Consider the following 57526-nt stretch of genomic DNA (forward strand, 5'->3'; position numbering starts at 1 on the left):
ACCAGCTTATCAGACTCTTTCGGGCCCGATTCCCGCCGGCGGGGATTTCCTGCTTTTGCGTTTCTGCCTTTCGGCTTTCGCGCTCCCCGACTTTAGCAGATGCTTTCCGTCGGATTTACCGCTCCGCTGTGAGCACGCACGTCTCCGTGGCGTTCTCGTCGCGGGGGTTGTGACAACGTACTGGAGCGGGGCACCCCGATGCAAATCGGGGTGCCCCGCTCCTGGTGGTGCGTCAGACCTCCACGACCACAGGGAGGATCATCGGGCGGCGACGGTAGTTGTCGGAGACCCACTTGCCGATGGCTCGGCGGATGAGCTGCTGCAACTGACGGACCTCTGCGACGCCGTCGGAGGCGGCGCGGGCGAGGGACTCCTCGACCTTGGGGAGTACGTCGTTGAACGCCGCGTCGTCGATCCCGGAACCGCGGGCCTGGACGAACGGGCCGCCCACGACCTTGCCGGTGGTGCTGTCGACGACGATGAACACCGAGACGATGCCCTCCTCGCCGAGGATGCGGCGGTCCTTCAGGGAGGCCTCGGTGATGTCACCGACCGAGAGGCCGTCCACGTACACGTAGCCCGCCTGGACCTTGCCGGTGACCTTGGCGACGCCGTCGACGAGGTCGACGACCACACCGTCCTCGGCGAGGACGCAGCGCTGCTTCGGGATGCCGGTGGCCTGGCCGAGTTCGGCGTTGGCCCGCAGGTGCCGCCATTCGCCGTGGACAGGCATGAGGTTGCGCGGCTTGCAGATGTTGTAGAAGTACACCAGTTCGCCGGCGGAGGCGTGGCCGGAGACGTGCACCTTGGCGTTGCCCTTGTGCACGACGTTGGCGCCCCAGCGGGTGAGGCCGTTGATCACCCGGTAGACCGCGTTCTCGTTGCCGGGGATGAGCGAGGAGGCCAGGACCACCGTGTCGCCCTCGACGATGCGGATCTGGTGGTCGCGGTTGGCCATCCGGGACAGGGCCGCCATGGGTTCGCCCTGGGAGCCGGTGCACACCAGGACGATCTTCTCGTCGGGGAGGTCGTCGAGCGTCTTGACGTCCACGATGAGACCCGGTGGGACCCGCAGGTAGCCCAGGTCACGGGCGATGCCCATGTTGCGGACCATGGAGCGGCCGATGAAGGCGACCTTGCGGCCGCGCTCGTGGGCCGCGTCCAGGACCTGCTGGATGCGGTGGACGTGGCTGGCGAAGCTGGCCACGATGATCCGCTTCTCGGCCTTGGCGAAGACCTGGCGCAGCACCGGCAGGATGTCCCGCTCGTGCGGGATGAAGCCGGGCACCTCCGCGTTGGTGGAGTCGGAGAGCAGCAGGTCGATGCCCTCCTCCGACAGGCGCGCGAAGGCGTGCAGGTCGGTGAGGCGGCCGTCGAGCGGCAGCTGGTCCATCTTGAAGTCGCCGGTGTGCACGACCATGCCGGCCGGGGTGCGGATGGCGACCGCGAGGGCGTCGGGGATGGAGTGGTTGACCGCCACGAACTCGCAGTCGAACGGCCCGATGCGCTCGCGCTGCCCCTCGGCGACCTCGAGGGTGTAGGGACGGATCCGGTGCTCGGCGAGCTTGGCCTCGATGAGGGCCAGGGTCAGCTTCGAACCGATCAGCGGGATGTCGTCCTTCTCCCGCAGGAGGAAGGGGACGGCGCCGATGTGGTCCTCGTGACCGTGGGTGAGGACGATGCCGACGACGTCGTCCAGGCGGTCACGGATGGACGTGAAGTCCGGCAGGATCAGGTCGACTCCGGGCTGCTCCTCCTCCGGGAAGAGCACCCCGCAGTCGACGATCAGCAACCGGCCTCCGTATTCGAAGACCGTCATGTTGCGGCCGATCTCGCCGAGACCGCCTAGCGGGGTGATGCGCAAACCTCCTTCGGGCAGCGCGGGGGGCGGGCCGAGCTCAGGGTGCGGATGGCTCAAAGTATCTCCTCACCACGCACGCCACAGGCCCCGGGCGGACACCCGGGGACACCGTGCGCGCATGACAGCGTGCTTTCTGTTGCGTTGTCCTCATGGAGCGATATTCAGTTCTTAAGTCTTTGGTTACAGCTGTACCCCGCCGGCGGCGAGATCCTGCTTCAACTGTGCCGTCGCGGCCTCGCCGAGCTCCACGAGCGGGAGCCGGAGCGGGCCGCCGGGCAGCCCCTGCAGGGCCAGGGCGGCCTTGGTGGTGATGACGCCCTGGGTGCGGAAGACGCCGGTGAAGACCGGGAGCAGCTTCTGGTGGATCTCGGCCGCCTTGTGGACGTCACCCGAGAGGTACGCCTCGAGGAGGGCCCGCAGCTCAGGGCTGACCAGATGTCCCACGACGGAGACGAAGCCGGCGGCGCCGACGGAGAGCAGCGGCAGGTTGAGCATGTCGTCGCCGGAGTACCAGGCGAGGCCGCTGCGGCTGATGGCCCAGCTCGCGGCGCCGAGGTCGCCCTTGGCGTCCTTGTTGGCGACGATCCGGGGGTGCTCGGCAAGCCGGACCAGGGTCTCGGTCTCGATCGGGACGCCGCTGCGGCCGGGGATGTCGTAGAGCATCACCGGAAGGCCGGTGGCGTCCGCGACGGCGGTGAAGTGCCGGTACAGGCCCTCCTGCGGGGGCTTGTTGTAGTACGGCGTCACCGTGAGCAGGCCGTGGGCGCCGGCACGCTCCGCCTGGCGGGCCAGCTCGACGGTGTGGTGGGTGTCGTTGGTGCCGACGCCGGCGACGACGAACGCGCGGTCGCCCACCGCCTCGAGTACGGCCCGGACGAGCTGCTCTTTCTCCACGTCGCTGGTGGTCGGCGACTCACCGGTGGTGCCGTTGACGACCAGGCCGTCGTTGCCTGCCTCGACGAGGTGGGCGGCGAGCTGCTGCGCGCCGTCGAGGTCGAGGGCGCCGTCCGCGGTGAACGGCGTGACCATTGCGGTCAGGACCCGCCCGAAGGGGGTCTGCGGGGTGGAGGTCGGAGCCATGAGTCCAACGCTACTCGGTGCCGGTGCCGGGACACCCCCTCGGGACCTGCGATGAGGACTCCGGCGCTGCCTGCTCGGGGGTTCAAGCAGCACCGGAATCCGTTTCTGAAGACTAGACGAACAGCATGAAACCCGGCAATCGGAACATTCCGGATGAGTGGTGACCTGCTACGGAGCGACCCGGCCGTTGGCGTTGAAGGCGGCGTGGGTGAGCGGCATGAGCTTCGTCCATTCGGCTTCCATCCGCTCCCCGACCATCTCGATCTCCCGCTGCGGGAAGGACGGGACCGTGGCGAGCTCGTGCTGGGTGCGCAGGCCGAGGAAGTGCATCAGCGAGCGGGCGTTGCAGGTGGCGTACATCGACGAGAACAGGCCGACGGGCAGGGTGGCGCGGGCGACCTCGCGGGCGACGCCGGCCGCCAGCATCTTCTGGTAGGCCTCGTAGGAATGCCGGTAGGAGGCCTCCATGGCGTCCACGACGGCCTGGTGCTGCTCCGGGGACCCGTGCACGAACTCGTACTTCCCGGGGCGGCCCTGCTGCACCAGCTTGCGCTCCGTGGACGGCACGTAGAAGACCGGCTGCAGCTCGCGGTACCGGCCGGACTCCTCGTTGTACGACCATCCGACGCGGTGGCGCATGAACTCGCGGAAGACGAAGATCGGGGCGCTGATGAAGAAGGTCATGGAGTTGTGCTCGAAGGGGCTGCCGTGGCGGTCCCGCATGAGGTAGTTGATCAGGCCCTTGGAGCGCTCGGGGTCCTTCGTCAGCTCCGCCAGGGACTGCTCGCCGGCCGTGGAGACCCGGGCGGCCCACAGCACGTCGGAGTCGGCGGCGCTGTGCTTGACGAGCTCGACGGTCACGTCGTCGCGGAACTGCACGGAATCGTCGGCGGGGATGTCGGTCACCGGGCGTCCTTCCTCATGGAGCTTGGGGCGGCGCCCAGCCTATGCGCCCGCTCCGACATCGCCCGACACCCGTCGACACCGGCCCCACCCCCCGCAAAGCGGAGCAAGGCAGACGCCCGGCGGACCACTGCTGGCCGGTCCCGGCGGGGCCCGCTAGCCTCACCGATGTGTCTCTGCCCTTCCTCGCCGCCGACAGCGGCCACGACGAGTACGCCGCGGACGCCGCCCTTCCGCACCGGGTCCAGGACGGGTGGATCCGTCCCTACCGCCCGGGGCCCTGGCGGGTCGCCGCGGCGGCGATGCTGCTGGTGCTCGCCTCGTACCTGCTCATCGCGGGAGTGATCATGGGGCTCGCGGGCAACGGGCCCGGGGTCGCCGCTACGGTCGTCGCCGCCGTGCTGGCCATCGTCTGCGCGCTGCGTCTGCTGCGCGTGGGGTTCTGGGTGAGCACGCGCGGGCTGCGGCAGGTGGGGCTCTTCTACACCACGACGCTGCCCTGGAACCGCGTCGGGGCCGTCCGTACGGCCCAGCAGCCGGTGAAGTGGCTGGGGCTGCCCCGGACCGTCCAGGGCCAGGCCCTGGTCGTCACGCGGGCGGACGGCCAGCGGTTGCGACCGCTGCTCACCGACCACAACGCGGACTTCCTCGGCCGTACGGAGGCCTTCGACCAGGCGGCCGACGCCATAGAGGGCTGGGCCTCCGAGCTGAGCCGCTGAGGGCTCAGCGGGGGACCACGCCACGCCCCGGTCCGGGAGGCGCACGGTGGCGGGAGGCGGCGTAGAGGCGACAGCCGGGCGTCATCGGGGGTTTGCCTGCGGCTGTTAGCGTCCGGCCGACCCGGCCCGCCGAGGACCTGGAGCGACTCTTGCTCGCACCGCCGCATCCCGACACGCTCCTCACCCATCCCGCGCCGCTGCCCGCGCTGGAACCGCTGCGGGGCCGCACCGTCGTCGTGAAGTTCGGCGGGCACGCCATGACCGACGGGTCGTTGCTGCGCACCTTCGCCGAGGACGTGGTGCGGCTGCGGCGGACCGGGGTGCGGGCCGTGGTGGTGCACGGGGGCGGTCCGCAGATCAGCGCGCAGCTGGACCGGCTCGGCGTACCCGCGCACTTCCTGGGCGGTCAGCGCGTCACCACGCCGGAGACGCTGGACGTCGTGCGGATGGTGCTCGCCGGCAAGGTGCAGCGGGAGCTGGTGCGGCTGTTCAACGAGCACGGCCCGTACGCCGTCGGGCTCACCGGCGAGGACGCGCACACGCTCACCGCGGTGCGCCGGTACGCCGAGGTCGGCGGGGAGCTGATGGACATCGGCCTGGTCGGGGACGTGACGGAGGTCAACACGGCCGCCGTGGACATGCTGCTGGACCACGGGCACATCCCGGTGGTCTCGCCGCTCGGCCGCGGCACGGACGGCGAGGTCTACAACGTCAACGCGGACGCGGCCGCCGGCGCGCTCGCCGCCGCGCTGGGCGCGGAGGCCCTGGTGGTGCTGACGGACGTGCCCGGGCTGTACGCGGACTGGCCGTGCCGGGAGCGGGTGCTGGACCGGCTGACCGCCACCGAGCTGGAACGGATGCTGCCGTCCCTGGGGGGCGGCATGGTGCCGAAGATGGAGAGCTGCCTGCGCGCGGTCCGTGCCGGTGTCGGTACCGCACGGGTGCTGGACGGGCGCGTCCCGCACGCCCTGCTGCGCGCGCTGACCGGCGCCCCCGGCGAGGCCGGGACGACCGTCCTGCCGGGCTGAGGCCGGGCCCCTTTCAGGGGGTCTGCGGCGCCTTCCCGCGCAGGGCGATCGCCCGCTGCATGGCCTTGCGCGCCCGCGGGGTGTCGCGGGCGTCGTGGTAGGCGACCGCGAGCCGGAACCACGTCCGCCAGTCCTCCGGCGCGGCCTCCGTCTCGGCCTTGCGCCGGGCGAAGACCGCGTCGGCGGAGGCGCGGTCGACGCGCCCGCTCGGGGTGCGCACCAGCTCGTCCTCCGGCAGGCCGCCCTCGGCCTCCAGTTCGCGGGCCAGCCGGTCCGCGTTGCGTGCGAACTGCGTCGTACGGACCAGGAACCAGACGCCGACCAGCGGCAGCACGAGCACGGCCACGCCGAGGACCACCGTGACCGGGCGGCCGTCCTGGATCAGCCAGACGCCGCGGGCGCCGGCCAGCACGAAGTACACGACCAGGACGGCCGCGAGGACGAAGTAGGTGATCTTTGCGCGCATGGTGGGAGAACCGGCTCTCGGTTGGTCGTCTCTCGGTCGGTCAGTCGAGGTCCATGAAGTGCTCCAGGCCGAAGGTGAGTCCCGGCGTGGAGACGACCCTGCGCACACCGAGCAGCACGCCCGGCATGAAGGAGCCGCGGTTCATGGAGTCGTGACGGATGGTGAGGACCTCTCCGGCGTCGCCGAAGAGCACCTCCTGGTGGGCGACGAGACCGCGCAGCCGCACCGCGTGCACGGGCACGCCCTCGACGTCGGCGCCGCGCGCGCCGTCCAGGGCGGTGGCGGTGGCGTCCGGCTGCGTGCCGAGCCCGGCCTCTCTGCGGGCGTCGGCGATGAGCTGCGCGGTGCGCACGGCGGTGCCGCTGGGGGCGTCGACCTTGTCCGGGTGGTGGAGTTCGACGATCTCCGCGGACTCGAAGAAGCGGGCCGCCTGGCGGGCGAAGCGCATGGCCAGGACCGCCCCGATGCCGAAGTTCGGGGCGATGAGCACACCGGTGCCCGGCGTGGCACCGAGCCAGCCGCGCAGGGTGTCCAGGCGCTCGTCGGTCCAGCCGGTGGTGCCGACGACGGCGTGGATGCCGTGCCGCAGGCAGAAGTCGAGGTTGCCCATGACCGAGCCCGGGGTGGTCAGTTCCACCGCGACCTGGGCCTCGTTCTCGGCCAGGGTCTCCAGCTTGTCCTCGCGGCCGATCGCCGCCACGAGCTCCAGGTCGTCCGCGGCCTCGACGGCCTTGACCGCCTCGGCGCCCATCCGGCCGCGGGCCCCGATCACACCCACACGGATCTTGCTCATCGTTCCAGTCCTCCGGTCCAGACGTTCGAGACGGTCGGTACGGCTCAGGCTCAGACGACGGACTCGTGCAGGCGGGCGGCCTGCCGGTCCTTCAGCGGGCCTATGACGGCCAGCGAGGGACGCTGTCCCAGGACGTCGCGGGCGACCGCGCGCACCTCGTCGGGGGTGACCGCGGCGATCCTCTCCAGTGTGGCGTCCACCGACATCTGCTCGCCCCAGCAGAGCTCGCTCTTGCCGATCCGGTTCATGAGCGCGCCGGTGTCCTCCAGGCTGAGCACGGTCGAGCCGGAGAACTGACCGATGGCGCGGTGCAGTTCCTCGTCGCTCAGCCCGTGCTCGGCGACCTGGTCGAGCTCCTCGCGGCAGATCTTCAGGACCTCGTGGACGCGGCGCGGCTGGCAGCCGGCGTACACGCCGAACAGGCCGCAGTCCGCGAAGGACGAGGTGTACGAGTAGACGCTGTAGGCGAGGCCGCGCTTCTCGCGGACCTCCTGGAACAGCCGGGAGCTCATCCCGCCGCCGAGCGCCGTGTTGAGCACGCCCAGCGCCCAGCGCCGGTCGTCGTGCCGGGACAGCCCCGGCAGGCCGAGCACGACGTGGGCCTGCTCGGTGCGGCGCTCCAGCAGCTCCACCCGGCCCTGGCCGCGGATCGTGCGGGCGCCGTCGCGCGGCGGGCGGGGAACGGCGTCCGCGTCACGGAGGGCGCCCGCGTCCTCGAAGGCCTTGCGGACCTGGCGGACGACGGTGGCGTGGTCGATGTTGCCCGCGGCGGCGACGACCAGCCGGGTCGGGTCGTAGTGCTTCCGGTAGAAGCGGGCGACCTGGTCGCGGGTGAGGGCGTTGATGGTGTCGACCGTGCCGAGGACGGGGCGGCCCAGCGGGGAGTCGCCCAGCATGGCCGTGGCGAACAGGTCGTGGACCTGGTCACCGGGGTCGTCCTCGGTCATCGCGATCTCCTCCAGGACCACACCGCGCTCGGCGTCGATGTCCTCCTGGCGGATCAGGGAGCCGGTCAGCATGTCGCTGACCACGTCGATGGCGAGCGGCAGGTCGGTGTCGAGGACACGCGCGTAGTAGCACGTGTACTCCTTGGCCGTGAAGGCGTTCATCTCGCCGCCGACGGCGTCGATGGCCGAGGAGATCTCGAGTGCGCTGCGCCGCGCGGTGCCCTTGAAGAGCAGGTGCTCCAGGTAGTGCGTGGCGCCGTTGAGTGCCGGGGTCTCGTCGCGGGAACCGACGCCGACCCAGATGCCGAAGGTCGCGGAGCGCACGGTCGGCAGGGTCTCGGTGACGACGCGCAGTCCCCCGGGGAGGACGCTGCGCCGGACCGTACCGATGCCGTCGGCGCCGGGCAGGAGGGTCTGCGTGCGGACGGCCCGCCCCTTGGTGGAGGGGCGGGCCGTCACGCGTGTGGAGCCGGTGGTCACTTCTCGGACGCGTCCTCGGCCTTGTCGTCGGCCGCGGTCTCTTCGCCCTCGATGACCGGGATCAGCGACAGCTTGCCGCGCTGGTCGATCTCGGCGATCTCGACCTGGACCTTGGAGCCCACGGCGAGGACGTCCTCGACGTTCTCGACGCGCTTGCCGCCGGCCAGCTTGCGGATCTGCGAGATGTGCAGCAGGCCGTCCTTGCCCGGGAGCAGGGAGACGAAGGCACCGAAGGTGGTGGTCTTCACGACCGTGCCCAGGTAGCGCTCGCCGACCTCGGGCATCGTCGGGTTGGCGATGCCGTTGATCGTGGCGCGGGCGGCCTCGGCGGACGGACCGTCGGCGGCACCGATGTAGATGGTGCCGTCGTCCTCGATGGTGATCTCGGCGCCGGTGTCCTCCTGGATCTGGTTGATCATCTTGCCCTTGGGGCCGATGACCTCACCGATCTTGTCCACCGGGATCTTGACGGTGATGATGCGCGGGGCGTTCGGCGACATCTCGTCCGGAGTGTCGATCGCCTCCATCATCACGTCGAGGATGTGCAGACGGGCGTCGCGGGCCTGCTTGAGGGCCGCGGCCAGGACCGACGCCGGGATGCCGTCGAGCTTGGTGTCCAGCTGCAGCGCCGTGACGAACTGCTTGGTGCCGGCGACCTTGAAGTCCATGTCGCCGAAGGCGTCCTCCGCACCGAGGATGTCGGTGAGGGTGACGTAGTGGGTCTCGCCGTCGATCTCCTGGGAGATCAGGCCCATGGCGATGCCGGCGACGGGGGCCTTCAGCGGCACACCGGCGTTCAGCAGCGACATGGTGGAGGCGCAGACCGAGCCCATCGAGGTGGAGCCGTTGGAGCCGAGCGCCTCGGAGACCTGGCGGATGGCGTACGGGAAGTCCTCGCGGGCCGGCAGGACCGGGAGGATCGCCCGCTCGGCCAGCGCGCCGTGGCCGATCTCACGGCGCTTGGGGGAGCCCACGCGGCCGGTCTCGCCGACGGAGTACGGCGGGAAGTTGTAGTTGTGCATGTAGCGCTTGCGCGTCTCGGGCGCGAGCGTGTCCAGCTGCTGCTCCATGCGGAGCATGTTGAGGGTGGTGACGCCCAGGATCTGGGTCTCACCGCGCTCGAACAGGGCCGAGCCGTGCACCCGCGGGATGGCCTCGACCTCGGCGGCCAGGGTGCGGATGTCGGTGACACCGCGGCCGTCGATGCGGACCTTGTCCTTGATGACGCGCTCGCGGACCAGCTTCTTGGTCAGCGAGCGGTAGGCGGCGGAGATCTCCTTCTCGCGGCCCTCGAACTGCGGGAGCAGCTTCTCGGCGGCGAGACCCTTGACGCGGTCCAGCTCGGCCTCGCGGGCCTGCTTGCCGGCGATGGTCAGCGCCTGCTTGAGCTCGTCGGAGACGGCGGCCTCGAGCGCCTCGAACACGTCGTCCTGGTAGTCCAGGAAGATCGGGAACTCGGCGGTCTCCTTGGCGGCCTTGGCGGCGAGGTCGGCCTGCGCCTTGCACAGCACCTTGATGAAGGGCTTGGAGGCCTCCAGGCCCGCCGCGACGACCTCCTCGGTCGGCGCCTCGGCGCCGTCCTCGACGAGCTTGATCGTCTTGGTGGTGGCCTCGGCCTCGACCATCATGATCGCGACGTCGCCGTCCTCGAGGGTGCGGCCGGCCACGACCATGTCGAAGACGGCGTCCTCCAGCTCGCTGTGGGTCGGGAAGGCGACCCACTGGCCGCGGATCAGCGCGACGCGGACGCCGCCGACCGGGCCGGAGAACGGCAGGCCGGCCAGCTGCGTGGAGCAGGAGGCGGCGTTGATGGCGACCACGTCGTAGAGGTGGTCGGGGTTGAGTGCCATGATCGTCGCCACGACCTGGATCTCGTTGCGCAGGCCCTTCTTGAAGGACGGGCGCAGCGGGCGGTCGATCAGGCGGCAGGTGAGGATTGCGTCCTCGGAGGGACGGCCCTCACGGCGGAAGAAGGAGCCGGGGATCCGCCCGGCCGCGTACATGCGCTCCTCGACGTCCACCGTCAGCGGGAAGAAGTCGAGCTGGTCCTTCGGGTGCTTCGAGGCGGTGGTGGCCGACAGCACCATGGTGTCGTCGTCCAGGTAGGCCACGGCGGAGCCGGCGGCCTGACGGGCCAGGCGGCCCGTCTCGAAGCGGATCGTACGGGTGCCGAAGCTGCCGTTGTCGATCACGGCTTCGGCGTAGTGGGTCTCGTTCTCCACTATGGGGATTCTCCTCTTTCGTGCCCCCGGGCGTCTTCCCGGGAGCCGTCGGTGGAGGGGCGTCCCGCCGGGCCGGTCTTCGATCGAAGCCACCGGGACGTACCTGCTGCCCGGGGGCCACTACCGAGGACCGGCTCTGGTGGCGTTTAGGAGGACGCTCCCTCCGCATGCTCTATGGCGTTGTGTATGGGACCAGACTACAAAGCTTCGGTCCCGGTCTCGCGCCCAGCGCGGTCCCGTACGTACGCCAAGGGAGCGGCTCCCGGACGGGAACCGCTCCCTTTACGGCGTCTCAGCGGGCGCCGGCCGCGCCACGGCGGATGCCGAGGCGCTCGACGAGCGCACGGAAGCGCTGGATGTCCTTCTTGGCCAGGTACTGCAGCAGGCGGCGGCGCTGGCCGACCAGGATCAGCAGACCACGACGGGAGTGGTGGTCGTGCTTGTGGGTCTTGAGGTGCTCGGTCAGGTCCGAGATGCGGCGCGAGAGCAGCGCGACCTGGACCTCGGGGGAGCCGGTGTCGCCCTCCTTGGTGCCGAACTCGGCGATGATCTGCTTCTTCGTCGCGACGTCGAGCGACATACGGTCTCCTTGTGGTGTCGGTGCCTCCGAGCGCCCCTGGTCTGCGTCACAGGAGAAGCTGCGATGACTCGGAAGGCATGACGCGCCGCGCATGGGCGGACGCATCGGTCACACAGAGTACCACCCCGGGCCCGGTGCGATGTCCGGGGCCGGGGTGGTGGTGCTGCGGGCGGCTCGCGGGCGTCCCGGCTCAGCCGCTGGTCATGCCGCGGGCCTCGGCGTACAGGTCGAGGACCGCGAGGGCGAGCGGGATCAGGGAGAGCAGCACGGTCGCCTCGGCGAGGTCGAGCATCCGGCCCCAGAAGGGGGTGACGCCCTTGCTCGGGACGATGAGGGCGATCGCGACCAGGAGGGTGGCGCCCAGGGCCACCGCGGCGGACAGCCACACGGTGCGGATGTCGAGCGAGGAGTGGTTGCCGCGCAGCAGGTCGGTGAGGACGTCGGTCGGCAGGTTGAGGGCGAGGCCGATGATCAGCAGCCCGATGGTGATCACACCGGCCACCATCAGCGTCACGACCTGCGAGGTGTAGCGGAACAGCCGGGCGCGCATGAGTGTCGCCAGGCCCATCGCGAGGGCGAGCAGCTGCGCCCAGGCGCTGTCGGAGAAGCCGAGCACGACGCCGGCGGAGCCGACGATCGCGGCCGCGCAGCCGCCGACCAGCCCCAGCAGCAGCTCGTGGCCGCGACGGGCCTGGTTGGTGATCCGGTCGAAGTCGACCGGCTCCTCCTCGCCCTGCCGGTCGCCGTCGCCGCGGTGCCGGGCCTGGACCTGGTCGGGCGAGCGGAAACCGATGGGCAGCCGGGCGAAGCGGGCGGACCAGCCGGGCAGGAAGCCGATGACGGCGATCATGACGACGGCGGTGACGGCGGCCGCCTCGCGCGGCGCGGCGTCCGTGAGGATCGCCACGAAGGTGGCCACGGTGCCGACGCCGGCGGTGAAGGAGGCCGCGACGAACGGCGCGTCGCCCTGCGGCAGCATCAGCACGAGGAGCACGGCGGCGATGAGCACCACGACGCAGCCGATGAGGAAGTGCAGCCGGCCGGGTCCCTCGGTCTTGCCGACGCCCATGACCCCGGAGCCGGCGACGAGCAGCAGCGGCAGGGAGGCGAGGCCGAGGGCGACGGCGGAGTGCCGGTCGTCGTACACGCGGGCGCGCACCGAGGCGAGCGCCACCAGCACCAGGCCCGCGGCGCCGGCGAGGATGCCGGGCAGGCCGTGCATGTCGTGCTTGACCGGCTCGGAGAACCAGAGCACGAAGGCCATGAGGGCGAGCAGGATGACGCCCGCGGTCAGGCCCACGCCGCGCATGAGGCCGTCGTTCCAGCTGCGGCGGTCGGTCTGGACCGCGGCGGCGACGGCATCGACGACGTCGTCGAACACGGCGGGCGGCAGCGAGTCCGCGAACGGACGCAGCAGCAGCAACTCGCCGTCGTGGACGCGCTGCTCGGCCAGGGACAGGGTGTCGTCGAGGACACGCCCGTCACGGCGGACCAAGTTGTAACCGGTGGGGGCGGCTTCGTCGGGCGTCTGGCCCGACAGGCGCAGTATCTCGGGATGGATGTCGGAGAGCGGTACGTCCTCCGGAAGTGCCACATCGATCCGGCTGTTCGGCGCCGCCACCGTGACTCTGCAGAATCCCGTCGCTGAGATCGTGCTCACCTGGAGTGGTCCCCCTCGTCCGGTGATGGATGGGTAGAGGTCGGGTCCACGCGGCCGTCCAGGGTCGGACCCCCGTTCCGCGCTTCGCGATCCGTCACCCTACCGGGTACCCCAAGTCCCTTGTCCCTCACCCGTCCCAGTGCCCTGTGACTGTCATGCCCAGTAGGATCGCCACCTGCCTGTGGTCCAATGCCCGCCCCGTGCGGGGGCGGAGCGCGACCGGGACGTGTCATACGGGGGACCGTCGCCACGGGGGCGGCCCGAAACTGCGATTCGCGTGAAGGACTGGTGCATCGGTGAGCGTGGTCGTCATCAAGCGCCCGCCGCGGGTTTACCCGCCGGAGGTGCCGAATGAGGAGGTACGGCTCGAAGCCCCGCCCGAACTGCCACGCGGCGAGGACCAGGGCCTGTTGATGAACCTGCTGCCGATGCTCGGCATGGGTTCGTCGGCGGCGTTCTTCTTCCTGCCGACGGGGTCGGGGACCTCCGGCGGGTTCATGAAGGTCATGGGCGTGCTCATGATGGGCTCCACCGTGGCGATGGTGGTGGCCCAGATCGTGCGCTCCCGCAAGGGGCCGTCGGGGCAGATGGCGGAGGCCCGCCGGGACTACCTGAAGTACCTGGCGCAGATACGCCGCGGGGTGCGCAAGACCGCCCGCAAGCAGCGCGACGCACAGTATTACCTGCACCCCGCGCCCGAACAGCTGTGGGCGCTGGTCGCCGAGGGCTCGCGGGTGTGGGAACGCCGGCTCACCGACCCCGACTTCGCGCAGGTGCGGGTGGGCCTGGGGCCCCAGCAGCTGTCGACTCCGCTGGTGGCGCCGGAGACCGCCCCGGTGGACGAGCTGGAACCGCTGACCGCGCACTCGATGCAGCAGTTCATCGCGGCGCACGGTTCGCTGGACAACCTGCCGCTGGCGGTGGGCCTGCGCTCCTTCTATCACGTGACGGTCTCCGGTGACCCCGACACCGTCTACGGCCAGACCCGCTCCATCGTGGGCCAGCTGTGCTCCCTGCACTCGCCGGAGGACCTGGTCGTCGCCGTCGTGGCGGCGCCCGGCGCGCAGTCGGAGTGGGAGTGGGTCAAGTGGCTGCCGCACGCACAGCACAAGGAGCACGACGGCGCGGGCTCGCGCCGTCTGATATGCGGCGACCTGGGTGAGGTCGAGGAGCTGCTGGCGGACGAGCTGGACGGCAGGCCGCGCTTCAACCGCGAGGGCCAGACGGTGCTGGACCAGCCGCACGTGGTGATCGTGCTGGACGGCGGCGGCGTGCCGGCGGACTCCGTGATCGCCTCCGCCGAGGGCCTGCAGGGCGTCACGATCCTGGAGGTCGTCCCCGGCGAGCTGGACGAGGCGCGTGGCTCGCTGTCCATCCAGGTGTGGCGCGACCAGCTGTACCTGGAGGCCGGGGCCGGCACCTTCACCGGCGTCCCCGACGTGCTGTCCCCCGTACAGGCCGAGTCGCTGGCGCGGCAGCTCGCGCCGCTGCGGCTGGGCGCCGCCGACGCCGACGAACCGCTGCTGGCGAACCTGGACTTCACCGACCTGATGGGGATCGGCGACGCCTCGTCGGTGGACGTCGCGCGGACCTGGCGGCCGCGGACCCTCCACGAGCGGCTGCGGGTGCCGATCGGCCTGGGCGAGACCGGGGAGCCGGTCATGCTGGACGTCAAGGAGGCCTCGCAGGAGGGCATGGGCCCGCACGGCCTGTGCGTCGGCGCCACCGGCTCCGGCAAGTCCGAGCTGCTGCGCACGCTGGTACTGGGACTGGCCGTGACGCACTCCTCGGAGACCCTCAACTTCGTGCTCGCCGACTTCAAGGGCGGCGCGACCTTCACCGGCATGGGCACGATGCCGCACGTGTCGGCGGTCATCACCAACCTGGCCGACGAGCTCACCCTGGTGGACCGCATGCGCGACTCCATCACCGGCGAGCTGACCCGCCGCCAGGAGCTGCTGCGGCAGTCCGGCAACTACGCCAACATCACGGACTACGAGAAGGCCCGCGCGGCGGGCGCGGCGCTCGACCCGCTGCCCTCGCTGATCCTGATCATCGACGAGTTCTCCGAGCTGCTCGCCGCCAAGCCGGACTTCATCGAGATGTTCATCCAGATCGGCCGCATCGGCCGTTCGCTGGGTGTGCACATGCTGCTGGCCTCGCAGCGCCTGGAGGAGGGCAAGCTGCGCGGCCTGGACACCTTCCTGTCGTACCGCATCGGTCTGCGGACCTTCTCCGCCGCCGAGTCGCGCACCGCGATCGGCGTGCCCGACGCGTACCACCTGCCCAACGTCCCCGGCGCGGGCATCCTGAAGTACGGCACCGACACGATGGTGCAGTTCAAGGCCGCGTACGTGTCCGGCACCTACCGGGCGCCGGGCACGAGGACGGCGAGCGGGGCACGCATCGACCGCTCCCCCGTGCTGTTCACCGCCTCGCCCGTGCCCGTGCGCATCGTCACCGAGCCGGAGCCGCAGCCGCGCGCCGGGCAGGTGGACGACGCGCTGGCCGACACCGTGCTCGACGTCATCGTCGGCCGGCTGGAGGGCCAGGGGCCGCCCGCCCACCAGGTGTGGCTGCCGCCGCTGGACGAGCCGTTCAGCGTCGACCAGGTGCTGCCGCCGCTGACGGTGAGCGCCGAGCGGGGTCTGCACGCCGACGGCTACACCGCCACCGGCAAGCTCCAGGTGCCGGTCGGCCTGGTCGACAAGCCCTTCGAGCAGCGCCGTGACGTCATGTACGCGGACCTGTCGGGCTCCGGCGGTCACGCGCTGGTCGTCGGCGGCCCGCAGTCCGGCAAGTCGACGCTGGTGCGCACCCTGATCGCGTCGTTCGCGCTCACCCACACCCCGAAGGAAGTGCAGTTCTACGCACTGGACTTCGGCGGCGGCGGCATGCTCGCCCTCGACGGGCTGGCGCACGTCGGCGGGGTGGCCTCGCGCCTGGACGCGGAGAAGGTCCGCCGTACGGTGGCCGAGGTGCACGGCATCCTCAACGCCCGCGAGGAGTTCTTCCGCACCAACGTCATCGACTCGATGAACACCTTCCGCTCCCGCCGGGCCTCGGGGCACTTCCCCGACCAGCCCTGGGGCGACGTGTTCCTCGTCATCGACGGCTGGAGCACCTTCAAGACCGACTACGAGATGCTCGACCCGGTCATCAACGACATCGCCACCCGCGGTCTGGGCTTCGGCATCCACCTGGTCATCACCGCCACCCGCTACACCGAGATCCGGCCCGCACTGCGCGACCAGGTTCTCAGCCGGCTGGAGCTGCGGCTCGGCGACCCGATGGAGTCCGAGTTCGACCGCAGGCGCGCCGAGAACGTGCCGGTCGGCAAGCCGGGCCGCGGTCTGTCCCCGGAGAAGCTGGACTACCTGGCGGCGCTGCCCCGCGTCGACGCCTCCTCGAACGTGGAGGACCTCTCCGAGGGCATGGCGCAGTTCGTGGCCACGGTCAACGCCAACTGGTCGGGTCCCACCGCGCCGAAGGTGCGGATGCTGCCGACGATGCTGCCGTCGACCGAGCTGCCCAAGGGCGGCGACTTCTCCGACCGCGGCATCGCGATCGGCGTGGACGAACTCACCCTGTCGCCGGTGTTCGTGGACTTCGAGACCGACCCGCTGTTCGTCATCTACGGCGAGAGCGAGTCCGGCAAGTCCTCGCTGCTGCGGCTGATCGCCAAGCAGGTCAGCGAGCGCTACGAGTCCGGCAAGGCGCTGTTCGTGGTCTCCGACTTCCGCCGGGCGCTGCTCGGCCAGGTCCCGGAGAGCCACGTGTACAAGTACTGCGCCTCCGGTCCGCAGCTGCAGGAGGTCATGGAGTCGCTGGCCGGTTCCATGAGCCGCCGGATGCCCGGCCAGGACGTCACGCCCGAGCAGCTGCGCAACCGCAGCTGGTACAGCGAGCCGGACGCCTGGGTCTTCGTGGACGACTACGACCTGGTCGCCACCTCGATGGGCAACCCGATGCAGGTGCTGATGGAGTACCTGCCGTTCGCCCGTGACCTGGGTCTGCGCATCGTGCTGTCGCGCAGCACCTCGGGGGCGTCTCGGTCGTCCTTCGAGCCGTTCCTGACCCGCGTCAAGGAGCTGGGCGCGACCGGTGTGCTGCTCTCCGGCGACCCGGGCGAGGGACCGGTCTTCGGCAACGTCAAGGCGTCCAGGCTGCCCCCGGGCCGTGCGCAGTTCATCACGCGGCGCCGCGGCAACCAGCTCATCCAGACCGGCTTCCTGCCGGAGAGCTGAGCCCGTTCCGGCGCGCGGCGCCGGGACACGCGAGCGGGGGCGGGCCGGACGGCCCGCCCCCGCTCGCGTGTCCGCGTTCAGTCCCGCGGGGCCGGTGGCCGGTAGGCGGGCGGGAGGTCCCGGGGGTCGCGCCGGACGGCGGCCGGGCGGTGGCCGCCGGCCGCCTCGTCCTCCCGGTCGTCCCCGGCTTCCCCTGCTTCCTCCTCGGCCTGCTGCTCGAACCAGCGCCGGGCGCGCTCCTCCTGCGCGGCCCGCTCCTCGGGCGTCAGCCGTTCGTCGGCCCGCTTCAGCTCGGCCAGGCGGTCGCCGATCGCACCGAGGTAGGCGCTGGAGCCCAGTGCCTCGCGCATGCCGAGGCGACCGGAGAGCACCTCCCGCGCCGTCTCCTTGAGCGTGCCGTCCACGGTGGGGTTGTCGGCAAGCGTCCTGAGCGCCTTGTGCAGTCGGCGGGCCTGTGCGGGGTCGTCCGCGACGTCCATCAGGTCCGCGTCGCTGATCTCCTTGCTCATCGGTCCGTTCCCCCGGTCGAGAGTGTGGTGACGGGTGTGCTCATGCCATCGTGCCATCAGAGGCACGCCGCAACCACGGTCAGCGGTCGCGGGCGCCGTCGCGGGTGCGCGGGCCGAGCGGCACGGACACGCTTCGTCAACCTTTCGGCCGTCCTTCCCGGAGCGCTGATCGGAGTTCCTCGATCAGATGTGGCACGGTCTGTCTGAACGATGCCGAAGGAGGCGACGAGCGATCATGTCCTACCCCGAGCCCCGTTACCTCGGAGAACAGGGCGAGATCAGCGCACTGTTCCGCTCCGCCGACACCGCCGCGGACGTGGTCGCGCCTTCGGGCAACCGCACCCACTACCTCGCCACGCACACGACGACGGACGGCGGCTTCGGCCTGTACCGGATCGACATGGGCCCGGGCTCCCCCGGCCCCAGCACCCACTTCCACCGCTCGATCTCCGAGTCCTTCTTCGTCCTCTCCGGGGCGGTGCAACTCTTCGACGGGGAGCGCTGGATCACCGCCCGTCCCGGGGACTTCCTCCACGTGCCGCCGGGAGGACTGCACGCCTTCCAGAACGACTCCGACGAACCCGCGTCGATGCTGCTGCTCTTCGCGCCCGGCGCGCCCCGGGAGGAGTACTTCGAGCGGGCCGGTGAGATGGCGCAGCGCGGGGGCACGGCGTTCCGGGAGTTCCTGCTCCGCCACGACAGCTTCTTCGTGGACCCGCCGCAGGTCGGGCCGGAACCGCTGTGACACACGGGGGCGGCGGTCAGCCGACGCTCTTGTCGATGACGCAGAACCGGTTGCCCTCGGGGTCGGCCAGCACGACGAAGTCCGGGTCCGGGGGGTAGAGGTCCCAGTCGACCCGCCCGGCGCCCAGGGCGACCAGCCGCTCCACCTCCGCAGCCTGTCCGGCGGCGTCGTCCGCGTACAGGTCCAGGTGGACCCGGGGGTGCTCCTGGACCGGGGTGTCGCTGGTGCCGAGCGCGATCCCGGGTCCCGCCGCTCCCGCAGCGGGCACCAGCACCGCCCAGTCGTCCTCCGCCCGCACCTCGCCGTCGCGGGGCACGTAGCCGAGGGCGGCGCCCCAGAAGGCCGCGGCGCGCCGCACGTCCGTCACTCCGAGCACGATCGTCCCGAGGGTCAGCATGCGTCGATTGTGGCAGCCGGCGCCGGACCCGGACGGGCCTGCCGGGATGGGGACATGGCCCGCGTCACCGTCGCCCGCACCGCCGGCCTGGACGCCGCCGTGCTCGGCGCGGCGCGCTCGCTGCCGGACGCCGCCTTCGAGGGCGACCTGTCCGACGCCGGCTGGGAGCACGCCCTCGGCGGCATGCACGCGCTGGTGTGGGAGGACGGCGGCCTCGCCGGGCACGCCGCCGCGCTGATGGACGCCCTGGAACGGCTGGTGCGCGGCGCCCACGGCCTGGGGCGCCGGCCGCCGCCGACGGAGCCGCCGCCTTCTGCGCCGCACGCGGCTGGCTGCCCTGGCGCGGCCCCACCGCGGCACTGACGCCGGACGGTGTCGTCCGCACCCCCGGGGACGACGGTTGCGTGCTCGTGCTGCCCGGGCCCGCCCCGCTCGACCTGTCCTGCCCGCTCATATGCGACTGGCGCGACGGCGACCTGTGGTGACCGCGGCCGGCGTCACGGGACGTACAGCTCCAGGCGCCAGTCGTTGCAGCGGATGGGGTGCCCCGGCGGGTACTCGAAGTCGCACTCCTCCACCAGCGTGAAACCGAGCTTGCGGCAGATCGCGTTCGAGGGATGGTTGTCGACCTTGGGGAAGGCGTGCAGGAAGCGCGGGCCCTTCTCGGCCGCCGCCCGGGCGATGACGGCCGCCCCGGCGGCCGCGGCGACCCCGCGCCCCTGGAACTCGGGCAGGACGCCCCAGCCGGTCTCGTACACCGTCCCGCCGCGCCAGGACTTCTCCCAGTAGCCGATGCTCCCGGCCGGGACCCTCTCGGGCAGCAGCACGATGCTGAACATCCCGCCACCGCCCTCGCCTCCGCTCGCCAGGTACCGCTCGTGCCGGACGAGCAGTTGCTCCTCGGTCTCGGGGCCGCCGAGGTGGCGCATCATCCCCGGCGCGTTCGCCCGGCGCAGCAGGTCGAGGTCGCCCTCCGCCCACGGCTCGATCCGTACCTGCGCTGCCATCTTCCGCTCCCTCGTCGCTCCTGCCGATCACACCACACGGGTCGGACACCGCCACCGATGAGTTCCGCCGGCCCGGCCGGTCCTACCTCCCGGAGCCGTTCCGCAGTGGCCCGGCCCGACCAGGAAGGCAGCATCATGAACGACATCACCATTACCCGGGTCTTCGACGCCCCGCTCGCCAAGGTGTGGAAGGTGTGGACCGAGCCGGAGTACTTCGCCCAGTGGTTCGGCGCCCCGCTGCCCACCGTCGCCAGCGACGTCCGCCCGGGCGGCGCCTGGCGCGCCACCATCACCACGCCGCAGGGCGAGATGCCGCTGAGCGGGGTGTACCGCGAGGTGGAGCTGCACAAGCGCCTGGTGTGGACGATGGACGTCCCCGGCGCACCCGAGGTCGTCATGGACGCCACCTTCACCGACCGCGGGGACAGGACCGAGGTCGTCTACCACCAGCCCGGGGTCCCCGAGGAGCACTGCGCCACGGCCGAGGCCGGGGCCAACCACATCCTGGACAGCTTCACCTCCGTCCTGACGAAGTCCTGAAGGGAGGGCGGACGGACGTGACGGAGACGACCTTCGTCCTGGTCCCCGGGGCGGGCGGCGGCACCTGGTACTGGCACCTGCTCGTGCCGGAGCTGCGCCGCCGCGGCCACGCCGCGGTCGCGGTGGACCTGCCCACCGCGGACGACTCCGCGGGCCTGCAGGAGTACGCCGACGCGGCCGTCGCCGCCGCGGGCGACCGTGCGCCGCTGGTGCTGGTCGCCCAGTCGATGGCCGGCTTCAGCGCGCCCCTGGCCTGCGAACGGCTCGGGGACCGGCTCGTCCTGCTCGTCCTGGTCAACGCGATGGTCCCGGTCCCCGGCGAGACCGCCGGGGACTGGTGGGCCGCCACCGGCCAGCCGGAGGCCCGGCGCGCCCTCGACCTCGCCGAGGGACGTCCGGTGGACGGGGAGTTCGACCCCCTGGTCACCTTCTTCCACGACCTTCCGCGGCCCGTGGCGGACGAGGCCCTCGCCCAGGGGAACCGGCAGTCGGACACCCCGTTCGGCGTGCCCTTCCCGCTGCCCGCCTGGCCGCAGGTGCCCACCCGCGTCGTCGTGGGCCGCGACGACCGGCTGTTCCCCGCCGCCTTCCAGCAGCGGGTGGCCCGGGAACGGCTCGGCGTCGAACCGGACGTCCTGCCGGGTGGGCACCTGGTGGCGCTCGCCGACCCGGGCGGACTGGCTGACCTTCTGGTGGGCTATCTGCCCTGCTGAGGCAGCGACCGGCGAAGGTGCAGGGCGCCGGGGCTCCACGGGTCCCGCCCCGTGCCGCGTACCTCCGCCGTCCAGCCCTCCGCGGCGGCGACGGCGGAGGCGCGGTCCGGGCCCGCACCACGGAAGAGCCGGGCGGGGACGGTGACGGCGAGCACGGCCCCGCCGTCGGCGTCCCGCGCCCGGTGGGCCGCGGGCCGGCGCTCGGCGGCGGCGATCCGGGCGCGGATCCGCTCGGTCGCGTACGCGTCCCACCGGGCGGGTCGGCGGCCCACTCGAGCCGGAACCGGGGCCAGGTGAGGGCGCCGCGCCACGGGTTGAGCCACGCGAGCGGCGGGTTGGCCCCCGCGGACGCGAGCGCGACGAACAGGCCCAGGGCGAGCGCGACGACGGCCCACAGCGGCAGCCAGAGCCACTGCAGGACGAACTGCGCGAGCAGCCCGGGCCTGTTCCTGCGCGGGGCGGCGAGGAGGGGCGGGGCGGTCACGCGGTGCCGTGCGAGCGGTGGACCACGGCCTGCGCGTACGCCACCCGTACGTCCAGCCGGTCCGTCCGCACCTTGTACCGCTCGGACATCCCGTAGTACTTCAGCGACGCCGGCGAACCGGCCCCCTGCCGCCAGGCCGTCCGGACGGGCAGCGACCAGGCGGAGTCACCGGTGCCGCCGACCGCCCAGAACAGGTTGAGGACGAGCCACAGCGGCGACAGCAGCACGAACACCACCCACGAGGTCGTCGTCCCGCCGTGCCCGGCGAGCACCCGGCCGCCCGGCAGCCTGATCTCCCAGCGCGGCCGCCACCGCGCCCGCTTCGCCGGGGTCCCCAGCTCGCCCAGTTCCTCGCCGCCCGGCCCGAGCACCGACAGCCGCCCGCCGGACGACTGCCCGCCCACCGGCCGGACGACGTAGCCGAGCGTCTCCCGTCCGGCCAGGTCCCGGTACATCGCGAACCGCGGCTTCGCGTCGGCCCCGGAGCCGCCGGCGGGAGCACCGTGCCCGACGTACACGGTCTCGCCGCCCCGCCGGGGACGGATGACCTTCTGCAGCTTGAAGCCGGCCTGCCGGCGCTCCTGTTCGGAGGGCGGCCGTACCTGGAACGAAACGACACTCATCCGATCACCTCCTGTCCTGTGTCACCCGAAGACGGAGCGGACGTCTCCACCCGCGCCGGGCTGCTCCGGTGGGCCTGCGGGGGCGCCGCCGGAAGTGCCGCGGTCGCGTGCGAAGTGCACGCTCCCCCCGATCTCGGACATCAGCGAGACGTACACGGGCAGGTCCGCCAGGCTCGGGGTGCTGAGCGAGAAGACGACGAGGTAGCCGCCGAACGGCGACGGCACGTAGAGCTCGATGTGCAGGAACGCGAAGGGGGCCGCGATCTGTTCGCCGTCGACCTCCGTCGCGTGGAACGACACCACGGCGGGACCGCACTCCAGGTCCACCTGGTGGACGTCCCGGTGCGGCTCCAGCGAGAGCATCTCGTGCAGCGCCGCCGCCGCGATCCCCGGGTCGCCCGGCTCGACCTCCTCGATGCGCACCAGCAGGTTGGCCGTGCTGATCCGGTCGTCCTCGGTGGCGAACAGGCCGAGGGCCGCGTGCAGGACCCCGTCGGCGTCCAGCGACCCGGCGACCTCGCGGTACACCGCGGCGGTGGCCTCCCGCTGGAAGTCGGTGCCGCCCGGCCAGATGCGCGCGGCCAGTTCGGCCACCTGCGCGTCCAGGGCGTCGGGCGGCAGGTGCAGCGGGATCTCGTGGAAGACGTCCGGGGACTCGAACTCGACGAGCACGCCCGGCGCCTCGTGGAGCGACGTGCTCATCAAAGCCTCCCGGCCGCAGGCGTGTCCGAATTGTTGAACATGTTGTAGACGCCGGTCACGATACCGGGAGCCTGCTGCGCGACCTGCGGTCCCTTGGCCCACCATGACATGGGGTCGAGCGTGCCGTCGGCCCGGATGGCCGCGCCGAGGGAGTTCTTGACGCTCTGCGGGGCGAACTTCTCCACCGCCCAGCTCAGCGCCTTCTCCTTGGCGGAGGATCCGACGGTGTCCAGGACGTGGTTGTCCCAGGCCATCTTCATGCGGTTGCCGAAGCCCTCGGCGCTGACCATCTTGCTGCCCGGCAGTGCCTCCCGCCGCAGCAGGCCGACCTTGCCCTCCAGCTTCTCGACCGTGTAACCGGCGTTCTTCAGCGCCCGGATCTTGGTCACGTGCTCGATGGAGGCGATGGTCCTGCCGTTCACCTTGTAGAGCTTCATCGGGATCTTGACGCCCTTCATCGCGACCTTCCCCAGCTTGCCGATGGGGATGACGCCCAGACCGTCACCGATCAGGTCCATCGCGCTGACGTCCGCGCCGCCCAGTTTCGCCGCCCCGTGCGTGGCCAGGGCACCCAGCGACAGCGCGCCGCCCGCGAGCGCGAAGGCACCGGAGAGCGGCGGGCACCAGAGGGTGAGCAGGGAGAGGACGCCCATCACCGTCGAGGCGATGCTGAGCCAGTCACCGATCTGCTTGAGCAGGTCGGCGTGCTCGACGCACCAGTTCTGGATGCTGTGCCCCAGCTTGGTGAACGCGTCCGCCAGTCCTTCGAAGAACCCCGTGTCGGGCGCCTTGTCGTTGGCCTTGCGCAGCCGGTCCGCGATGCCCCGGGCGTCGGACTGGTGGTGCTCCAGCAGCTCCTCGGCCCGCTTGATGATGTCCTCGAGCTCCTGCTGCGCCTTCTCCAGCTGCTTCCCCGCGGAGTCGAGTTCCTTGCCCGCCTGGTTCAGCCGGTTCGACGCCGCGTCGATCTTCGCCTGGGCGTCGGCGAGTTCGCTCTGCGTCGCGTAGTACTGGCCCGCAAGGCGCAGCGCCGGGTCCGCGGCCGCCTGGTTGTAGGCGGCCGTCGCGCGGTCGTAGGTGCCCTGCCCGGTCTTCTCCCGCTCCTTGGCGGCCTTGGCCTGCGCCTCGTACTCCCGGGCCTTGTGCTGGTACGCCGCCAGCTTCGAGCGCCACGACGACAGCTGGAGCGAGGCCTCGCGCAGTGCGTCCCGGCTGTCGCTCACGTAGCGCGGCAGGTCGCCGACCTTCTCGGCGAAGGCGCTCGCGGCCTCGCCCTCCCAGGTCTTGCCGCCCTTGGTGATCCCGGTGAGCGTCGTGTAGGCGTTGTCCAGGCCCGTCGCGGCCCGCGAGAGCTTGGAGGTGAGGTCCTCGACGCTCTCCAGCTTCCCCGGTGCCGGGTCGAAGCCTATGGAGGGGTATTCCACCGCCGTCATCGCGCACCTGCCGTGGGCCGCGCCTCGGGGGACGGGGAGGGCGTGGGCTTCGGCGCCGCTCCCTGCGTCATGGCGTCGCGGATCGCCTGCTCCGTGGCCTCGTAGTTGTCCTTGGTGGCCTTGAGCTTCTCCTCGATCTGCTGCGTGCCGTCCGCGATCTTCTCGATGGCGTTGTCCCAGCTGTCGTGGAACTCGTCGCAGGCGTTGTCCAGCGCCTCGCTGCCGGTGCTCTTCGGACCCACGTCCTTCAGCGCGTTGAGCGCCTTGCGCATGTCGTCCTGACTGTCGTGCAACTGCTTCAGCAGCCGGTCGAGGTCCTGGACCTCGACCTTGAAGTGGTCACCCAATGTGTGTCCCCCGCGTGGACCGCCCGCCGTGCTTCAGCACCAGGGGCGGTGGTTTCAGCCGACCCACCGAGGCTACCGCTCCCCCACGTGCCGCTTCACCCCCTCCCGGGTGCTCCCCGCAGGATCTCTACGTGCCCCGACGCGGGCACGGTGTGCGCGGGTTCCTCACAGGACGCAGGGCGCCCGGTGCGCCCCGGACGTGATCCGGTATGTTCGGGTGCAATTGGCATGTCCTCGCTTAGGCGATGGCACGGTTCCGGAGTCGGGGGACCGCACGCACGGCGGACGTGCCGGGATCGCAGTCAACGGGGATGGGACAAAGGGATGAGCACTCCCTTCGACGGTTCACAGGGCGGCGGAGCCACGCGGATGCGGCTGAACTCCGTTCCCGCGGATCCGGGAGGCGGCGGTACGTCCGCCGGGACGACGAAGGTCGACACCCAGCGCCTGGACGAGGCCGCCAACGCGCTGGTCGAACTGCGCGGTGACACCGAGAACGTCGACAACCAGGCCGACGAGGACACCCTCGGGGCCGTCACGGGCCTCAACAAGCACACCGCTCCGGGTCCGCCCGACGGGGGCTCCTGGGCCACCGCGGGCTCCCTCATGAGCATGGACGTCCGCTGGGGCGACCAGGTCCTCAACCTCAAGCGCATGCTGCAGGACATCAGCGACAAGCTCCACACCAGCACCGGCCACTACACCCGCACCGAGCAGGAGGAGCAGGCCCGCCAGGCCTCGCTCCACACCCCCTTCGGCTAGGCCGTGTCGTCAAATGAGCGCCGGCCGCCCGGAGGGCGGGCCCAGCGGCGTCTGGTGCGGTGCATCGCAAGGCGGAGAGTCGTCCTCGTAGTGGGCTACTCGGACGATTCGACAACGCAGCGTGGGGGCACCCCCGGCCGAAGGCTGGGGGAGTGCCGTGCCTGGGGGCACCTCCCAGCGCCAGCTGGGGGAGCGTCGCTGGGCAGGCGGGCATTTGACGACACGGCCTAGGGCCCGCCCTCCGGCCCGGGACGCCCGGGCCACGTGGCACGGCCGCAACGCACACCCATACCCGTCCGCAGGGACGGACAGGAGCTGACGCACACATGGTGTCCATCCCCTACCTCGACAAGGCCGACCTCGGGCCGCTGTCCGACGCCGCCGCCTCGTGGGGCGCGCTGCCCGCCAAGTACGAGGCCCTCCAGCGCGAGTTCGAGCAGCGCGTGATCGACCACCTCAAAGGCCACTGGGAGGGCGACGCCGCGACCGCGGCCTTCGCCACCATGGGCAAGGCCCGCACGGAGTACGAGAACGCCGCCACCGAGGCCGGCCGCGTCGCCAAGCTGCTCAAGGACGCCCACACCGAGTTCGCCGCGTACCAGAAGCAGCTCCACACCCTCCTCGACGAAGCCCGGGCCGACAGCTTCCACGTCTCCGAGGACGGGGCGATCAAGGACGTCGACTCCCGCTGGGACAGCCCGACCGCCTCCGCCTCCCCGGGCTTCGCCGCCGAGCGCAAGGACAAGCTGGACTCGCTCTCCTCACGCCTGACGCGCGTGCTCGAACTGGCCACCGCCGCCGACGAGGCCGCGAGCGCCGCCCTGGAGCGCGACGCCAACGGCGACAGCCGGTCGTTCAACACCAGCGTCTACACCAGCCTCGACGCCGTCGAGGCCGACCAGGCGGCCGCGCTGATGACGAAGAAGGGGCGGCTGTCCGACGCCGAGCTCACCAAGCTCGACCTGCTGCTCTCGGCGAACAAGAACGACCCCGAGTTCTCCCGGCAGTTCGCGGTGAAGACCGGCGGCGAGAACATGCTCGCCAAGTACAACGAGATCGTCACCCCGCCCGCGGGGACGCACCTGTCCAAGAGCGAGCTCGCCCGGCTCAAGGACATCCAGAAGAACCTGGGCACCACCATCGGAACGGCCACCACCTCCGACGACCGCGCCGGCCGCCCAGACCCGGCCGTCACCAAGTTCCAGGACGACCTGCTCGAGGCCGGCCGCCGCGATTTCAACGCCAACCCCACCGAGACCCCCTACGGCCTCAGCGGCTACCAGCTGACCAGCAGCCTGATGAGCCACGGGAAGTGGGACAAGGACTTCCTCCAGGCCTACGGCAACGACCTCATCACCGCCGAGACGAACGGCACCAACGGCGGCCAGAACCCGGACGCCTACTGGACCGGCAACATGACCCGTTCCCTGGGACCGGCGAACATCGGCGCGCTCGACCCCATGACGGGCTTCATGGACGCCCTGGGCCACAACCCGGCGGCCTCCACCGAGTTCCTCTCCTCCGAGTCGGAGGTCAACGGCGAGAAGGTCGACCACCTCGACTACCTGATGAAGGACCGCCACTGGCCGGAAGGCGCGGGCTTCACCGGCGACCCGAAGAACCCCAGCGGCTACGACAACCTTGGGCACGCCCTGGAGTCGGCGACCACGGGGCACCCGTACGACACCAGCCCCTCGGCGGACACCCCGGCGCACAACGCGGCCCAGGCCCGCCTGATGGAGGAGGTCGTCCACTCCGTCTCCCAGGACTCCGAGCTCGCCCACGACGGGATGCAGGACAGCCTCGGCCGGATGGCGGGCGAGTACATGCCGGACATCCACCAGTCCCTGACGAACGACCGCTCGGGGAACCGGGACCAGTTCTACCCGATCGAGGGCACCGCGGCGGACCTGAGCGAGCAGGACACCTCCCGCTTCCTCATGACCGTCGGAAAGGACCCGGACGGCTACGCGGCGGTCAACCTCGCCGAGAGCGCGTACACCTCCAACCTCATCGACTACCACCTGCAGCACCCCGAAGCGTTCGACGGGTCCACGGACACCGCGCTGCGGGAGATCGCCAGGTCCTCCGGCGAGGTCCAGGGGAGCATCGCGATCGGCCGGCGCGAGTCGGACATCGGCGACGCCGTGGAAGCCGACAAGGCCTACAACGACGCCATGGGGAGGGCCGGCAGCTACGCGTCCGGGATCGTGGGCACCGGCATCGGTGTCGGCACGTCCTTCATCGCCACACCTGCCGTCGGCGCGGGCGTCGGCGGCGTGGCGACCACCGTCACCGGGGACCTGATCAACCAGATCGTCAGCGGTTCCGAACGGGACACCATGGGCAACGCGGTGTACTCCAGCGGCACCGACTGGGAGGACGCGAAGTACTCCACCACCGCGGTCCTCCAGGACGCCTACCGGAACTCCGCGCAGGCCCAGGGACAGGGCCACGTCGCCGACTACCAGAACATCCTGGCCAACGAGGTCGAGGTGGGCTTCCACTCCGCCGACAGCAACCTGGACGGCTACGGGCAGGACAAGAGGGGAACCGGGCAGGGCTGACCACCGGGCCCCGGAGGGGCCCGGCCACCACGACGGACACCGCCGACACGGTCGGCCCAGGCATCGCGGACAGGGATTACGGCACATGAAGTGGAACGACCGGATTTCGCTCCGGAAGAACGGCAGGCGCAAGCTGCTCGTCTCAGCGGTGACGCTCGTCGCCCTGGGCGCGGGATGCTACGGATTCCAGCTGCAGTACCCGGCCGCGAAGGCCGGCCGGGCCTGCGGCGGGATGCTGCCGGTCGACCCGGTGCTGGACCTCGCCGGGAAGTCCCGGATGAGCCTGTTCGGCGGGGGCTTCGACGTCGGCAGCCGGCAGTTCGACGTGTCCGACGACGTGAAGGAGCCCGCGGGCCTCGCCGTGCGGTGCGACGTCGGTGGCGTCGAGATATCCGTCGAGACCACGGCGGGCGCCCTCAATGCCTTCGGCGTCTACACGTTCCAGGACGAGCAGGAGTCGCTCCCCGTGCCCTTGGACGCGGGCTGGCAGGGCTTCATGCTCACCAAGGACGCCGGAGCGACCGCGTCCGTGGTGCTCGGCTGCAAGAACTGGGCGCCCGACGAAGGCGGCGGGATACTCGTGACGGCCGCGTCCCCGTCCGGCACCGAGGTCACCGACGACGTGCGCCTCGCCCTGGCCCGCACCGTGACCCGGACTGCGCAGCGAGCGGCGGACAGCACCGGGTGCGCGGCGGAGCCGGGTGACGCGGCCAAGCTGACGGCCCCGGCGGCGTCCGCCACCACCGTGCCGGCCGCCGAGGCCGAGGGCACCTGCAAGGGGCTGACCTCCGCCACCGAGGTACGCGAGACACCCGCGGAGGCAGCGCCGGTGGAGGAGTGCGTGCTCTCGGGCCACCTGCAGCTGGCCGCCGCGTACGGCCCCTTCAACGACAACTCCCAAGCCGTCATGAACGGCGCCTACGGGGGGCACGACAAGCCCTCGGGAGCCGACGGCACGTCGGTGTGGACCTCGGCCACCTGCCCGGGGGCCCTGGGCATCGGCTACTTCCACGCGTCGCCGGTCGACGGGAGCGACCGGCGCTTCACCTCGAAGCCGCTCACCGCCTCCGAGCGGGCCGATCTGCAGCGCTTCGCCGAGCAGTCGGCCGCGCGCCACGGCTGCGACAGCCCCGGGAAGCTCTCCTGACGGCCCCGCTTGCTCGCTCTGCGGACAGCGAGAAGGACGGCACGGCGCAGCCCCGCGCTTGCTGCGGGAAAGGTCGCTTTCAGGCCCCGGCTACTGGTTCGACCACTGCTGCCCCGGGCCCTGCGGCTGCTGCTGGTAGGGATTGCCGCCCTGGCCCGGATACTGCTGCTGGTGCGGCGGCTGCCCGTACTGCGGCTGGCCGTTGCCGCCCCAGCCGGAGGGCGTTCCGGGCCCGCCCGGGCCGTCGTCGTTACGCTTGCCACGGCGTGCGACCTTGACGATCAGCAGGATGACGAGTGCGAGGACCACGAGCGCGACGAGACCCACCCCGACGAGGATGATGACCCGCTTGGACTCGGCCGTAGAGGACGACGAGTCGTCGTCGCCGGCCGCCGCGTTGTTCGACGGCTGGGCCGTGTCCGCGTTCCCCGTGCCTCCCTTGAGGGACTCAGGGACGGACAACGGCCCGTTCTTCGGCCCCGCCGGGATGTCCTCCTTGAGAGCGGCGAGCGGCTGGATGAAGCCGTAGCCGTAGCGCTCGTCCGGGAGGGAGATGCTCTTGGCGGAATCCGGCAGGCCGGCGGTCTTCGTCAGCCGATTGGCGATCTGGCCGGCGGTGAGGTCGGGGAACTTGGAGCGCAGGAGGGCGGCGGCCGCAGAGACGAAGGCCGTGGCATCCGAGGTTCCCGTGCCCGACACGTAAGCCGTGTCCGACTTGTTGCCCGCGGAGACGATGGACGTCGCCGGGGCGCTGAGGAGGGCGCTCGGGCCGCGATTCGAGTCCTCCCAGATGGTGCCGTCGTTCTTGACGCCTCCGACGGCGACGACGCCGGGATAGTTCGCCGGGAACTCGACGCCCTGCCCGTTGTTGCCGGTGCTCGCGACGACGAGAACATCCTTCTGGAACGCGTACGCGATCGCGTCCGCCTCGGCCTTCTCGTCATTGGCGCCGGGACCGCCCTGCGAGATGTTGATCACCGACGCCCCGTGGTCCACGGCATAGCGAATGGACCCCGCGAATCCGTCCGGCCGCAGGCCGATGTCCCGGATGTCGAGGATCTTGGTTTCCGGAGCCAGGCCCATGACCCCGTCGGACGAACCGGGACCGTGGCCGTGACCGGCGATGATCGCGGCCATGCTCGTGCCGTGGGAGTCACCGTACTTGGGCGTGGTGGCGCCTCCGTCGACGAAGTCCTTCCCCTGGATCACGTTGCCTTTGAGATCCACATGGTCGGCGTACACGCCCTCGTCGATGACGGCGACAGTGACGCCCTCGCCCTTGGAGATCTTCCAGATGGCCTGGGCATCGAACGCCTCCAGGGGCCATTGGTCCTCCCTGGTCTGGTCCGCGGCAGCGCCCGGTGCGGACACCAGGACCAGTGCGCCGGCAAGCACTGCCCCGCTCACCGCGCGAAACGTCCGTGTGAAGCCCATCCCTGTCTGTCCTCTCTCAGGCAGTGTGGGGGCGTAGCTCAGCCGGCTACGCCCCCACACCTTTCCACATGCACTGATGCACCGGTCGGCCAAGGGTGATTACTCGATGACCCGCGGAGCGTTGTTGCGTTCGGGCGTCCAGGTCTCCTCGTCCTCGACCAGGTAGTCGGGACGCTCGCCCTCGCGGCGCTCTTCCTCTTCCGTCCGATCGGTCTGGCCGCGGCCCATCATGCGGTTCGCGCCCCTGCCGGTGTTGCCGCCGCTGCCGGCACCCGCCGCGCCGCGGCTCCTGTGCAGGCCCGATCCGCCCGGCGTACCGCGGGTGCCCGAACCGGTGCCCTTGGCGGCACCGACCACACCGCCGCCACGACGGGCGAGGCTGCCGCCGCGGCCGGCGGCCGCGCCGCCCCTGCCACCTGCACCCGCGCCGGCGCCGCCTGCGCCGGGCATGCCGCCACGACCTGCCGCTCCGGCGGACCCGCCGGCTCCGGCGGACCCGCCACGGGCGCCCGCTCCACCACGTGCACCGAGCCCGGCGCCGGCCACGCCGCCGGGGAGTCCGCCGGCGGCCCCACCGGGACCACCGACCGCGCCACCGACACCACCACCGACGCCACCGCCCGCTCCGCCCACGCCACCGCCGACGCCGGCAGTTCCGCCGCCCGGGCCGGAGATGCCGTCGATGGCCGTGCCGACCTGGGGCTTGGTGCTCGTGACGGGCTTCTGCACGCCTCCGGTGATGCCGGACTCGCGCGGCGGCTTCACCTGCTGCGACGGCCTGACGTTGCCGGTGGTGCCCCCCGTCGTGCCACGGCTCGGGGCCGCCGTCTTGGGCCGGGACACCTCCGTGGGTATCGGAGCGGGAACCGGAGCGACGCCTCCCGGATCACCCGGATAGTCGTCGTGGTCGTCCCTCCTCGCCGGCGGCACCTTCTTCCACGACCCCATGGTCGACGTCTGCAGGGTGTACGCCTGGGCCAGCGTCTCCATCTTGGCCGCCATCTGCAGTTGGCGCTCTTTGCCCTCGGAGAGGTTTCCGGCGTGGTTGTCCAGGGCCTTCTGCGCTCCCTGGTTGTTCCGGATCTCACCGCGCCAGTTCTCGTCCCGGCTGCCGAGGTTGCCGACCGCGTCGGCCTTGGAGGCGAGCCACCCCGGCTTCTCGATGGCGTCGACCTCGGGCTTGATCCTGGCCAGGACGTCGCCGGCGTGCTTCATCGCCGTGGAGGTGTAGTCGGCGTACGTCGCACAGTCGTTGATGCTCTTGCTGATCTGCTGCGCCTTCGTGCGGAAGGCCTGCGCCGCCGGGCCCTCCCAGTGGGCCATGATGTGTTCGACCGCCTTGTCGAACTGGGCCTTCGCGCTGTCCGGGTCCCGAGCGAGGTCGCCTGCGACTCGCTTCCAGCCATCGGCCACGCGCAGCACGGTGTCCGGCTGCGCGTTGGCGAGCATGGCCTTCATCTGGTCCATGTCCGTGTCGGTGGCGAACGGGGTCTTCACCACACCGAAGTACGGTCCGTACATGTGCTGGTAGTCGTAGTCGATCTGGTCGTTCTCACCCATGGTTCACAGCCCCCTCGTCGATCCTCGCCACGTTCCCGTCCACCCACCGTCAGCCGCCGGCCATGCCCGTCTGCGTGTCGTACTCCGCGTCGGAATAGGCGCCGTGGACCTTCTTGGTGTTCTTTCCGAAGTCGTCCATGACGCTGTGCAGAAAGTCGATGACGTCCTGGATGTGCACCTTCATCTCGTCGTGGGCCTTGGCAAGTTCGCTCGCCTCGATGAAATCGCCACTCCCGAGAGCGCCGTCCGGAAGGTGCGTCCCGTTGACGGCGCAGGACTTCACTCCGCCCATGCTGCTGAGCACGCCGTTGAGCTTGGTGATCGTGTCCTCAAGCTCACTCAGATCGACCTTGTACTGGTCACTCATCGTGTCGCTTCCCCGTTCCTACTCATGTGTTGATCCCTCGCTTGCGACGCCAGTCGCCCAGCACCACGCCACCGCCCACCAGCAGCGCGACACCGCCGATCGCGCCGCCGACCGTGTAGACGGCGTAGCGCTCGGTGCGTTCCTGGGGGCTCTCGCCGAGGATGACGGTCGCCGCCTCGATCTTCTCGTGGGCCCCGGCGTTGACGACGGGGTCCGGCGTCGGGGCGTCCTTCGGGGTGGTGGCGTCGTCGTTGACGGCGGCCACGGGGTCGATGACGCCCCAGCCGACGAAGTCGTCGCGGCCGGGCTTGCTGCGGTCCGCGGTCTGCTCGATCTGGGTGATGACCTGGCGGTAGGTCCAGTCGGGGTGCTTGGCCCGGATGAGGGCGGCGACGCCGGAGACGTACGGCGCGGAGAAGCTGGTGCCCTGGTCGATGCAGTGGCCGCCGTAGGGGACGGTGGAGACCATGTCGACGCCGGGGGCGGCGACGCCCACGAAGGAGCCGGGCTGCGAGAAGTTGGCGCGGGCGTTGTCGCGGTCGGAGGCGCCGACCGCCAGGACGCCGTCGTAGGAGGCGGGGTAGGTCAGCTTCTCCTGCCCGCCCGCGCCGTCGTTGCCGGCGGAGGCGACAATCAGGGCGTCGCGTTCCTGGGCGTACTTGACGGCCTGCTCCAGCGCGGAGTCGGGCGGCATCGCCGTGGCGGTGTCCTGCGAGATGTTGATGACCTTGGCGCCGGCGTTCGCGGCGTGCTTGATCGCCTCGACCATGGTCTTGACCGTGCCGCCGCCCTGGTTGTCGTTCTGGCGGATGGCGAGGATCGACGCGCGCGGGGCGATGCCGACGAAGCCGGTGTCCTTGGAGGGCCGGGCGGCGATGATGCCGGCGACCTTGGTGCCGTGACCGACCGGGTCCTTGGCGCCGTCGTTCGGGTCCTTGCGCTCGATCAGGTCCTTGCCCACGCCGAACTTGACGGCGGTGGCGAGCTGCCTGTTGTTCTTGTCGACGCCGGTGTCGATGACGGCGACGACCACCCCGAGGCCCTGGGTGTCCTTCCACAGCTGCTCCAGGACGATGCGCTGCAGCGACCAGGGCGTGCCCTTGATCACGTCGGACGGGAACGAGCACTGGGTGTCGTCGATCTGGAAGCGCTCGCTGTCGCCGTCGTCGGCGAGGACCGTGCGTACGTCGCCGGCGGACGACGCCGAGGCGACGCCGGCGGCCGGCAGGCCGAAGGCGGCGAGCGCCGCTGCTGCGGCGATGGCGGCGGTGCGCCTCACGGCGTGCGATCCCACTGGTGTTCCGTCCTCCCGTTATGTGCGGTTCGTGGTCAAACCGCCGACGAGGGCGAGCACGTACGTCGCCGTACACGCCCGCCCTCATCACCTGTCACGCGGCCAGGCGCGCGATCAGCCCCAGATCTGCCGGTTCTTGTTCTCGGTGGCCTGGTAGCTCTGCGCGGCCGTGTCGAGGGCACGGGCGATGGCCTCCAGCGTCTGGTGCATGGACGCGGCGCGCTGGTCCCACTCGGTCTGCTTGGTGCGGTAGGCCTCCTGCGCGGAGCCCTCCCACGTGGTCGCGATCTTCTTCACGCCGGCCTCGAGGTCGTCCAGCTGGCGCTTGATGTTGTTGGCCGTCGTACGCACGTCGGTCGCGGCCTGGGAGATGGTCTGGAAATTGACCAGGATCTGCCCGGACATGTGATGTCTCCTCAGATGTTGGATTCGGAAAGCTCGTCCGGCCGGCGCGGCGTCAGGTCACCGCGCGGGGACGGTCATCCGAACGGGTTGCTTCCCTGCGCCGAGATGCTCTGGATGGACGCGCGCTGCTCCTCCTCGGAGGCGGAGTAGTTCTTGGTGCTCGCGTCCACAGCTTCCTTGATGTCGCCCAGGATCTGATTGATCTTGTTGGCGTCCTCGTTCACCTGCGACTGCAGGTTGTTGTACGCCGTGGCGGCGGAGCCCTTCCACCCCGAGGTGATCGTGTCGATCACGGTCTGGAGGCGGCGGATCTCGCCCTGGATCGAGGAGTTGACCGTGGAGATGCGGTTGCTGAACGCAACCATCTCCTCCTCGGTCATGGTGAACTGCTGTCCAGCCATGTCTGGCGTCCCCCATGAGACGTAGAAGATCGGATTCGTCGCACATCGGAAGATGTGGTCGGTCTTCAACTCTAGCCAATAGCAGTGACAAGGCGAACAGGTACCCGGTTCCGTATCGGGATCCTGACCTTCATCACCAAACCCTCACGTTGCCACGGGTGTTGATGGCTTGGCCAATGGATTGTCAAATGCTCAATCAATACCCGTGAAGGTCCGTGGAAATACCAGTTCAGGAGCCCTGCGCCTGCTTCGCCGCGTTCACGTCGAGCGTCGGCCCGCTCGCGAGGAGGTCCGACCAGATCCGCGGCACCGGCACCGGGGAGTTCTTCGCGTAGCCGAGCTTGGTCTGCACGACGCCGACCGCGTCGTCCTGCTTGGCGGCGCCGCCGCTGTCGCTGTCGCCCGTCGTCGGCACCGAGTAACGCAGTCCGGTGTCGGTGACCAGGAAGATGGACCCGATGCGCTTGTCGGTACCGTCGTACGCCTTGTAGAAGAGGCCGCTACCGGGCGAGACGTAGGTGTTCGTACCGCTCTGCGCCACGTCCCGGGGGAACTTCTTCCCGGCCCACATCGTCATCGCCGGCTTCTTGGTCACCTTGTCGTCGACACCGCTGTACACGCTGCACGCGACGCTGCGACCGTCCTTCTCGTCCTGGGTGTTGGCCTGCGTGACCGCCTTCTCCGGCCAGCCGAGGTCGTCCATGAAGGTCTCGCTCGCCTGGGCCGAGGTGACTTCACCCACGTTGACGGAGACCGCCTCCGGCGATCCGTCGTACAGCGACCTCGCCTGAGGGCTGTTCAGCAGCAGCTTCGCCATGAAGGCGGTGACGCGGACGACCCGGTCCCGCTGCACCACGTACTGGTCGTCGTTGGCCTTCAGCACCAGGCCGACCTTCGCGTGCCCGGCGCTCAGGCCCGGCGCGGTGGACGTCTCGCCCATGCCGTCGACCTGCGGGAAGGAGATGGCGGCGCCCGGCACGTTGTTGAGGGTCGACAGGAAGTCGGCGTCGACCTTCTGCGGCTGCGCGGAGGCGCCGAAGATGACCTGGCGCAGGGTGTTGACCAGTTCGGGCTGCTGCTTCCCGGCGGGGCCGCCGAGCAGGTAGGTGAAGCCCCGGTCCGTCACCAGGTACTGGTCGCCGCCGGGCACCTCGATGTACATGGCCTCGTCGTCACGGAGCTGGTTCGCGCCCCCGACCAGGGCCGCCTCCTTGGGCTTCTGCTGGTTGATGACGAGGACCGCCCGCTGGGCCGAGCGGTCCGTGCCGCCGCCCGGGGTCTCGCACAGCGCCCAGGTCTTGGGCTTGCCGGCGTCGTCCTGGCTGGGCAGCCGGTCCGGGGCGTAGGGGATGCCGATGGTGCTGCCGAGCGTCATGCCGCTGTTGTCGAGCACCGACTCCTTGACCTTGATGACCTCGAACTTCTCGGGGTCGAGCAGCAGTCGGGCGGAGGCGAGGTTGAGCACGGGGTGCAGCTGCGCCTCGCCGTTGGTCTTCAACACGACGTAACGGGTGGTGGACTCGTCGCCGACGATGACCTTCTGGGCGGGAGTGTCCCAGCCCTTGGGCGCGGCGGGCTTCAATATGCCCCAGAATCCGAAGCCGACGACGACCAGCAGACCCACGACGAGGCTCGGGGCGACGGTCTTCAGCGGGCGCGGGGCGGCCTCCTCCGAACCGTGCGGGGAGGGCTGGAGAAACGCGGCCACCGTGCGCCTGCGCGCGAACGAGTAGGCGTTCAGCTCATCCCTACGTGTCGCCATCCCTGCGTCAACTCCCCGTATGTCGCTGCTTTGTTGTGGCGTTCCCCGGTCCCGTCTGTCCGCCGCGGTGGCGGCTGTGGTGACGGCTGTGATGAGGGGGACCCCTACTATGCCGTGTGACGATCGCACCGTACGGTACGGGGTAGCGCGATCGGCCCGCCAGCGGCACCCGGAGCGTCCCACGCCGGCAGGGCGACGGACGCGAGCGAGCGCTGGACGGCGCCGGGCGCCGCCCGCGCGGCACAGGTACCAGCAGAAGCAGAAGGGTTGTACGGGGGATGACCACCGCGACCAGGTCCCGGCGCAGTCCGGGCGACGAGCCACCGCAGCAGTACGCCGGACCACCCGGGAGCGGGCACGGCGGCTCCCCCGCGGCGCGGGCCGGGGCGGCGGCCCCGGTGATGACCCGCAGGCCCGGGAGCATAGGCCCCGTGCGGGTGCAGCAACTCGTGCTGATCGAGCTGGCACTCGCACTGCTGCTGGGCGGCTGGCTGATCCACGAGGTGGTCGGGCCCGTCGTGGCCGCGGTCATCGCCGTTCCGCTGCTGCTCTTCGGCCTGCTGCGACGGCGCGGCCGCCCGATGCCGGAGTGGATGGCCAGCGCCCGCGCCCTGAAGGCCCGTCAGCGGCGCAACGCCGCCGGCGTCCCGCAGGGCACCGACCCCGGTTTCGTACCGGCCGTGGAGTGCGACCCGGCGCTGCGCACCTACGGGTACACCGACGAGCGCGAGCAGCGCGAGATCGGCATGATCGGCGACGGCACCTTCCTGACGGCCGTCGTCCAGGTGCAGGCGGTCGACGAACCGCTGCGTCCGGCCCGCGGAGTCCGCTCGCTCCCCCTGGAGCTGCTGAACGGCCTGCTGACGGTGGACGACATCCGGCTCGCGTCGGTCCAGGTCGTCCAGCACACCCAGCCCGCCCCCGCCCCGCACCTGCCCGCGCAGGCGCTGGCCGCGCGCTCCTACGCACCGCTGCAGGCGCAGAGCCGGACGCCGGGGCTGCGGCTCACCTGGATCGCGATCAAGCTCGACCCCGAACTGTGCCCGGAGGCGGTGCAGGCACGCGGCGGCGGCATGGCCGGGGCGCGGCGCGCCCTCCTGCGGGCCGCCGACCATCTGGTGAGCCGGCTGGTGGGCACCGGGCTCGAGGCCCGCGTGCTGACCGAGCCCGAGATCATCGCCGCCGTGGCGACGTCGAGTTGCGTGAACCCCCTCGCCACGACGGGCGGCGCCGCCCTCGACGGCAGCCGCCAGGCACGCCGTACCTCCGAGAGCGCGCGGGCGTGGCGGTGCGACGACCGCTGGCACACGACCTACTGGGTCAGCCGCTGGCCGCAGCTGGGCACCGGCGCCGCCGCGCTGCCCGACCTGGTCGGCCTGCTGACCTCCTCGCCCGCGCTGGCCAGCACCTTCTCGCTGGTCCTCGCACCGGGCGGCAGCCGGGCGGCGCTGCTGTCCGGGTACGTGCGGCTGACCGGCCGCAGCGAGAACGAACTGGTCGAGGCCCGGCACCAGTTGGAGCGCCGCGCGACCGCGTCCCGGCTGGGCCTGGTGCGGCTGGACCGCGAGCAGGTGCCCGGCATCCTGGCCACGCTGCCCTTGGGAGGTACCCGCTGATGTCGGCTCCGACCGTTCCCGCCTTCGGCGGACAGCACCCCGGCGCGGGCTCCGGTTTCCCCGGCGGCGGGCCCCGCCCCTCGCACCTGCCGCAGGGCGCCGACCCGCGCGGCTCCTCCTTCGCCGGCGCCGGACGGCGCACGCTGCGTGCCGCGTTCGGGCTGCTCGGACCGCGCCGCGACCGGCACACCCTGACGCCCGGGCAGTTGTCCGGGCTGTCCCTGCCGATCGGTGACGACGGTGTCGTCATCGGGATCGACGCCGCCAACCAGCCCGCCGTGCTGGCGCTGAGCCGCCCGGCCCGGCTCGACGTCGTGCTGGTCGGCAGCATGTGGCTGGCGCAGGTGCTGTCGCTGCGCGCCGCCGCGACCGGTGCCCGGGTCGCGGTGGAGACCGCCCGACCCCAGTCGTGGGCGCCGATGGCGCAGGCGGCGGGCGGCGGTCAGCAGTGCGTGACGGTGCACGAGGTCGGGCGGATCGCCCCGCAGGGTCCTTCGGTGCACAGCCCCGTCGTCATCGTCCGTGACTGCGGCGCCCGTCCGCCGCGCAGCCGGGTGGCGGCGCAGTCCTGGCAGTCGGTCATGACCCTGCTGCCGTACCTGGGGCCGACGGCCCCGCGGTTGCTCGCCGGCGCCGATGTGGTGGGGCTGCAGCGGGTCTCGCCCCAGGAGGCCGAGATCATCGGCCAGGTGATGGGCCTGTCGGAGGCCGACGTGGCCGCGCTGCCGACGCTCGGCGACAACGTGACGATGTGGTGCACGCGCAAGCGCCGGCAGTTCGTGATGACGCAACCCACGGACGCGGAGTCCGGCCTTCTGGGACCGGCCCGGCGCGTGGACTGACCCGGGGCCGCCCGCCGGGGCGTTCCGGACGCTCTCGTGCCGCGGCGGTTACCCGGCCGCGGCACGGGGCATGGGCACAGGGGCCCCGGCATCCGCAGCAGCCGTGTCCACGCGTGGACGGCGCGGCTCCGTGCGCGGCGAACGGTGCATCACGTCGGCGTTCCGGTCGTGATGCCGACGGCGCTTGCCCTACCCACGGGCCGGATGATTAGGCTCTTCCGGTGAGCCGCGGCAGCTGTGCCGCGGGAACTCCGAGACGGGGGAATCGCGTCCGCTCCGACGGACCGGGCGCGTACTTGAGTTGACCAGGAGGCACAAGTGAGCAGCGATCAGGACGACATCCGCACCGGCGGGGCCGTCCCGGACGGGGATCAGTCCGACGCGGACCTCACGGGCGAGTTCCAGATCGACTACGCGCCGCCGTCCTGGTACACGCAGCAGGCGGGAGGAGGCGCGCCCACGCCCTCACCCGCTCCCCCGGCTCCGGCCCCGGCCCCGGCTCCCGCGGTGAGCCCGCCGGTGGCGGCCGCGCCCGAGGCGACGTCGCCGCAGGAGCCGCAGGTGCCGCAGAACCCCCGTCCTCCGCAGGCCGCGCAACCCCCCGCCCCCGCAGAGCATCAGCCCGCTCCGGCGGCCCCCGACGCCGCCCGCGAGGCCGCCGCGGCGGCGGTCTTTGCCGACCCCGAGCCCGTCCGGCCCGAGGAACAGCAGCCGGCTGAACCTCAGCCGGTGGAGGCGCCCGCGCCGGTGGCCACCGAGGTGACGCCCTCGCCCGCGGAGCCGGACGCGGGGCCGCAGCAGCCGCCCGTGCCGCAGCCCCGGCACGCACCCCAGGGGGAGACCGCGGCCGCTCCCGAGCAGCAGCCGCAGCCGCCCGCTCCGGCGCCGCAGTCCCAAGTGCCGCCGCTGCCGCCGGAGTACCAGCCGGCCACCCCGCAGGAGGCGCCGCAGCAGCCTGCCCCGGTGCAGCCCCCGCCGCAGGAGGGGTACGGCTACCCGCAGCCGCCGCATCAGGGTGCGCCGTGGGGCGACCCCAACTCGCCCGCGCCGCAGCAGCCTTACGGCTACCCCCAGCCCGCCCCGCCGCCGCACGGTTACGGGTACCCGCAGCCGAACCAGGGCGCGCCCTGGGGTGACCCCCACGCGCAGCAGCCGCCGTACCCGCAGCAGGGGTACGGGTATCCGCAGCCGGGGCCCGGGCCGTACGCCCAGACGCCCCCGCAGCAGCCCCCGGCTCCCGCGCCGGGGCCGCTCCCGCAGCAGGGGCAGCAGCCGATGCCGCCGTACGCCGACGGAGCCACCCCGCCGGCACCGCCGCACGGTTACGGCTATCCGCAGCCGGGGCCCGGCCCGCACGCCCAGCCCCAGCCCCAGCCCCAACCGCCGGTGCAGCCCCACCCCCCGGTCCTGCCGCAGCAGCAGCCCGCCCCGCCCGTGGACCCGCGCACCGCCGCCGGCTGGGGCGGTCCCGGTCCCGGCCAAGAGCAGCAGCAGCGGGTCATGCACGGCGCCCCGCTCGGCTACAACGCGGCGGTGGAGCTCTCCTCGGACCGTCTGCTGCGCCAGCAGCCGAAGGCGCGCAGGAACAACAACCAGGCGTCGCGCTTCAAGATCGGCGCGAAGAAGGAGGAGCAGGAGCGCCAGCGCAGGCTGGACCTGATCCGCACGCCGGTGCTGTCCTGCTACCGGATCGCGGTGATCAGCCTCAAGGGCGGCGTCGGCAAGACGACGACCACCACCGCCCTGGGTGCCACGCTCGCCTCCGAGCGCCAGGACAAGATCCTGGCCATCGACGCCAACCCGGACGCCGGCACGCTCGGCCGCCGCGTGCGCCGGGAGACCGGCGCGACGATCCGGGACCTGGTCCAGGCGCTGCCGCACCTCAACAGCTACATGGACATCCGCCGCTTCACCTCGCAGGCGCCCTCGGGCCTGGAGATCATCGCCAACGACGTGGACCCGGCCGTCTCCACCACCTTCAACGACCAGGACTACCGGCGCGTGGTGGCCCTGCTCGGGCAGCAGTACCCGGTCATCCTCACCGACTCCGGCACCGGTCTGCTCTACAGCGCCATGCGTGGCGTGCTCGACTTGGCCGACCAGCTGATCATCGTCTCCACCCCGTCGGTGGACGGTGCCAGCAGCGCCAGCACGACCCTCGACTGGCTCGGCGCGCACGGCTACGCCGACCTCGTGCAGCGCAGCCTCACCGTGATCTCCGGGGTCCGCGAGACCGGCAAGACGATCAAGGTGGACGACATCGTCGCGCACTTCGAGACCCGCTGCCGCGGAGTCGTCGTGGTGCCCTTCGACGAGCACCTCGCCGCGGGCGCCGAGGTCGACCTCGACATGATGCGGCCGAAGACCCGTGAGGCCTACTTCCACCTGGCGTCGCTGGTCGCCGAGGACTTCGTCCGCGCCCAGCAGGCCCAGGGCGTCTACCCGCCCCAGCAGCAGATGCCGCCGCAGCAGCAGGGCGGCTACCCGCCCCAGCAGGGGCAGCAGCCGTACCCGCCGCAGCAGCCGATGCCCCCGCAGCAGGGGTACGGCCACCCGCAGCAGCCGCCCTACGGGCAGCCGGCCCCGCCTCCCCCGCCCCCGCAGGGCGGCATGCCCCAGGGCTGGACCCAGCAGCCGCCCCCGCCGCCGCCGCAGGAGGCGCAGCCCGCGCAGCAGCCCCCGGCGCAGGGGCAGGTACCGCCCGGCTGGACCCAGCAGCAGTGACGGGAAGGGCCCGTCCCGCCATCGTGGCGGGACGGGCCCTTCGTGTCGGTCGGTCAGCGGCGCTCCGGCCGCCGGTTCACCCGGCGGCGCCGTAGGCGTCGACCAGCTCCCGGGCGCGCTTGACGTCGTCGGCCATCCGCTCCAGGAGCGCGTCGATCGTGTCGAACTTCTCCATGCCCCGCAGGTAGGTGAGGAAGTCGACGGCGACGTGCAGCCCGTACAGGTCCAGCCCGACGCGGTCGATGGCGTACGCCTCGACGGTGCGGGCGGTCCCGTCGAAGGTGGGGTTGGTGCCGACGGAGATCGCGGCGGGCATGGCCTCGCCTTCGACGTGCAGCCAGCCTGCGTAGACCCCGTCCGCGGGGATCGCGGTGTGCGGCAGCGTCTCGACGTTCGCCGTGGGGTATCCGAGGTCCCGGCCGCGCTGCGCGCCGCGGACGACCACGCCCTCTACCCGGTGCGGCCGGCCCAGGATCTCGGCGGCGCCCGCCACGTCGCCCTCGGCGATCAGGCGGCGGGTCATCGTGGAGGAGAACGGCTGCCCGCCGCCCGCCTCGCCCGTCAGGTAGAGGTCGACGACGTCCACCTCGTAGTCGTACTTCAGCCCCATCGCGGACAGGAACTCCACGTCACCGGCGGCCTTGTGCCCGAAGCGGAAGTTCGGGCCCTCGACGACGGCCCGCGCGTGGAGCGCGTCGACCAGCACGGTGCGGACGAAGTCGCCCGGCGAGAGCTGCGAGAACTCGGTCGTGAACGGGAGGATGAGCAGGGCGTCGACGCCCAGCTCCGCCATCAGCTCGGCGCGGCGGTGGTGGGCCGCCAGCAGCGGCGGGTGGCTGCCGGGGCGGACCACCTCGCTGGGGTGCGGGTCGAAGGTGACGACGACGGAGGCGACGCCCAGCTCGCGGGCGCGTTCCACGGCCCTGCCGATGATCAGCTGGTGCCCGCGGTGCACGCCGTCGTAGGAGCCGATGGTGACGACGCTGCGTCCCCAGTCCCCGGGGACGTCCTCCAAGCCTCGCCAGCGCTGCACAGTGACCGCTCCTCGACCGCCGATGATTCTTCGATGTGCAGGTCCAAGCCTGCCATGCCGGGGGGCCCACCGGCGCAGCGCCCCCGGTGACGCGGCCGTCGCGGACCTGGCGCGCCCCTCGCCCGACCGGTGGGAGCACCCCCTCCGCCCGGAAGGGACGCGGTACGTGGCGGGGCGCGGCGCCGGAGGCACGCGGTCCAGAGTGCCGGCACGGCGAGCAGCGGCGCAGCACGACGGCCGGCCGGGGCATGAGGTGCACGGACCGCAGCGGGCACGTGACGCCGCCCCCGGATGATCGCTGGCCGGTCAGAGGCCCACCGCCTCCGCCGGCGCCAGCTGGTCGCACATGCGCCGGGCGCTCGGGCCGATCACCGCGTCCCACGCCCCTGGGCCCGCGCCGTCGAGGCCGTCCGCGGCCAGCCATCCGCGCACCTGCCGGGCGAACCCGGGCGACCCGCTGACCAGCTGCACCAGCCGCCGGTCGAAGAGGGCCGCGCCCTCGGGCGTACGGCAGAGCAGGAGGCCCACCCGGTGCACCAGGTCGCGGGTCATCGGGGCCGGCCGCCGGGCGCACCCGTCGGCGGCCGCGCCGAGGAGGGCGTCGAGCACGGCCGGGTCGCGTTCCTGGTCCAGGAGGACGTCCAGCAGCTCCTGGCGCAGCGGGCGGGAGAGGTGGCCGCCCGGTGCGGCCAGCACGGGCGCCAGCACTCTGCGCACCTGCGGCGGGTGCTCCCGCAGCAGTCCGGTGACCAGCGGGAGGAGGACGGCGCGGGCGGCCGGTCCGTGCTCCAGGCGGCGGTCGAGGTAGGCCGCCGCGTGCCGGGCGTCCTCGGGACGGTGGCCGAGGTGGTCCCACACCAGGGCGGCGGCCCGGCGGGCGAGCGCCGGGGTGGACACCTCGGCCAGTTCGCGCAGTACCTCGGCGGCGCCGGGGCCCGGTTCGCGCAGCCGGGAGTGGAACGCGGCGAGCACCTGCTCGGGGTGCGTGGGGAGGGCCGCGGCGAGCGCCGCGGCCGGCAGCAGCGGGTCGCCGGCGGCGAAGCCGTCCAGGGCGGCCCGCAGGTGGAGGCAACGGGTCGCCGGGTCCCGCACCAGGAGGCCGAGCGCGGCGCCGTGCAGGGTGCGGTCGGCGGGGCGGGCCAGGATCGCCAGGGCCGCGTAGCGCAGCAGCTCGCGGTCGGCGGCGAGTACGGCGTGCGGGGCGGCGAGCAGGCCGTAGGTGGCCGCGGCGGCGTGCCGCTCCGGCCGGTCCTCGCGCGCCCAGCGGTCGACGGCACGGCACACGGCGGACGGCTCGTCCTCGGCGAGGGCCGCCAGCAGTTCCATGGCACGGGGGTGGTCCGTGGCGGCCAGGACCTCGGTGAGGTCGTCCACCGCCTGCCGCCGGTGCGTGTGCAGGAGGGCCTGCGCCGCGGTGGCGACCGTCGGCCGGGGGCCGCAGGGCGCGGACTGCAGCAGCCGTTCGTCGGTGAACCAGCCGCACAGCGCGGGCAGCGACGGCCGCGGCGTGGCGGCCAGCACCTCGCCGGCCGCCGTCAGGAACCGCTCCCGCGTGCGGTCCGCGGCGCGCGGCGGGCCGTCGGCGGGCAGCAGCAGCCTCAGCAGCGCCAGGCGCTCCTCTGGGGGGAGCCGCAGCCGCCGCCAGAACCACGGACCGAACTCCCCCAGCCCCGCGCCCTCGTGGAAGCCCCCGGCCTCGATCGAGCGGACGGTGACACGCTCCGCCAGCAGCCGCAGCACGTCCCGGTACGGCGTCGCGTCCGGCACCCCGAGCAGGGTCTCCCCCAGCAGGTGCGCCGCCCACCACACCGCGTCCGCGCGCCGGGCCGCCGCCCGGGCGGCGCCGTCGCCCTCCCCGCGCGGCCGTGGCACCCCGTCGAGCAGCACCGTCCCGCCACCGCGCGACGCGGGCGCGGCGGCGTCGCGGTCGAGCACCTGGACCAGTTGCCGCAGCCTGCGCCCGAGGACGTCCGGCCCCGAACGGCGGGCGGTGAGCAGCAGCGCCTGTACGACCGGGCCGATGCGGTGCCGCGGCACGGGCAGGCAGCGCGGCTCGGAGGGCGGGGCGAGCGGCGGTGCGGGCGGCACAGGCGGCACGGCCCTGTGCCGCGGCTGCGCCCCGGCCCGGGCGGGCAGGCGCACGGGGGCCTCGGCGCAGCCGTCCCGGTCGTCGGCCGACCAGCGGTGGACCAGGGCGTACAGCGCCTCGTCCAGGTCGAGTTGGCCGCCCTGCAGCCAGTCGCCGAACTCCTCGTGCGCGAAGCGGTACCCGGCACCGGCCGGCACCACCAGCCCCTCCGTGAGCACCGCCGCCGCCCACCCGGGGCGCCACGGGAACAGCTCCTCGAAGGACGCCCGGTCCAGTTCGCCCTGGCCCGGACCCAGGCAGCGCCGGGCCGCCTCGTGCGCCTGCCCGGCGACGCGGGCGGCCAGCCGCCGTACCTCCGTTGCCCTCGCGGGGGCCGTGACTGCCGCGATCCGATGGGCGATCCGCAGGCACAGCAGGTCCAGGTGGGCCGAGAAGACCTCGGCCCGGCCGGGCCGTCCCGTCAGGCCACCGCCGGCGGCCCGTACCTCCGACAGCAGCCGCAGGGCCAGCGGATGCGCCGCGTCCTGCTCGGCGAGGGCACCGGCGGACAGCCCGTGGCGCGCCCGGGCGAGCCGTGCCGGCTCCTCCGGCAGGCCGCCGAGGCGCAGGCAGGCGGGCAGCGCCCGGGCGCCCGGCGGGGTGCCGGCGTCGTGGAGCAGGCCGGGAGGGAAGAGGGCTCCGGCCTGCTCCCAGTACTCGGGGCGGCACGCCACGATCAGCCGCGCCCCCGTCGTGCCCAGCCACCGCGCCGTCTCCGCGGACCACTCGGGCAGCGCATGGGCGAGCAGCGGCGGCATCTCCTCGGGAGCGTCCAGCACGACGAGCAACCGCTGCCCCTTGGCGCGCGCCAGGCGGGCGACGGCATCGGGCGACGCGTCGGCCGGCGCGCCTTCCGGCGCCCTCCCCGCGTGCACGATGCGCCCCGCGGCAGCCAGCGCCCGCGCCGCGGCGTCCCTCAACCCGGCGTCGCCCGCCCGCAGTTCGGCCCCGCGCAGCCACAGCGTAGGCGCCGGGTCCGGGTCCGCGGCACGCCGGGCGGCCAACGCCTCCAGTGCGGTCGTACGGCCGCTGCCGGGGGCGCCGACCAGCCCGAGCACGCAGGCGCCCCCCTCCCCCGTGAAGCCCGCCAGCTCCGCCTCCGTGTCCGGGCGCGCCTCGGCCTCGCGCCAGGGCCGCGGCCGGGCCGCGGAAGCGACGGAGGTCGCGGTCAGCTGCAGCGCCCCCGCGATGTTGAGGTGCGGCCCGTACGCGGGCACGGTCGCCGCGTTGCGCGCCAGCGCGTCCGCGAGCACCCCGCCCTCCGCCGGCGTCCGCAACGGCACCGCGAACCCGCCCGCCCTTCGTCCCGCGTGCAGCGCGGTCACGACGACGCCGTGCACGGCACCGGTCTCGGCGTCGATCACGGGCTCCCCCGAGGCGACGGCACGCAGCGGCTCGTCGTCACCGCGCGCACCGGCGAGCTCGTACGCCGCGTCCAGGAGGTGGAAGCGGTCCGTCGCGGTGTACGTCACCGGCGCCGTCCCCGCGATCGTGGCCTCCACCCAGGCCGCGCCGCGCAACCGCACGGCCCGCCCGTGCCCCGCGGTGCGCGCGAACCCGGCCACCGGCAGCGGCGGCACGTCCAGTCCCTCCGTCGCCACGAGCGCCAGCCCCAGCTCCGGCAGCGGGGTGATCGCGGGCGCCTCGACGAGGGTCGTCTGCTCCCCGTGCGCATGCAGCACCAGCCGCACGAGGCCGTCCACGGCCTCGTGGCTCGTCACGAGCGTCCCCCGTCCGTCCCGCGCCGCGACGAGGAACCCCGTCCCCCGTGGCCGTCCGGCCAGGTCACGGACGCGCACCAGCGCCCGGTCGACATCGGCGGTCGGTACCGCCATCTGCGCACCTCCCCGCCACAGTGCCCGTTTCGACCGTAGACGTCCGTTGATCGACACAACAGATCCCACGTCGAACGCGCCCCCAAGCGCTCCCTCTCTTCACTCCGAGCGCCTGCCCGTTGGAGTGAATTGATCTTGCGGGGTGGATAGGGACGGGGAGGGAGGGGGATCGTGCAGCGCGGGCCGCGAGGGGGGAGGGCCCGCGCTTCACGGTTGCGCCGCGAAGCGGTCCGGGGTGCCCGGTGTCGCCGCGTGCGCGCGGTGCGTGGTGCCCGGGTGCGTTCTGTGGGGCCCGGTCGTTGTGTGCGGCTTTGTTTGCGCCTGCGGCGGGCTGTCCCCCGCCCGCCCTCCCGGTTGCCCGGCGCGGTCAGTGCGGGCATGCGCTCTGTCGGGGTGGGGTCGGTGCCGCGCCGGCGCACGTCCTCAGCGCTCGCGGTTTACGTCTACATCGTTCGGCACCGCGTTCGCCGCTCGTCGCTTCCGGGCGCACGCCGCCACACCCCCTCCCACGGGTTGGGGCGACTGACGGCCGGTGGGGGTTCAGAAAGGCACTTGCGGCAACCCCGGACCGCTCTCTGAACCCCCACCGGCCGTTGGTCGCCCGGCGATACGGAGGGGGCGGGGGAGGTGGGGGCACCCCCGGCCGAAGGCTGGGGGAGGGAGGGCGGGCGGGGAAACCGCCCGCCGCAGGCGCAACACACCCGCGCACAACCACCGGGCCCAACAGAACGCACCCCGGGCCGCAAGCACCGGGCCGCGTCAGGCGAGGTTGGCCAGGATCTTGGCCTGCCCCTCCCGCGCTTCGACCAGCGCCAGAAACTCCCCCTCCGGCCCGAACACCGCCGTGGGCACCGCCCCCAGGGACGGGGGCGCGTCCAGCCGCACGCCGTGGCCGAGCAGCCGCGCCTGCCGGGCGTCCACGTCCCACCGGGGGAACGCCGCCGCCGCGGCCTCCGCGATGGGCAGCACCGCGAACGCCTCCGTGAGCTGCTCCAGCGTACGGGCGAGCCCGGCGCCGTAGGGGCCGACGCGGGTGCGCCGCAGCGCGGTGAGGTGGCCGCCGACGCCGAGCCCGGCACCCAGGTCGCGGGCGAGGGCCCGGATGTACGTGCCGGAGGAGCACTCGACCGTGACGTCGACGTCGACCACGTCACCGCCCTCGTGCCGCACGTGCCGGACGTCCCGCACGACGAACGACGACACCGTGACCGGCCGCGCCGCCAGCTCGAAGGCCTCGCCGCCGCGTACGCGGGCGTACGACCTGACGCCGTTGACCTTGATGGCGCTCACCTTGGACGGCACCTGCATGATGTCCCCGGTCAGCGGCACGACGCCCGCGTCGATCGCCTCGCGGGTGACCCCGTCCGCGGGGACGGAGGCCGTGACCTCGCCCTCGGCGTCGTCGGTGACCGTGCTCTGGCCGAGCCGGATGGTCGCCTCGTACTCCTTGCGCGTGAGCGCGAGGTGCCCGAGCAGCCGGGTGGCCTTCTCGACGCCGATGACGAGGACGCCGGTGGCCATGGGGTCGAGCGTGCCCGCGTGCCCCACGCGCCGTGTCCCGGCCAGTCTGCGCAGCCGGGCCACGACGTCGTGCGAGGTCATACCGCCCGGCTTGTCGACGATGACAAGCCCGTCCTTCATCGGTCGCCGTCCTCCTCGTCGTCGACCTCGTCCTCCGCCGGCTTGCGGTAGGGGTCGGCGTCGCCGGCGTAGGTGGCGTCCGTGGCGGTCTTGCGGACCTCCTCGTCGGCCTCGCGGGCCTTGGCGAGCAGGTCCTCGATCGTGCGCGCGTTCTCGGGGATCGCGTCGGCGACGAACGTCAGGGTGGGCGTGAAGCGCACGCCGGTCTGCCGTCCGACCTCCGAGCGGAGGACGCCCTTGGCGCTCTCCAGCGCCGCCGCCGAGGCGGCCCGCTCCTCGTCGTCACCGAAGACCGTGTAGAAGACGGTCGCCTCCCGGAGGTCACCGGTGACCCGGGTGTCCGTGATCGTCACGTAGCCAAGCCGCGGGTCCTTGATCCGCCGCTGGAGCGTCTCCGCGACCACGACCCGGATGCGGTCCGCCAGCTTGCGCGCCCGCGCGGTGTCGGTCATGCGTGCTCTTCTCTCTTCTCATCACGCTTCGGAACGTGAGTGTCAGTCGTCGTCCCCGTGCACCCGCTGCCGCGCCGACAGCAGGTCCACCTCGGGGCGCGAGGCCATCCAGCGCTCGCAGCGTCCGAGGACGTCCTTGATGTGCCCGGGGTCCCCGGACACGACCGCCACGCCGATCTCGGCCCTGCGGTAGAGGTCGTGGTGGTCGACCTCGGCGACGCTCACCGCGAACTTGCGGTGGAGCTCGGCCACGATCGGCCGGATGACGGACCGCTTCTCCTTCAGCGAACGGACGTCGCCGAGAAGCAGGTCGAAGGACAGCGTCCCTACATACATGGGCATCAGGTCAAGCCGACCTGTGGGGCCTCGTCGTGAACGGTGCGAACACCGTGAACAGCAATCACCACAGTAAAGGCAACGGCCGGGGCCGATCGACGGAATTTTCCCTCCGCCAACCGGCCCCGGTCAGATGTCCCTCGATCAGACGCGAGGCTTCTCGCGCAGCTCGTAGGTCGCGACGACGTCGTCGATCTTGATGTCGTTGTAGTTGCCGAGGTTGATACCGCCCTCGAAACCTTCACGAATCTCGGTGACGTCGTCCTTGAAGCGCCGCAGACCCTCGATGGTGAGGTTCTCGGCGACGACCTTGCCGTCACGCAGCAGGCGCGCCTTGGCGTTGCGTCGGACCTCGCCGGAGCGGATGAGCACACCGGCGATGTTGCCGAGCTTGGAGGAGCGGAAGACCTCGCGGATCTCGGCGGTGCCGAGCTCCACCTCCTCGTACTCGGGCTTGAGCATGCCCTTGAGCGCCGCCTCGATCTCGTCGATGACCTGGTAGATCACCGAGTAGTAGCGGACGTCGACGCCCTCACGCTCGGCCAGCGACGTGGCGCGGCCCTCGGCCCGCACGTTGAAGCCGATGATGATGGCGTCGGAGCCCGCCGCCAGGGTGACGTCGGTCTCGGTGACCGCACCGACACCCCGGTGGAGGATGCGCAGGTCCACGTCCTCGCCGACGTCGAGCTGGAGCAGCGAGGACTCCAGGGCCTCGACCGAACCGGACGCGTCGCCCTTGATGATGAGGTTGAGCTGCTGGACCTCGCCGGCCTTGAGCACCTTGTCCAGGTCCTCGAGGCTGACCCGGCGACGCGTCTTGGCGAAGGCCGCGTTGCGCTCGCGGGCGGCGCGCTTCTCGGCGATCTGACGGGCCGTACGGTCCTCGTCGACCACCAGGAAGTTGTCGCCGGCACCCGGCACGTTCGTCAGACCGAGCACCAGGACCGGGGTCGAGGGGCCCGCCTCGTCGACAGTGTTGCCACTGTCGTCGAGCATCGCGCGGACACGGCCGTACGCGTCGCCGACCACCATGGTGTCGCCGACCCGCAGGGTGCCGCGCTGGACCAGGACGGTCGCCACGGCACCGCGGCCGCGGTCGAGGTGCGCCTCGATCGCGATGCCCTGCGCGTCCTGCTCCGGGTTGGCCCGCAGGTCGAGCGCGGCGTCCGCGGTCAGGACCACGGCCTCCAGCAGGCTGTCGATGTTCAGGCCCTGCTTGGCGGAGATGTCGACGAACATGGTGTCGCCGCCGTACTCCTCGGCCACCAGACCGAACTCGGTCAGCTGACCGCGCACCTTCGTCGGGTCCGCGCCCTCGACGTCGATCTTGTTGACCGCGACCACGATCGGCACGTCGGCCGCCTTGGCGTGGTTCAGCGCCTCGATCGTCTGGGGCATGACGCCGTCGTTCGCCGCCACCACGAGGATCGCGATGTCGGTGGACTTGGCACCACGGGCACGCATGGCGGTGAACGCCTCGTGACCCGGGGTGTCGATGAAGGTGATGGCCCGGTGCTCGCCGTTGACCTCGGTGGCCACCTGGTAGGCACCGATGTGCTGGGTGATGCCGCCGGCCTCGCCCGCGACCACGTTGGTCTTGCGGATCGCGTCGAGGAGGCGGGTCTTGCCGTGGTCGACGTGACCCATGACGGTCACGACCGGCGGACGCGCGACGAGCGCTTCCTCGCCGCCCTCGTTCTCGCCGAACTCGATGTCGAAGGACTCGAGGAGCTCGCGGTCCTCCTCCTCCGGGCTGACGATCTGAAGGGTGTAGTTCATCTCGTCGGCGAGCAGCTGCAGCGTGTCGTCGGAGACGGACTGGGTCGCGGTGACCATCTCGCCGAGGTTCAGCATCACCTGGACGAGCGACGCCGGGTTGGCGCCGATCTTCTCGGCGAAGTCGGTCAGCGAGGCACCACGGGAGAGGCGCACGGTGTCGCCGTTGCCGCGGGGCAGCAGCACGCCGCCCACGGACGGGGCCTGCATGGCCTCGTACTCCTGGCGCTTCGCCCGCTTCGACTTGCGGCCACGGGCCGGACGGCCACCGGGGCCACGGCCGAAGGCGCCCTGCGTGCCACCGCGGCCACCCGGACCACCGGGACGACCGCCGAAGCCGCCGCCACCGGGGCGACCGGCGAAGCCGCCGCCACCGCCACCACCGGCGCCGGCAGGACGCGGACCGCCGAAGCCGCCGCCACCACCGGGACGGCCACCGCCGCCACCGCCACCGGGACGACCGGCGAAGCCGCCGCCACCGCCACCGGGACGACCGGTACCGCCGCCGGGACGGGCGCCGGGACCGCCGGGACGACCCGGACCGCCCGGACGACCCGGCGCGCCGCCGGCAGCGGGACGCTGCGGCATCATGCCGGGGTTCGGACGGGGGCCGCCGCCCTGCGGACGGGGCATGCCGCCCGGGGTCGGACGCGGACCGCCGGAGGCGGCACCGCCGCCGGGGCGCGGAGCGCCACCCGGACGGGGACCGGAACCACCCGGAGCGCCACCGGGGCGCGGGCCGGACTGGCCGGGGGCACCACCCGGACGCGGCGCCTGCGGGCGCGGCATACCGGTGGAGCCGGAGGTGAAGGGGTTGTTGCCCGGGCGGGGACCGGCCGGACGGGGGGCACCCGGACGCGGCGCCTGGCCACCGGGACGCGCACCGGGGCCGCCCTGGCCACGGCCGCCGTCACGCTGGCCGGGACCGGAGGGACGGGTACCGGGACGCGGGCCGGGGCCACCGGGACGCCCGGCAGCGGGGCGCTCGCCCTGAGCCGGACGCTCCTGGGCCGGGCGCTCCTGGGCGGGACGCTCCGGGGCCGGCGGGGCGGAGAACTCCGCCTGCGGCACCGGGGTGACCGGCGCGGGCTTGGCCGGGGCCGGCTTGGGACCCGGGGTCGGGCGCGGGCCCGGCGTCGGCGCGGGGCCACCGGCGGGCTTGGTAGTGGGGGCTGATCCCGTGGCCGGCTTGGGAGCCGGCGCAGCGGGACGGGCCGGCGCACCCGGAGTGGGGGTGGCCGGCTTTGCGGGCGCGTCCTTGCGCGGCGCCGCGGGCCTGGCAGCAGAGGGCTTCGAGGAGGCGGAACCGCCACCGGAACCCTGCAGTGCGTCGGTCAGCTTGCGAACAACCGGCGCCTCGATCGTCGAGGACGCCGAACGGACGAATTCGCCAAGTTCTTGGAGCTTGGCCATGACGACCTTGCTCTCAACTCCGAACTCCTTGGCGAGTTCGTATACCCGGACCTTAGCCACTTCGCTCCTTCATGAGGTCCGGGGTGGTCGTCCGCCGGACCGTCGCTACTTCATGGGCGTACTCATCGCGTGCTCATCGAGTGCTCATCGCAATCTCGACCTACTTCCAACTCGCGGGGTACCTGGCCGTACGGTCGCCCGTACGGTCTTCCTGCCTACTCACGGTGTGCCTGCTCCACGTAGCCGCGGAGGTCCGCGGTGTCCAGCGGTCCCCGGGCCCGGAAGGCCCGCGGGAACGCCCGGCGGCGGACCGCCAGGTCGAGACAGACGGTGTCGGGATGCACATACGCACCCCGACCGGGCAGCGTACCGCGAAGATCGGGAACACAGAATTCCCCGACCACCGCCACACGCAGCAGATCTCGCTTGGCCGCCCGCTCCCTGCACCCGATGCACGTTCGCTCCGGGCGTGCTGGGTCATGCGTCCGGCCAGACATCCTTAGTCTACCTCCCCGCGCCGACCTCACCCCTCCGGGTTATTCGACGCACGGTCGTTCATCGGTTACCCGCCGGTGCTACTGCTCGGCGAGCTCGGTGTCGGGCCGGATGTCGATCCGCCAGCCCGTGAGCCGTGCGGCCAGGCGGGCGTTCTGCCCTTCCTTGCCGATCGCCAGCGACAGCTGGTAGTCCGGCACGGTCACCCGCGCGGAGCGGGCGGCCATGTCGACGATCTCCACCTTGCTCACCCGGGCGGGTGACAGGGCGTTGGCGACCATCTCCGCCGGGTCGTCCGACCAGTCGACGATGTCGATCTTCTCGCCGTTCAGCTCGGCCATCACGGCGCGCACCCGGGCGCCCATGGGGCCGATGCAGGCGCCCTTGGCGTTCAGTCCGGAGCGGCCGGAACGGACCGCGATCTTCGTCCGGTGCCCGGCCTCGCGGGCGATTGCGGAGATCTCCACGGAACCGTCCGCGATCTCCGGGACCTCCAGCGCGAAGAGCTTCTTCACCAGGTTGGGGTGGGTGCGCGAGAGCGTCACGGACGGACCGCGCACACCCTTGGCCACCCGGACGACGTACGAGCGAAGGCGCGTGCCGTGCTTGTAGTCCTCACCGGGCACCTGCTCCTGCACGGGCAGGATCGCCTCGAGCTTGCCGATGTCGACCAGCACGTTCTTGGGGTCCTTGCCCTGCTGGACCACACCGGTGACGATGTCGCCCTCGCGGCCGGCGTACTCGCCGAAGGTGATCTCCTCCTCCGCATCCCGCAGCCGCTGCAGGATGACCTGCTTGGCCGTGGTCGCGGCGATCCGGCCGAAGCCGCTGGGCGTGTCGTCGAACTCCCGGGGCTCGGCTCCCTCGGGGGTCTCCGACGGGTCCTCCTTGGCCCACACGGTGACGTGCCCGTTCGTGCGGTCGAGCTGCACGCGCGCGTTGCGGCGGCTGCCCGGCTCGCGGTGGTACGCGATGAGGAGCGCCGACTCGATCGCCTCGACCAGCAGGTCGAAGGAGATCTCCTTCTCCCGCACCAGACCCCGCAGGGCACTCATGTCGATGTCCACGGCTACGCCTCCTCCATGCTCTCGTCGCCGTCAGTATCGGCACCGGCCGGGTCCTTGCGACTGAATTCGATCTCCACCCGTGCCTTGGCGATCTCGCCGAAGGAGGCACGGGCGGGTTTGGGCTTGCGTCCCTTGACACCCGGGACCTCCAGGTCGAGCCCGTCCTCGTCGACCGCGAGGATCCGCGCGACCAGCTCGTCACCGGCGGTCGTCGTCAGCTTGACCAGCCGACCCTCGTTGCGGCGGAAGTGGCGCGGCTCGGTGAGCGGGCGGTCCACGCCCGGCGAGGAGACCTCCAGCAGGTACGCCGCCCCGCCCATGGCGTCGGCGTCGTCGAGGACCTGCGAGATCTCCCGGCTCAGCTCCGCGAGCGTGTCCAGCGGCGCACCCTCGTCGGAGTCCACGATCACCTGGAGCTGCCGCCGGTTCCCGGCGGCCGTCACCTTGACCTCTTCCAGTTCGAGCCCCGTCTTCACGACGAGCGGCTCGAGCAGCCCGCGCAGCCTCTCGCTCTGGGTGGTGCTCATCCGGGTGACTCCTCGGCCGCGTGTGCTGTTGTGGTGGAAGGTCGTGTGTCGGGCCAAAGCCTATCGGTTCAGGCCCTGGAACGACGATTCGGCGCAGCGGAGGGCGCCGTCACGGCCCCCGGGCGTCGCGCGGGTACCCTCACGTGAGGTGATCACGGGAAGGGGCACTGTGCCGCTCAGCAACATTCCCCGCCGGCGCGCGGTACGCGCCGCCCTCGTCCTGCCGGCCGCCGCCGGACTGCTCGGCGGTTGCTCCGACGGGACACGGCCCGAGGGGACGTCCGCGAAGGGTTCGCCGGCCGCCGACGCGACCGCGGCGCTGCGCAAGCGGGCCGCCCGGGACAGCGCGGCACTGCTCGCGCAGTACGACGCCACCGTCGCGGCGCACCCGGACCTCGCGCAGCGGCTGCAGCCGCTGCGGGCCGAAGTGGCCCGCCACGCCCAGGCGTTCGGCACGTCGGCACGGGCGGCGTCACCGTCCGCCGCGCCCTCGTCGTCGTCCTCGCCGACGTCCTCCCCGTCGCCGTCGGCCTCGCCGTCCGTCCCCGCAGGGGCCGCAGCCGCGTTGTCCGCGCTGGCGGCGGCCGAACGCACGCTCGCGGACGCCCGGGTGACCGCGCTCCTGGACGCGCCGCCCGAACTCGCCCGCCTGCTCGCCTCGGTGGCCGCCTGCGGCGCCGGGCACGTCCTGCTGCTCAAGGAGCACTGACCCGACCCATGGCACAGCAAGCGCTGCTCAAGGCCGTCCAGGCCGCACTCTCCGCCGAGCACGCCGCCGTGTACGGCTACGGCATCGTCGGCGCCCGCGTCGGCGGCGAACTCGGCGAGCAGGCCCAGCAGGCGTACGACGCGCACCGCGCCCGCCGCGACTCGCTGCGCCGCACCGTCGGCGACCTCGGCGGCGAACCCGTCGCCGCCGAACCCGCGTACGCCCTGCCGTTCGACGTGCCGGACGGCAAGGCGGCCGTACGTCTCGCCGCGGAACTGGAGGACCGGGTCGCCGGGGTCTACGCGGACCTCGTGCGCGCCGCCGACGCCGACCTGCGCCGCGGGGCGGCCGACGCGCTGCGCGAGGCGGCGGTCCGCGCCGTGCGCTGGCGCCGGGGGAGCGTAGCCTTCCCGGGGCTGGCCGAACGCGCGCGGACGGCAGCGGAGAAGGTTTAGCACCAGGAGGGACGTACCCACGCATGGCCTCGGCACCACAGCCCCAGCACCTGGAACCGCCCGAGCGGCTGGTCCGCACGGTCAGCGCCTGGGAGGGCGAAGCGGGCCGCACCTGGCTCGCCGGCCTCCCCGAGCGCGTCGCGGACCACCTCGCGCGCTGGGAACTGACGCCGGAACGGGTGCTCTCCCCCGGCGGCCAGATCAGCATGGTCGTCCTCGTACGGCAGGCCGACGACACCCCCGCGACCCTCAAGGTCGGCCTCGTCACCGACGAGACCCGGCACGAGCACGCCGCGCTCGCCCGCTGGGACGGCCGCGGCGCGGTCCGCCTGCTGCAGGCCGACCCCGACGCGGGGGCGCTCCTCCTGGAACGCCTGCACAGCGACGTGTCGCTGCGCTCGCTGCCCGAGCAGAAGGCGATGCTCGAGGCGTGCGCCACCCTGCAGCGGCTCTGGGTCCCCCCGGGCGAGGGGCACCCCTTCGTGCCGGTCGCCGAGCACACGGCGCGCCTGGCGGCACTGCTGCGGGAGCGGCGCGAGCAGCCATACGTCCCGGAGGAGGCCCGGGCCCTGGTCGACGAGGCCCTCGCGGTCCGCGACGAACTGTGCGCGGCTGCCCCGGGCGAGGCCATGCTGCTGCACGGCGACTACCACCACGGGAACGTGCTCGCCGCGGACCGCGTGCCGTGGCTGGCCATCGACCCCAAGCCGGTCGCGGGCGAACCCGCGTACGACCTGGCCTGGCTCGTCCGCGACCGCCTCGAGACGCTGGTCGCAACGCCGGGGTCGCAGTCCGCGGCCCGGCGGAGGGTCGCCAAGCTCTCCGACTCCCTCGAGGTCGACCGGGACCGCGTCCGCGGGTGGGCCCTGTTCCGGGCCGTCGAGGCGGGCGTGTGGTCGTTCTCCGTGGGCGACCGTCAGGGCGGGGAACTGCTGCTGGAGTTCGCGGCCTGGCTTTAGCTGTCGCCGGGGGTGCGTTCTCTGGGGCCGGTTGTCGTGTGCGACGCCGTCGTGGTTGCGGTGGGGTTTCTCCCCCGCCCTCCCGCCCTCCCCCAGCCTTCGGCCGGGGGGACCCCCATCCGGCGCGGTCGGTGCGGGCCTGCGCTCTGTTGGGGTGGGGTCGGTGCCGCGCCGGCGCACCTCCTCGGCGCTCGCGGCGCTGCCCCACATCATCCGGCACCGCGCCCACCGCTCGTCGCCTGCGGGGGCACCCCGCCACACCCCCTCCGGTTGTATAGGCGACTACGGCCGGTGGGGGTGAGAAGGCGGTCCGGGGTCACCCCTGTTCCCTAGCTGAACCCCCACCGGCCGTCAGTCGCCCACACGGTGGGAGGGGGTGTGGCGGGGTGCGCCCATGGGGGTCCCCCGGCCGAAGGCTGGGGGCGTGCCCCGGCGCGGCACCGACCCCACAACGACCGCGCGAGGCGGTCACTAATCGCGCCGGGCAATCGGGAGGGCGGGCGGGGGAACCGCCCGCCGCAGGCGCAACGCACCCGCACACAGCAACGGACCGCAAGCGGCACCCCGCGGATCCGCTACGCGGATACGCGGGCGACCGCGTCCGCCACCGACAACTCCTCGCGCTCCCCGGTGCGGCGGTCCTTGACCTCGACGACCCCGTCCCCCGCGCCGCGCCCCACGACGAGGATCGTCGGCACTCCGAGCAGCTCCGCGTCGGTGAACTTCACGCCCGGCGAGACGCCCGCGCGGTCGTCGACGATGACCCTGACCCCGGCCGCGTGCAGCTTCTCCGCGACCTCGAGGGCCAGTTCCGTCTGCAGCGCCTTGCCCGCCGCCACGACGTGGACGTCCGCCGGGGCGACCTCGCGCGGCCAGCACAGGCCCTGCCCGTCGGCGGTCTGCTCGGCGAGCGCGGCGACGGCGCGGGAGACGCCGATGCCGTAGGAGCCCATGGTGACCCGGACCGGCTTGCCGTTCTGGCCGAGGACGTCGAGCTCGAAGGCGTCGGCGTACTTGCGGCCGAGCTGGAAGATGTGGCCGATCTCGATGGCCCGGTCCAGCTTGAGGCCGGCGCCGCAGCGCGGGCAGGGGTCGCCGGGCTCGACGGTGACGACGTCCAGGTACTCGTCGACCTCGAAGTCGCGGCCGCAGACGACGTTGCGGGCGTGCGTGTCGGGCTTGTTGGCGCCGGTGACCCAGGCGGTGCCGGGGGCGACGCGGGGGTCGGCGAGGTAGCGGACGCCGGTGAGGCCCTGCGGGCCGACGTAGCCGCGGACGAGGTCGGGGCGGCCGGTGAAGTCCTCGGCGGTGACGAGTTCGACCTCGGCGGGGG

The 57526-nt window shown here is 72.4% G+C and carries 50 protein-coding genes (1 of these 50 cut by a window edge); 16 read left to right on the forward strand and 34 right to left on the reverse strand.

The window, feature by feature from the left end; translation table 11 throughout:
• Window positions 1–232 precede the first annotated feature (232 nt).
• The 3 genes from ACFYYN_RS41060 to thyX form a co-directional block, all read right to left on the reverse strand.
• Window positions 233–1918, reverse strand: a complete 1686-nt coding sequence (locus ACFYYN_RS41060; protein WP_500333953.1) for a ribonuclease J — start codon at window positions 1916–1918, stop codon at window positions 233–235.
• A 123-nt stretch (window positions 1919–2041) separates the two neighbouring features.
• Window positions 2042–2941: a 4-hydroxy-tetrahydrodipicolinate synthase gene (dapA, locus tag ACFYYN_RS41065; protein WP_500325853.1), complete on the reverse strand. Its 900-nt coding sequence runs from the start codon at window positions 2939–2941 to the stop codon at window positions 2042–2044.
• A gap of 168 nt (window positions 2942–3109) precedes the next feature.
• The gene (thyX, locus tag ACFYYN_RS41070; RefSeq protein WP_500325851.1) at window positions 3110–3847 is read right to left on the reverse strand and encodes an FAD-dependent thymidylate synthase; all 738 of its coding nucleotides are present in this window, start codon (window positions 3845–3847) and stop codon (window positions 3110–3112) included.
• 167 nt (window positions 3848–4014) lie between these two features.
• On the opposite strand from thyX, the gene ACFYYN_RS41075 reads away from it, so the two are divergent.
• Window positions 4015–4563 carry an SCO5741 family PH domain-containing membrane protein gene (locus ACFYYN_RS41075; protein ID WP_499514350.1) on the forward strand — a complete coding sequence of 183 codons (549 nt, stop codon included), beginning with the start codon at window positions 4015–4017 and terminating at the stop codon, window positions 4561–4563.
• 149 nt (window positions 4564–4712) lie between these two features.
• Entirely contained in the window at window positions 4713–5591 is an 879-nt protein-coding gene (argB, locus tag ACFYYN_RS41080; protein ID WP_500549864.1) for an acetylglutamate kinase, read from the forward strand.
• Between the two features lie 13 nt (window positions 5592–5604).
• On the opposite strand, the gene ACFYYN_RS41085 is transcribed toward argB, so the two are convergent.
• The 6 genes from ACFYYN_RS41085 to eccD all read right to left on the reverse strand — a co-directional run bounded on the left by ACFYYN_RS41085 (window position 5605) and on the right by eccD (window position 12739).
• Window positions 5605–6057, reverse strand: a complete 453-nt coding sequence (locus tag ACFYYN_RS41085; protein ID WP_499514348.1) for a hypothetical protein — start codon at window positions 6055–6057, stop codon at window positions 5605–5607.
• Window positions 6058–6097: 40 nt separating this feature from the next.
• Entirely contained in the window at window positions 6098–6850 is a 753-nt protein-coding gene (gene dapB / locus ACFYYN_RS41090) for a 4-hydroxy-tetrahydrodipicolinate reductase (protein ID WP_500549865.1), read from the reverse strand.
• 50 nt (window positions 6851–6900) lie between these two features.
• On the reverse strand, window positions 6901–8277 hold the full coding sequence (locus tag ACFYYN_RS41095; protein ID WP_500549866.1) for a M16 family metallopeptidase: 1377 nt from the start codon (window positions 8275–8277) through the stop codon (window positions 6901–6903).
• Window positions 8274–10499, reverse strand: coding sequence for a polyribonucleotide nucleotidyltransferase (locus ACFYYN_RS41100; protein ID WP_499514345.1), 2226 nt, complete (start codon window positions 10497–10499; stop codon window positions 8274–8276). Before ACFYYN_RS41100 ends, ACFYYN_RS41095 begins: the two co-directional genes overlap by 4 nt.
• Before the next feature lie 292 nt (window positions 10500–10791).
• Window positions 10792–11079, reverse strand: coding sequence for a 30S ribosomal protein S15 (rpsO, locus tag ACFYYN_RS41105; RefSeq protein ID WP_361804583.1), 288 nt, complete (start codon window positions 11077–11079; stop codon window positions 10792–10794).
• A gap of 190 nt (window positions 11080–11269) precedes the next feature.
• Window positions 11270–12739 carry a type VII secretion integral membrane protein EccD gene (eccD, locus tag ACFYYN_RS41110; protein WP_500325844.1) on the reverse strand — a complete coding sequence of 490 codons (1470 nt, stop codon included), beginning with the start codon at window positions 12737–12739 and terminating at the stop codon, window positions 11270–11272.
• A 296-nt stretch (window positions 12740–13035) separates the two neighbouring features.
• On the opposite strand from eccD, the gene eccCa reads away from it, so the two are divergent.
• Window positions 13036–16986, forward strand: coding sequence for a type VII secretion protein EccCa (gene eccCa, locus ACFYYN_RS41115; protein ID WP_500549867.1), 3951 nt, complete (start codon window positions 13036–13038; stop codon window positions 16984–16986).
• Window positions 16987–17063: 77 nt separating this feature from the next.
• On the opposite strand, the gene ACFYYN_RS41120 is transcribed toward eccCa, so the two are convergent.
• Window positions 17064–17495 (reverse strand): hypothetical protein, encoded by a 432-nt coding sequence (locus tag ACFYYN_RS41120; protein WP_500549868.1) that lies wholly within the window; start codon window positions 17493–17495, stop codon window positions 17064–17066.
• Window positions 17496–17730: 235 nt separating this feature from the next.
• On the opposite strand from ACFYYN_RS41120, the gene ACFYYN_RS41125 reads away from it, so the two are divergent.
• Window positions 17731–18240 carry a cupin domain-containing protein gene (locus tag ACFYYN_RS41125; protein ID WP_500549869.1) on the forward strand — a complete coding sequence of 170 codons (510 nt, stop codon included), beginning with the start codon at window positions 17731–17733 and terminating at the stop codon, window positions 18238–18240.
• Window positions 18241–18256: 16 nt separating this feature from the next.
• Here the strand turns inward: ACFYYN_RS41125 and ACFYYN_RS41130 are convergent, their stop codons facing one another.
• Window positions 18257–18637 carry a VOC family protein gene (locus ACFYYN_RS41130; RefSeq protein ID WP_500325836.1) on the reverse strand — a complete coding sequence of 127 codons (381 nt, stop codon included), beginning with the start codon at window positions 18635–18637 and terminating at the stop codon, window positions 18257–18259.
• A 54-nt stretch (window positions 18638–18691) separates the two neighbouring features.
• Between ACFYYN_RS41130 and ACFYYN_RS41135 the strand changes: the two genes are divergently transcribed.
• Window positions 18692–19000, forward strand: a complete 309-nt coding sequence (locus ACFYYN_RS41135) for a hypothetical protein (protein ID WP_500549870.1) — start codon at window positions 18692–18694, stop codon at window positions 18998–19000.
• Between the two features lie 134 nt (window positions 19001–19134).
• On the opposite strand, the gene ACFYYN_RS41140 is transcribed toward ACFYYN_RS41135, so the two are convergent.
• On the reverse strand, window positions 19135–19644 hold the full coding sequence (locus ACFYYN_RS41140) for a GNAT family N-acetyltransferase (RefSeq protein ID WP_500325833.1): 510 nt from the start codon (window positions 19642–19644) through the stop codon (window positions 19135–19137).
• Window positions 19645–19779: 135 nt separating this feature from the next.
• On the opposite strand from ACFYYN_RS41140, the gene ACFYYN_RS41145 reads away from it, so the two are divergent.
• Both ACFYYN_RS41145 and ACFYYN_RS41150 read left to right on the forward strand, forming a co-directional pair.
• Entirely contained in the window at window positions 19780–20184 is a 405-nt protein-coding gene (locus ACFYYN_RS41145) for an SRPBCC family protein (protein WP_500549871.1), read from the forward strand.
• A gap of 17 nt (window positions 20185–20201) precedes the next feature.
• Complete coding sequence (locus ACFYYN_RS41150) at window positions 20202–20897, forward strand: alpha/beta fold hydrolase (protein WP_500549872.1); 696 nt, start codon at window positions 20202–20204, stop codon at window positions 20895–20897.
• On the opposite strand, the gene ACFYYN_RS41155 is transcribed toward ACFYYN_RS41150, so the two are convergent.
• The 5 genes from ACFYYN_RS41155 to ACFYYN_RS41175 form a co-directional block, all read right to left on the reverse strand.
• Window positions 20882–21169, reverse strand: a complete 288-nt coding sequence (locus ACFYYN_RS41155) for a hypothetical protein (protein WP_500549873.1) — start codon at window positions 21167–21169, stop codon at window positions 20882–20884. The two genes, ACFYYN_RS41150 and ACFYYN_RS41155, sit on opposite strands and share 16 nt — an antisense overlap.
• Before the next feature lie 208 nt (window positions 21170–21377).
• A complete protein-coding gene (locus ACFYYN_RS41160) occupies window positions 21378–22004 on the reverse strand; it encodes a hypothetical protein (protein WP_500325826.1) in 627 nt (208 codons plus the stop codon).
• A gap of 21 nt (window positions 22005–22025) precedes the next feature.
• Window positions 22026–22706 carry a hypothetical protein gene (locus tag ACFYYN_RS41165; protein WP_500358288.1) on the reverse strand — a complete coding sequence of 227 codons (681 nt, stop codon included), beginning with the start codon at window positions 22704–22706 and terminating at the stop codon, window positions 22026–22028.
• Entirely contained in the window at window positions 22706–24139 is a 1434-nt protein-coding gene (locus tag ACFYYN_RS41170; protein ID WP_500549874.1) for a putative T7SS-secreted protein, read from the reverse strand. Before ACFYYN_RS41170 ends, ACFYYN_RS41165 begins: the two co-directional genes overlap by 1 nt.
• Entirely contained in the window at window positions 24136–24486 is a 351-nt protein-coding gene (locus tag ACFYYN_RS41175; protein ID WP_500549875.1) for a WXG100 family type VII secretion target, read from the reverse strand. The genes ACFYYN_RS41170 and ACFYYN_RS41175 overlap by 4 nt, the downstream gene beginning before the upstream one ends.
• A gap of 324 nt (window positions 24487–24810) precedes the next feature.
• On the opposite strand from ACFYYN_RS41175, the gene ACFYYN_RS41180 reads away from it, so the two are divergent.
• From ACFYYN_RS41180 to ACFYYN_RS41190, 3 genes are all read left to right on the forward strand, one after another.
• On the forward strand, window positions 24811–25248 hold the full coding sequence (locus ACFYYN_RS41180) for a hypothetical protein (RefSeq protein ID WP_500549876.1): 438 nt from the start codon (window positions 24811–24813) through the stop codon (window positions 25246–25248).
• A 326-nt stretch (window positions 25249–25574) separates the two neighbouring features.
• Window positions 25575–27815: a WXG100 family type VII secretion target gene (locus ACFYYN_RS41185; protein ID WP_500549877.1), complete on the forward strand. Its 2241-nt coding sequence runs from the start codon at window positions 25575–25577 to the stop codon at window positions 27813–27815.
• Between the two features lie 85 nt (window positions 27816–27900).
• Complete coding sequence (locus tag ACFYYN_RS41190; RefSeq protein ID WP_500549878.1) at window positions 27901–28962, forward strand: hypothetical protein; 1062 nt, start codon at window positions 27901–27903, stop codon at window positions 28960–28962.
• A 90-nt stretch (window positions 28963–29052) separates the two neighbouring features.
• Here ACFYYN_RS41190 and ACFYYN_RS41195 read toward each other — a convergent pair whose 3' ends face one another.
• From ACFYYN_RS41195 to eccB, 7 genes are all read right to left on the reverse strand, one after another.
• Window positions 29053–30369: a S8 family serine peptidase gene (locus tag ACFYYN_RS41195; RefSeq protein ID WP_500549879.1), complete on the reverse strand. Its 1317-nt coding sequence runs from the start codon at window positions 30367–30369 to the stop codon at window positions 29053–29055.
• Window positions 30370–30495: 126 nt separating this feature from the next.
• Entirely contained in the window at window positions 30496–31956 is a 1461-nt protein-coding gene (locus ACFYYN_RS41200; RefSeq protein WP_500549880.1) for a WXG100 family type VII secretion target, read from the reverse strand.
• Between the two features lie 49 nt (window positions 31957–32005).
• Window positions 32006–32323: a hypothetical protein gene (locus tag ACFYYN_RS41205; protein WP_500549881.1), complete on the reverse strand. Its 318-nt coding sequence runs from the start codon at window positions 32321–32323 to the stop codon at window positions 32006–32008.
• A 22-nt stretch (window positions 32324–32345) separates the two neighbouring features.
• A complete protein-coding gene (gene mycP / locus ACFYYN_RS41210; protein WP_500549882.1) occupies window positions 32346–33602 on the reverse strand; it encodes a type VII secretion-associated serine protease mycosin in 1257 nt (418 codons plus the stop codon).
• A gap of 129 nt (window positions 33603–33731) precedes the next feature.
• On the reverse strand, window positions 33732–34022 hold the full coding sequence (locus tag ACFYYN_RS41215) for a WXG100 family type VII secretion target (protein ID WP_499514323.1): 291 nt from the start codon (window positions 34020–34022) through the stop codon (window positions 33732–33734).
• Window positions 34023–34096: 74 nt separating this feature from the next.
• The gene (locus tag ACFYYN_RS41220; RefSeq protein WP_500325805.1) at window positions 34097–34423 is read right to left on the reverse strand and encodes a WXG100 family type VII secretion target; all 327 of its coding nucleotides are present in this window, start codon (window positions 34421–34423) and stop codon (window positions 34097–34099) included.
• Window positions 34424–34652: 229 nt separating this feature from the next.
• Window positions 34653–36185, reverse strand: coding sequence for a type VII secretion protein EccB (gene eccB / locus ACFYYN_RS41225; protein ID WP_500549883.1), 1533 nt, complete (start codon window positions 36183–36185; stop codon window positions 34653–34655).
• Window positions 36186–36463: 278 nt separating this feature from the next.
• Here eccB and eccE point away from each other — a divergent pair, with 278 nt between their 5' ends.
• The 3 genes from eccE to ACFYYN_RS41240 all read left to right on the forward strand — a co-directional run bounded on the left by eccE (window position 36464) and on the right by ACFYYN_RS41240 (window position 41367).
• Entirely contained in the window at window positions 36464–37801 is a 1338-nt protein-coding gene (gene eccE, locus ACFYYN_RS41230; protein WP_500549884.1) for a type VII secretion protein EccE, read from the forward strand.
• On the forward strand, window positions 37801–38643 hold the full coding sequence (locus tag ACFYYN_RS41235; protein WP_500549885.1) for a hypothetical protein: 843 nt from the start codon (window positions 37801–37803) through the stop codon (window positions 38641–38643). Before eccE ends, ACFYYN_RS41235 begins: the two co-directional genes overlap by 1 nt.
• A 318-nt stretch (window positions 38644–38961) precedes the next feature.
• Window positions 38962–41367 (forward strand): SCO5717 family growth-regulating ATPase, encoded by a 2406-nt coding sequence (locus ACFYYN_RS41240; protein WP_500549886.1) that lies wholly within the window; start codon window positions 38962–38964, stop codon window positions 41365–41367.
• Window positions 41368–41443: 76 nt separating this feature from the next.
• Here the strand turns inward: ACFYYN_RS41240 and ACFYYN_RS41245 are convergent, their stop codons facing one another.
• The 9 genes from ACFYYN_RS41245 to rimP all read right to left on the reverse strand — a co-directional run bounded on the left by ACFYYN_RS41245 (window position 41444) and on the right by rimP (window position 54070).
• Window positions 41444–42400, reverse strand: a complete 957-nt coding sequence (locus ACFYYN_RS41245) for a bifunctional riboflavin kinase/FAD synthetase (protein WP_500325796.1) — start codon at window positions 42398–42400, stop codon at window positions 41444–41446.
• 306 nt (window positions 42401–42706) lie between these two features.
• The gene (locus ACFYYN_RS41250) at window positions 42707–46363 is read right to left on the reverse strand and encodes a serine protease (RefSeq protein ID WP_500549887.1); all 3657 of its coding nucleotides are present in this window, start codon (window positions 46361–46363) and stop codon (window positions 42707–42709) included.
• A 759-nt stretch (window positions 46364–47122) separates the two neighbouring features.
• A complete protein-coding gene (truB, locus tag ACFYYN_RS41255) occupies window positions 47123–48004 on the reverse strand; it encodes a tRNA pseudouridine(55) synthase TruB (RefSeq protein WP_500549888.1) in 882 nt (293 codons plus the stop codon).
• Window positions 48001–48456, reverse strand: coding sequence for a 30S ribosome-binding factor RbfA (rbfA, locus tag ACFYYN_RS41260; protein ID WP_500325791.1), 456 nt, complete (start codon window positions 48454–48456; stop codon window positions 48001–48003). The genes truB and rbfA overlap by 4 nt, the downstream gene beginning before the upstream one ends.
• Window positions 48457–48498: 42 nt before the next feature.
• On the reverse strand, window positions 48499–48792 hold the full coding sequence (locus ACFYYN_RS41265; protein WP_018562639.1) for a DUF503 domain-containing protein: 294 nt from the start codon (window positions 48790–48792) through the stop codon (window positions 48499–48501).
• A gap of 144 nt (window positions 48793–48936) precedes the next feature.
• Window positions 48937–52041: a translation initiation factor IF-2 gene (gene infB, locus ACFYYN_RS41270; protein ID WP_500549889.1), complete on the reverse strand. Its 3105-nt coding sequence runs from the start codon at window positions 52039–52041 to the stop codon at window positions 48937–48939.
• Between the two features lie 155 nt (window positions 52042–52196).
• Window positions 52197–52478, reverse strand: coding sequence for a YlxR family protein (locus tag ACFYYN_RS41275; RefSeq protein ID WP_500325787.1), 282 nt, complete (start codon window positions 52476–52478; stop codon window positions 52197–52199).
• Between the two features lie 78 nt (window positions 52479–52556).
• Complete coding sequence (gene nusA, locus ACFYYN_RS41280; RefSeq protein WP_499514311.1) at window positions 52557–53543, reverse strand: transcription termination factor NusA; 987 nt, start codon at window positions 53541–53543, stop codon at window positions 52557–52559.
• Between the two features lie 2 nt (window positions 53544–53545).
• Window positions 53546–54070 carry a ribosome maturation factor RimP gene (gene rimP / locus ACFYYN_RS41285; RefSeq protein WP_500325785.1) on the reverse strand — a complete coding sequence of 175 codons (525 nt, stop codon included), beginning with the start codon at window positions 54068–54070 and terminating at the stop codon, window positions 53546–53548.
• Window positions 54071–54218: 148 nt separating this feature from the next.
• Here rimP and ACFYYN_RS41290 point away from each other — a divergent pair, with 148 nt between their 5' ends.
• Genes ACFYYN_RS41290 through ACFYYN_RS41300 form a run of 3 tightly spaced genes read left to right on the forward strand, consistent with a single transcriptional unit; the run spans window position 54219 to window position 56193 of the window.
• The gene (locus tag ACFYYN_RS41290; RefSeq protein ID WP_500549890.1) at window positions 54219–54779 is read left to right on the forward strand and encodes a hypothetical protein; all 561 of its coding nucleotides are present in this window, start codon (window positions 54219–54221) and stop codon (window positions 54777–54779) included.
• Between the two features lie 8 nt (window positions 54780–54787).
• Window positions 54788–55234, forward strand: a complete 447-nt coding sequence (locus tag ACFYYN_RS41295; protein ID WP_500549891.1) for a ferritin-like domain-containing protein — start codon at window positions 54788–54790, stop codon at window positions 55232–55234.
• Window positions 55235–55257: 23 nt separating this feature from the next.
• Window positions 55258–56193, forward strand: coding sequence for an aminoglycoside phosphotransferase family protein (locus ACFYYN_RS41300; RefSeq protein ID WP_500549892.1), 936 nt, complete (start codon window positions 55258–55260; stop codon window positions 56191–56193).
• A 575-nt stretch (window positions 56194–56768) separates the two neighbouring features.
• On the opposite strand, the gene ACFYYN_RS41305 is transcribed toward ACFYYN_RS41300, so the two are convergent.
• Window positions 56769–57526, reverse strand: the final stretch of a protein-coding gene (locus ACFYYN_RS41305) for a proline--tRNA ligase (RefSeq protein ID WP_500549893.1). The gene runs 931 nt beyond the window's last position; the window shows 758 of its 1689 coding nt (coding positions 932–1689); its start codon lies beyond the right edge, outside the window — the gene reads right to left on this strand; its stop codon occupies window positions 56769–56771.

The sequence above is a fragment of the Streptomyces sp. NPDC001902 genome (genome assembly GCF_042891295.1).
Classification (GTDB): Bacteria; Actinomycetota; Actinomycetes; order Streptomycetales; family Streptomycetaceae; genus Actinacidiphila.

Bases quoted from the DNA above. Each gene is read 5' to 3' on its own strand.
- dapA (WP_500325853.1), bottom strand. From the start codon at position 2,941: ATGGCTCCGACCTCCACCCCGCAGACCCCCTTCGGGCGGGTCCTGACC.
- ACFYYN_RS41085 (WP_499514348.1), bottom strand. From the start codon at position 6,057: ATGCGCGCAAAGATCACCTACTTCGTCCTCGCGGCCGTCCTGGTCGTG.
- dapB (WP_500549865.1), bottom strand. From the start codon at position 6,850: ATGAGCAAGATCCGTGTGGGTGTGATCGGGGCCCGCGGCCGGATGGGC.
- rpsO (WP_361804583.1), bottom strand. From the start codon at position 11,079: ATGTCGCTCGACGTCGCGACGAAGAAGCAGATCATCGCCGAGTTCGGC.
- ACFYYN_RS41120 (WP_500549868.1), bottom strand. From the start codon at position 17,495: ATGAGCAAGGAGATCAGCGACGCGGACCTGATGGACGTCGCGGACGAC.
- ACFYYN_RS41125 (WP_500549869.1), top strand. From the start codon at position 17,731: ATGTCCTACCCCGAGCCCCGTTACCTCGGAGAACAGGGCGAGATCAGC.
- ACFYYN_RS41130 (WP_500325836.1), bottom strand. From the start codon at position 18,637: ATGCTGACCCTCGGGACGATCGTGCTCGGAGTGACGGACGTGCGGCGC.
- ACFYYN_RS41135 (WP_500549870.1), top strand. From the start codon at position 18,692: ATGGCCCGCGTCACCGTCGCCCGCACCGCCGGCCTGGACGCCGCCGTG.
- ACFYYN_RS41140 (WP_500325833.1), bottom strand. From the start codon at position 19,644: ATGGCAGCGCAGGTACGGATCGAGCCGTGGGCGGAGGGCGACCTCGAC.
- ACFYYN_RS41145 (WP_500549871.1), top strand. From the start codon at position 19,780: ATGAACGACATCACCATTACCCGGGTCTTCGACGCCCCGCTCGCCAAG.
- ACFYYN_RS41160 (WP_500325826.1), bottom strand. From the start codon at position 22,004: ATGAGTGTCGTTTCGTTCCAGGTACGGCCGCCCTCCGAACAGGAGCGC.
- ACFYYN_RS41165 (WP_500358288.1), bottom strand. From the start codon at position 22,706: ATGAGCACGTCGCTCCACGAGGCGCCGGGCGTGCTCGTCGAGTTCGAG.
- ACFYYN_RS41170 (WP_500549874.1), bottom strand. From the start codon at position 24,139: ATGACGGCGGTGGAATACCCCTCCATAGGCTTCGACCCGGCACCGGGG.
- ACFYYN_RS41180 (WP_500549876.1), top strand. From the start codon at position 24,811: ATGAGCACTCCCTTCGACGGTTCACAGGGCGGCGGAGCCACGCGGATG.
- ACFYYN_RS41185 (WP_500549877.1), top strand. From the start codon at position 25,575: ATGGTGTCCATCCCCTACCTCGACAAGGCCGACCTCGGGCCGCTGTCC.
- ACFYYN_RS41190 (WP_500549878.1), top strand. From the start codon at position 27,901: ATGAAGTGGAACGACCGGATTTCGCTCCGGAAGAACGGCAGGCGCAAG.
- ACFYYN_RS41200 (WP_500549880.1), bottom strand. From the start codon at position 31,956: ATGGGTGAGAACGACCAGATCGACTACGACTACCAGCACATGTACGGA.
- ACFYYN_RS41205 (WP_500549881.1), bottom strand. From the start codon at position 32,323: ATGAGTGACCAGTACAAGGTCGATCTGAGTGAGCTTGAGGACACGATC.
- ACFYYN_RS41215 (WP_499514323.1), bottom strand. From the start codon at position 34,022: ATGTCCGGGCAGATCCTGGTCAATTTCCAGACCATCTCCCAGGCCGCG.
- ACFYYN_RS41220 (WP_500325805.1), bottom strand. From the start codon at position 34,423: ATGGCTGGACAGCAGTTCACCATGACCGAGGAGGAGATGGTTGCGTTC.
- eccB (WP_500549883.1), bottom strand. From the start codon at position 36,185: ATGGCGACACGTAGGGATGAGCTGAACGCCTACTCGTTCGCGCGCAGG.
- eccE (WP_500549884.1), top strand. From the start codon at position 36,464: ATGACCACCGCGACCAGGTCCCGGCGCAGTCCGGGCGACGAGCCACCG.
- ACFYYN_RS41235 (WP_500549885.1), top strand. From the start codon at position 37,801: ATGTCGGCTCCGACCGTTCCCGCCTTCGGCGGACAGCACCCCGGCGCG.
- ACFYYN_RS41250 (WP_500549887.1), bottom strand. From the start codon at position 46,363: ATGGCGGTACCGACCGCCGATGTCGACCGGGCGCTGGTGCGCGTCCGT.
- truB (WP_500549888.1), bottom strand. From the start codon at position 48,004: ATGAAGGACGGGCTTGTCATCGTCGACAAGCCGGGCGGTATGACCTCG.
- rbfA (WP_500325791.1), bottom strand. From the start codon at position 48,456: ATGACCGACACCGCGCGGGCGCGCAAGCTGGCGGACCGCATCCGGGTC.
- ACFYYN_RS41265 (WP_018562639.1), bottom strand. From the start codon at position 48,792: ATGTATGTAGGGACGCTGTCCTTCGACCTGCTTCTCGGCGACGTCCGT.
- ACFYYN_RS41275 (WP_500325787.1), bottom strand. From the start codon at position 52,478: ATGTCTGGCCGGACGCATGACCCAGCACGCCCGGAGCGAACGTGCATC.
- rimP (WP_500325785.1), bottom strand. From the start codon at position 54,070: ATGAGCACCACCCAGAGCGAGAGGCTGCGCGGGCTGCTCGAGCCGCTC.
- ACFYYN_RS41295 (WP_500549891.1), top strand. From the start codon at position 54,788: ATGGCACAGCAAGCGCTGCTCAAGGCCGTCCAGGCCGCACTCTCCGCC.
- ACFYYN_RS41300 (WP_500549892.1), top strand. From the start codon at position 55,258: ATGGCCTCGGCACCACAGCCCCAGCACCTGGAACCGCCCGAGCGGCTG.